Here is a 57,209-nt window from a genome sequence, read left to right on the forward strand (position 1 = left end):
CGACGTCAAAAGCTACGGCTTCCACACCGACGAGCGCGGGCACCTCGATCCCGGCACGCCGATCCACCAGATGTGGATGCGCCTGACCATCGACGATCAGTTGACCGTCAAGGCGGTGGAGGCGGTGACGCAGGACAGCCCCTACCGCGCCTGCGGCACGATCACCCCGCGGTTCCAGGAACTGGTCGGGCTGCGCGTCGGTCCCGGCTGGACCCGCGCGGTGAAGGACCGGCTGGGCGGGCCGAAGGGCTGCACCCATCTGGTCGAACTGCTGGGCCCGCTGGCGACCACCGCCTTCCAGACCGTCTACCCGATCCTGGCCCGCGAGGCGGCCGAGCGTGCCAAGGCGGCCGGCACGGCGGTGCCGGCGGACGGCAAGCGGCCGGCCCTGCTGAACATGTGCCACATCTTCGACAGCGGTGGCGCGGTGGTGCGCAAGCACTGGCCCGCCCATTACACCGGCGACCGCGACGGTGACCACGACGGCGAGCGGCGGGACGAAGCGGCGGAATGACCGCCGCGCCCGTTCGCCGCGGGGCGCCTTACACCTCGGCGTAGCTCCCGTCGACGGCGCACTTGGCGGGCGGCGCGGAAAAACCGGGCTCGGTCGACAGGCCGGCGCTGCCGGTCCCACCCTCCGTCTCGTCGGACGAGGGCGGCAGTTCGAACGGTGTGCCCAGGAAGGGGTCGCTGCCGCCGTGGCCGGCGCGCACATGCCCGTCTTCCGTGCAGGCACGACGATAATAGGAGGCGATGAACACCCGCACGGCCGAGGTCAGGGTGACGTCCGCCTCCTCCGGCGAAATGCCGCGGCGACGCGCCTGCTCCTCGATCCGTTCCTTGATCTGGGTGCAGAGACGGTTGACGGTCAGTCCTTCCCGACGGCCGATGTCTTCCAGAGCGTCCCACATCGACGGTTCCAGCCGCATGCTCGTGCGGTGCCCGCCGATCATGATGTTCTGGCTCTTCAACGGTTCCACCCCCGCCTGGGGAGTGTTCACCCGTTTTTTCTTCGGCCCACGCTTCGCCATCCGCAGCCCCTTCCACGAAGCCGCCGACAGACACGCGAAGTCTGCATCCGCCACGGCGCGATAAATGGTTGCATATATGGCACTTTACTAAACGAGGCGGGAAATGCAACCGCGCTCGCGTCCCTTGTTGTGCCAGCCACTTTGGAAATCGCTTATTAGTTGCACGCGTATGTATGCGATTTCCGCCCCGATCGGTCGGGCGCTGTCTGCGGGATGTGGGGGCGGGAGGTGGGCCGGGCCCGGCGGCCGTGGTGGCGTCCGCTCAGGTGCCGGCTTCGCCCGGGGTCTGGGTGGTCAGGCCCAGCGCGTGGACCCGCTCGCGCAGTTCGTCGGCCAGCAGGGTGTAGACGATGCGCTGGCGTTCCACCCGCGACTTGCCGGTGAAGGCGTCCGACACGATGGTGACGTGGAAATGGGTTTCCCCCGCGGCGTCGGCCCCGGCGTGGCCGGCGTGCCGGCCGGAATCGTCGACGACCTCCAGCCGCACCGGCGCCAGTCCGGCGGTCAGCTTCTCGCGGATGCGGGTGGCGTATTCCATGCTGTTCCCCTGGGGATGGTCGCGTGGGGATGGGCGGGCGGTCGTCCTCGGGCGGCGTCATCCCCGAACGGTCCGCCCCCGGACAGGAAAGTGTGCCGGGGGCGTCCTGTCAAGCGGTCCGACCCGCGGATTGCGGATGACGGAAGCCCGATTCGGCGCGCTTGCCAGAGGCATCGGCTGTTCCCATACTTGCCCGATGACCAGGAACCGCGCCCGCTCCAGCTACGACAGCTACGCCGCATCGCGTGCGGCCACCCGTGTCTGCGACCATCCCGACTGCGTCGCATCGGGCGAATACCGTGCGCCGAAAAGCCGCAGCTCGCTCAACGAATACTGGTGGTTCTGCCTGGACCATGTCCGGGAATACAACCGGGCCTGGGACTATTACGCCGGCATGTCCACCGACCAGATCGAGGCGGAGGTGCGGCGCGACACCACATGGCAGCGCCCGAGCTGGCCGCTCGGCAAGTGGGCGACGCAGGAGCGTTTCCTGCGCGATCGCGTGGTCAACGGCTTCAGTTTCGAATTCGGCTGTGAGAATGGCAAGACGAAGGAGGAGGAAAAAACCCAGCGCCGCAGCCACGCCCGCACCGAAGAGGAAAAGGCGCTGGCGGTTCTGGAGTTGACCCCGCCGGTGGACTTCACCCGCATCAAGGCACGCTACCGGGAACTGGCGAAAAAGCACCATCCCGACGCCAACGGCGGCGACAAGGCCGCGGAAGAACGATTGAAAGAGATCAATCTGGCCTACAATACGCTGAAAGCCTGTTATGCTGCCTGAACCCCGATGGCGGGCCGGGTGAACCCCGCGGCCGCTGCGCAACCGACACTCGCTGGAACGTAAGAACCCGACCCATGGCTTCCCAAGGAGCGACCCAGGCCAGCTCGGCCCTGTTCGACCACACGCCCGACACCAAGGTTTCGGTGCGCGACGTCTTCGGCATCGACAGCAACATGCAGGTGCCGGCCTTCAGCCAGCGCACGGAGCATGTGCCCGAACTCGACAGCGCCTACCGGTTCGACCGCGACACGACGCTGGCCATCCTCGCCGGTTTTGCCTTCAACCGTCGCGTCATGGTCCAGGGCTATCACGGCACCGGCAAGTCGACGCACATCGAACAGGTGGCGGCCCGGCTGAACTGGCCCTGCATCCGCGTCAACCTGGACAGCCACATCAGCCGCATCGACCTGATGGGCAAGGACGCCATCGTCCTGCGCGACGGCGTCCAGGTCACCGAATACCGCGAGGGCATCCTGCCCTGGGCCCTGCAGCACGCCTGCGCCCTGGTGTTCGACGAATACGACGCCGGCCGTCCCGACGTGATGTTCGTGATCCAGCGCGTGCTGGAGGTGGAAGGCAAGCTGACGCTGCTCGACCAGAATCGCGTCATCCGGCCGCACCCGGCCTTCCGCCTGTTCGCCACCGCCAACACGGTGGGCCTGGGCGACACGACCGGCCTCTACCACGGCACGCAGCAGATCAACCAGGGCCAGATGGACCGCTGGAACATCGTGGCGACGCTGAACTACCTGCCGGTCGACGCCGAGGTGAAGATCGTCCAGGCCAAGGTGAACTCCTACGACGACCCCAAGGGCCGCGACACCGTGGCCGCCATGGTGCGTCTGGCCGACCTGACGCGGTCGGGCTTCATCAACGGCGACATCTCCACCGTCATGAGCCCGCGCACGGTCATCACCTGGGCCGAGAACGCGCGGATCTTCAACGACCTCGCCTTCGCCTTCCGCATCACCTTCCTCAACAAGTGCGACGAGGTGGAGCGGCCGACGGTGGCCGAATACTACCAGCGCTGCTTCGGCGTCGAACTGCCGGAGACGGGGGTCCAGGCGAATCTCGTGTGACCGCGCTGTGCCAGGCTCCGGCTTCGTGTGAAGCCGGGGCGCTGCACAGGGATTCACACGTAGCGGAACGGACGGTACTTCTGGGCAAGACCTTACAGGAGCGGTTCAAGTCCGGCATGCCCGTGAGAGCTGCGCTCGTCTCCGTGTCAACCTTGCCCCCAGCCATCCGACCTCGCCCGAAGCCGGCACCACAACCCGAAGACGCCCCGCGATGACCACCCAGAACGATACCCCCGTCGAGGCCTTCAAGCGGTCCACCACCGCCACGGTGCGCGCCATGTCCCGGCGGGCGGAGGTGCAGGTGGGCTTTTCGTCCGACCCGCCGGGTCTGTCGGGCCAGCGGGTGCGGGTGCCGCTGCCGGCGCGCGATCTCAATCCCGTCGATGTCGCCAAGCTGCGCGGGGCCGCCGACGCGGTGGCGCTGCGGCTGCGCTATCACGACGCCACCGTCCACGCCCACCGCATGCCGCTGGGCGACGCCGCCCGCCAGGCCTTCGATGCGCTCGAACAGGCGCGCTGCGAGGCGCTGGGCAGCCGCGACATGACCGGCGTCGCCCACAATCTGGAAGCGGCGCTGGACGACCGCTACACCCGCCAGGGCTTCGACCGCTTCGAGGACCGCGGGCAGGTTCCGTTGTCCGAGGCGTTGCGGCTGATGGCGCGCGAGGCGATGACCGGCGCCAAGCCACCGCCCGCCGCCGCCCACGCGGTCGAGTTGTGGCGCCCGTGGATCGAGGAGCGGCTGGGCAAGGACATGCACGGGCTCGCCGCCTATGCCGGCGACCAGGATGCCTACGCCAAGGCCGTGCGCCGGCTGCTCGCCGACCTCGACATGGAGGTCGGGCAGGAAGCCGACGAGCAGGAGGAGGAGGACCAGCAGACCCAGTCCTCCGAGAACGACGAATCGCCGGAGCACGGCCAGACCCGCGGCCAGGACGACGACCAGTCGGACAGCGAGTCGATGGCCTCGTCCGACATGCAGGACTCGTCGGAGGCCGGCGACAGCGCCGAGGAGGGCGCCGGCGAGGAAGGCGACATGGAGATGGGCGAGGGCGAGGGGGCGGAAGAGCCCGCCGGCCCCGGCCAGCCCTGGCGCAACGACGTCAACCGCCGCAACGAGGCCGATCCCAACGCCTACAAGGCCTACACCACCCAGTATGACGAGGTGGTCGACGCCGCCGACCTCTGCGACCCGGCGGAGTTGGAACGGCTGCGCCACCTGCTGGACCAGCAGCTGCAGCATCTCCAGGGCGTCATCTCCAAGCTGGCCAACCGGCTGCAGCGCCGGCTGATGGCCAAGCAGCAGCGCTCCTGGAGCTTCGACCTGGAGGAGGGCATGCTCGACGCCGCCCGCCTCGCCCGGGTCGTCGCCAACCCGGTGCTGCCGCTGTCCTTCAAGGCGGAGAAGGAAACCGACTTCCGCGACACCGTGGTGTCGCTGCTGATCGACAATTCCGGGTCGATGCGCGGCCGGCCGATCTCGATCGCCGCGATGAGCGCCGACATCCTCGCCCGCACGCTGGAGCGTTGCGCGGTGAAGGTGGAGGTGCTGGGCTTCACCACCCGCGCCTGGAAGGGCGGCCAGGCGCGCGAAGCCTGGGTCGCCGGCGGCAAGCCGGCCAACCCCGGCCGGCTGAACGACCTGCGCCACATCGTCTACAAGGCGGCCGACATGCCGTGGCGCCGCGCCCGCAAGAATCTGGGCCTGATGCTGCGCGAAGGCATCCTGAAGGAGAACATCGACGGCGAGGCGCTGCAATGGGCCTACACCCGCCTGCTCGGCCGGCCGGAGCAGCGCCGCATCCTGATGGTGATCTCCGACGGCGCGCCGGTCGATGACTCGACCCTGTCGGTCAACGCCGGCAACTATCTCGAACGCCACCTGCGCCAGGTGATCGAGCAGATCGAGACCCGGTCGCCGGTGGAGCTGGTGGCGATCGGCATCGGCCACGACGTGACCCGCTACTACCGCCGCGCCGTCACCATCGTCGACGCCGAGCAGCTGGGCGGCACGATGATGAACAAGCTGGCCGAACTGTTCGACGAGGACGAACGCCGCGGCCGCCGCCGGCGTTGAGGTAAGGATGGGGTCGATGCTGTCTCTAGGGTTTTCAGTGGCTTAGAGAAACCATCGCCTTGGCTTGAGCGCGTATCCTTACCAGAAAGAGCGTGAAAACTCCCTCTCCCGGGGCTCTCAGCGGATCTTCGATCCGCCTGACGCCGTCAGCGCAAACTGCGTTTGCGCGAGAGGTGGGAGAGGGAGCCTTCTCACACCTTCGCCGATCCGGCGTCCGTGGTCGATGGCGTGGCCGCCGGCGTCGGCTTCACGGTCGGCGCGGCGGGTTTCGCCGTCTCCTTACGCTCCTCCTCCGGCGGCACCAGGCGCCAGAGTTCGGTGGTGCCGGTGCGGCCGCGCAGCGAGCGGCCGCCCTGGCGGACCAGCGGGACGGCGTCCTTGCCCTTGGCGGCGGTGACGCCGCTGGTCAGGACGATCACCTCGGCCTCGCCCTGCAGGGCGGCCGACAGCTCCTCGATGCGGGCGGCGACGTTCACGGTGTCGCCGACGATCGTGTAGTTGATCCGGCTGTCGGAGCCGATGTTGCCGACCACGACCGGACCGCTGTGCAGGCCGACGCGGACCTGGATCGGCGCCTGCCCGGCGGACACGCGGCGGCGGTTGTCGGCGCGCACCGCGTGGTGGATGGCGTAGGCGGCGCGCAGCGCGCGGGCGGCGTGGTCCTCCTGCTCCTCCGGCGCGCCCCAGAAGGCCATCAGCGAGTCGCCGATGAACTTGTCCACCGTCCCGCCCTCCGCCTCGATGCAGGCGGCGAGCAGGGTGAAATGCTCGTTCAGCAGGGCGGCGGTGTCGGCGGCGGCCATATGCTCGGCCATGCGGGAGAAGCCGCGGATGTCGGTGAACATCACCGTCACCTCGCGCAGCACCGAGTCGAGCCGTCCGCCATGGTCGGGCCCGCCGGCCCCGTCGCCCATGCTCTCGCGCTGGCGCATCAGCCGCAGCACCAGCGCCTTTGGCACATAGGTTTCGAACCAGCGCAGGCCGGCGACCATCGCGTTGAAGGCGCTGGCGGCGCGCGCCATCTCGCGCAGGCGCGAATCGGGCAGATCGGCGATGGTGCGGAATTCGAAGGCGCGGACGCGGTCGGCGGCCTCGGCCAGCCGGGCGACCTGCCGGCTGATCCGCCGCCCGACCAGCAGCGCGACCCCGACCGACACCAGCAGGATGGCGAGGCCGACCGCCCCGGTGGTGTAGAGCCGGCGGATCTCGTTCCCCATCTCGCCGTCGCGGTAGCCGATGCCGATGATCCAGTCCTGCTGGCCATAGCCCGCCATCGGCCGGGTCAGGAAGGCATAGTCGCTGCCCAGCACGCGGACGCTGCGCCCCTCCACCCGCTTTTTCAGCGACTGGATCGGCGTGCCGCTGGACCACAGCGCCGCCAGCGCCGGGTCGTCGACCTGGTCGATCCGCGGCAGCGGCGGCCCGTCCGGCTTGTTGGAAAAATCGAAGCTGCGCCCGACCAGCGCCGGGTGGGCCAGCACATGGGTGTGGTCGTACAGCACGAAGGCGTTCAGCCCCTGCTCGACATACAGCACCGACAGGAAGCGCGACAGGTCGCCCAGCGACACGCCAACCGCCACCTGCCCCAGATAGCGGCCGTCGCGCCGCACCGGCTGGTACAGGGTGACCAGGCTGTTCTGCGCCTCCTTCAGCCAGCGCGGGTCGGCCCAGGTGGCGGCGCTGCGGTTGGGTCCGTCCAGCACCTCCGGCGGAACGTCGCTGTCGCCTTGCAGGTCGAGGGTGCCGACCGACAGGCCGCCGTTCAGCCGGCCAACCTGCACCCCGGTCAGGTCCGGACGAATGAAGGCGAGCCCGGTGACGTCCGGGCCGCCGGCCAGCGCGCCGCGCAGCGTGTCGGCCATCGCCGTGGCGTCATCGGGGCGCAGGTCGCCCCGCTCGATCAGGCCGGCGACGAAGCGCGCCATTTCACGCGCCGGGTCCAGCTGGTGGCGCACCCGCACCTCGACCCCGGCCAACGCCAGATCGGCCTTGTCGTTCAGCAGCGCGAAGGTGTTGGTGGTGGCGCTGACCAGTCCCAGCACCAGGACGCTGGCCACCGCCGCCAGCATCAGCGACCCGAATCCGGCGACCAGCACCGCCGCGATGGGCAGCCGCAGCCGCTTCCGCCCCGCCGGCTTCGCCACCGCCGCCTTGGCATTCCTGCGAAGCGGCGCGGGGGCTGACGGGGGCATCGGAACGGGCGCTGAGGGGGTGTCGGCCATGGGGCGGCAGCCTACCCGTCCGCCCGCCGCGGGGCAACCCGCCGGGGTGTATCCTTACGGGGATTTCATGCGGCCGGTTCCATTTTTACCCGCCGACGATCACCTTCACCCGGCGGCCGGGTTCCAGAGGCGTTCCCGGCGGGAGATCGTTGATGATCCGGAACAATTCCTCGGCGTAAGGCTCCTGCGGCATGCGGCGGATGAAGCCGTCGACGCTGTCGCCGGGCCGCACCGTCACCACCTGGACGCGGCGGGGCTGGTAGCGCGCCGCCTCCTGCGCGGTCAGCCGGTGGAAGCTGTTGGCCGCCGCCTGGAAATCGCCATCGTAACGAGCCAGCGCGCCGGCCGGCGCCAGGAAGGTGAAGCGGTACATCCGGCCATCCGGCATGCGGACCGCCACCAGCCGGATGTCGGCGCTCTCGCCGTCCGTCTCGCCGCGGGTGGTCGCCGTCGCCGCCGGCTGGCCGCCGATGGTCACGCGTTCCAGATTCTGCAGGCTGGCGCCCTTGCCCCAGACGTTGGCCAGGAAGGCCGCCGGGTCGGACACGCCGGCCGACGATCCGCCGTCGAAGGCCATGGCGGTGCCGTTCGGCCCCTTGGCGATCACTTGGTCGCTGCCGTTCAGCAGCGCGTAGCCCGGCGGCACGGTGAAGGCGATGCCCAGTTGCGGGTGGGCGAAGGTCCGGCCGCGGACATAGCCGTTCTCCGGGCTGTCGCCGTAGATCATGCCGTCGACCGCCGCCAGGTAAGGATCCTGCGGACGGGCGCCGCCGCGCGGCAGGGCGCGGGCAAGGTCGGCGGCCTCGCGCACGCGGGCCTCCGTCTGCGGGTGGCTGGCGAAGAAGTCGAAGCCGTCCGTCGCCTTCTTGTCGGCGCGCAGTCCCTCATACTGGCTGTCGCGGCGCAGGGTCTCCAGGAAGGTCGCCATGGCGAAGGGGTCGTAGCCCGCCCGTTGCAGCGTGCCGACGCCGAGCCGGTCGGCCTCCAGCTCCTGCTCGCGCGAATAGCTGGCGACCATCGCCGTGCCGCCCAGCCCGGCCAGCTGCGCCAGCGCGTCGCTGCCGAACACCATCCCGACCCCGGCGGCCACCAGCCCGGCGATGGTCTGGCGGGTCTGGCGCTGCGCCGAATGGTGGGCGGTGACGTGGCCGATCTCGTGGGCCAGCACCCCGGCCACCTCCGCCTCGTCCTCCGCCAGGGCCAGCAGGCCGCGGGTGACGTAGACGTAGCCGCCGGGCAGGGCGAAGGCGTTCACCACGTCGCTGTCCAGCACGGTGAAGGTCCAGGGCTCGCGCGCCAGATCGGTGGTCGAGGCCAGCTTGCGGCCGAGCTGGTCGATGTAGCCTTGCAGCCGCGGGTCCTTCACGGCGCCGCCGAACTGCGCCAGGATCTTGGGATGCTCCTGCGCGCCCAGCGCCGCCTCGTCACCGCCGAACAGGCTGCCGTCCAGCAGCCCGGCCCGGGCCGGCGCGGGCGCCATCATGATCGAGGCCACGGCCAGCCACAGCGCGGTCAGCGCGCTGAGCGTCCTGCGGAACGGCTTGCGGAAGGGGGTGTGCGTCGGCATACCGGACAAAACCCCGCCCGGCGGCGGATGTTCCGCAAAAACGGGGCCCCTTCGATGCGACACGCCGCGTTCCTGGCCGGGCGCCTGCTGGCCCTGCTGCTGACCGCCCTGCTGTGCGGCCTGCCGGTTGTCGGCGCCGCGGCGGCGGGCCTGCGCGTCACCGCCGTGCTCGACGGCGACACGCTGGAGCTGGAGGACGGCCGCCGGGTCCGGCTCGCCGGGATCGAGGCGGCCAAGCCGCCGCGCGGCGCCAAGCCGGACGATGGCCGCGTCTGGCCGCTGGCCGAGGCGGCGACGGCGGCGCTGGCCGACCTGGCGCTCGGCCGCCGCGTCGCTGTGCATGGGCCGGCGGCGGTCGACCGGCACGGCCGGCTGCTCGCCCATCTGGTGCGGGACGACGGGCTGTGGCTGCAATCGGCGCTGCTGGCCCGTGGGCTGGCGCGCGTCCACAGCCGCCCCGACGCCCGCGCCTACACCGCCGAACTGCTGGCGGACGAGGAGAGGGCGCGCGGCGCCGGCCGCGGGCTGTGGCGCAGCCGGGTCTACGCCCTTCGCGACGCCGGCGACCCCGACGCGCTGGCCCGCGACCGCGACAGCTTCCAGGTCGTCGAGGGCGTCGTGCTGCGGGTGTCGAAGGCCGGCGGCGAGTGCTACTTCGACTTCGGCGAGGATTGGCGCAGCGACGTCACCGTCCACATCGGCCGGGCCGCCCAGCGGGCGGTGACCGCCGCCGGCATCGACCCGCTGTCCTACGAGGGGCGGCGGGTGCGCGTCCGGGGCTGGATCGTTCTGCGCAACGGCCCCATGATCGACATCACCCATCCCGAGCAGATCGAACGGCTGGAGCGCGACCCTCTCCCCGGCCCGCCCGCCGTTTCGGCTCCGGACCCGGACGGCGAGGACGATCCTCTGGATGAGGACGAGGCGGAGGAAGACCCCGAATGATGACGCGCCTGTTCGCCACCCTGTTCCTGCTGCTCGCCGCCATCCCCCCAGCCCGGGCCGCCGGGCCGGAGCTGGCCGTGGCGCTGGGCGGGGTGGAGCGCCGCTTCGACCGCGACGCGCTGCTGGCCCGGCCCGACGCGGTGACCGTCGACATCCCCGCCGACGTGGCCTATGGCCGGCCGATGCGCTACCGCGCGGTGCCGCTGGCCAGCCTGCTCGGCACCGACGCCTTCCCGCCCGACAGCGTTCTGGAGGGCGTCGCGTCGGACGGCTTCACCGCGCAACTGCCGCCGGAGCTGTGCCTGCGCACCGGCCCCGACGGCGCCGTCGCCTTCCTGGCGGTGGAGCCGGCGGGCCAGCCCTGGCCGAACCTGCCGGGCAAGGCGGTGTCGGCCGGCCCCTTCTACCTGGTGTGGGTGCGGCCGGAGGCGTCGGGCGTGCGCAGCGAACAATGGCCCTACCAGCTCGCCCGCATCGTCAGCTCCGACGACCCGCTCAAGCGCTGGCCGCAACTGGCGGTCGACGCGGCGCTGCCGGCCGACTCGGGAATCCGTGCCGGTCAGGCGGTGTTCGTCACCCAATGCATGGCCTGCCACACCCTGGGCGGCGCCGGCAGCGCCACGCTGGGCCCGGACCTGAACCGGCCGATGAACCCAACCGAATACCTGACCCCGGCCGGCCTGAGGCGGCTGATCCGCGACCCGCGATCGGTCCGGACCTGGCCCAGCCAGCAGATGCCCGGCTTCGACCCGGCGATGCTGAGCGACGCCGACCTCGACCGCGTGGTCGCCTATCTCGGGCACATGGCCGGGCGGAAGGGACCGTAGCGTCCTGGGGACATACCACCCTTCCGCGACCGTTCGACTCTGGCGCAAGGCTGGGCGGCTCCACTACACTTGGGTGTCGAACCCTTGGACCGATGACCATGCCCCGCAGCGAATTCTATCCGCCCATCGACCCGTTCCAGACCGGCACCCTCGCCGTCGACGGGATCCACACGGTCTATTGGGAGCAGGCGGGCAACCCGCGGGGCGTCCCGGTGATGTTCCTGCACGGCGGCCCGGGGGCCGGGGCGTCGCCGACCCACCGGCGCTTCTTCGACCCGGCCCATTACCGCATCGTGGTGATGGACCAGCGCGGCGCCGGCCGCTCCACCCCGCTGGGCGAAACGCGCGAGAACACCACCGAACGGCTGGTCGAGGACATCGAGGCGCTGCGCCGCCACCTGGGGATCGAGCGCTGGCACCTGTTCGGCGGCTCCTGGGGCTCGACGCTGGCGCTGGCCTACGCCGAGACGCACCCGGAGCGCTGCCTGGGCCTGATCCTGCGCGGCATCTTCCTGATGCGGAAGAGCGAGATCGACTGGTTCCTCTATTCCATGCGCATCCTCTTCCCCGAGGCCTGGGCCGCCTTCGCCGGCCACATCCCGGAGGCCGAGCGCGGCGACCTGCTGGAGGCCTTCTGGAAGCGGCTCGACTCGGCCGACCCGGCGACCCGCATGGCCGCGGCGCGGGTGTGGAGCGTCTATGAGGGAAGCTGCTCGTCCCTGCTGCCGTCGCCCGAGCTGATCGCCGCCAGCGGCGAGGATCGCCACGCGCTGGGGCTGGCGCGGATCGAGGCGCACTACTTCCGCTCCAACCGCTTCACGCCGGAGGACAAGCTGCTGCGCGACGTGTCCCGCATCCGGCACCTGCCGGCGGTGATCGTCCAGGGCCGCTACGACATCGTCTGCCCGGTGATCTCCGCCGACGAGCTGCACCGGGCGTGGCCGGAAGCCGACTACCGCGTCATCCCCGACGCCGGCCACTCCGCCATGGAACCCGGCATCCGCGCCGCCCTGATCCAGGCGACGGAGCGGTTCAAGGAGTATCGGTGACGGGAGGTTGATGGATCGGGCGACCGAATCCATGAATCGGAGAGCAAGATTTACACGGATGACACGGATTTAGACACGGATTACACGGACTTTTCCTGATCTTGGCGACGCCCCGGTCTTTTCCTGAAGCCGACGATCGGCCAACGCCACATCCGTGCAATCCGTGTTTACATCCGTGACATCCGTGTAAATCTTGCCTGTCGATCCCGCACCTCCCACCCCGCCGACAACCTCCCGCCCACGCCCCAACCCCACCTGAGGCCGATGCCTGAACTTCCCGAAGTCGAGACGGTGTGCCGGGGGCTTGCCCCGCATCTCGAAGGCCGGCGGCTGGTCCGTGTCGAGCAGCGGCGGCCGAACCTGCGGACCCCGTTCCCCCCGCGCTTCTGCGAGCGGCTGACCGACCGTGTCGTGCTGTCGGTGCGGCGGCGGGCCAAATACATCCTGATGCATCTGGACGACGGCGGCGTGCTGATCGCCCATCTCGGCATGTCCGGCCGGATGATCATCGCGCCCGGCCGGCCGGACGCCTTCGACAAGCATGATCATGTGGTGTTCGAGACCGACGCCGGCACCATCGTCACCTTCAACGACGCCCGCCGCTTCGGGCTGATGGACCTGACGGTGGCCGACGCGCTGAACGACCACCCGATGCTGCGCAACCTGGGGCCGGAGCCGCTGGGCAACGAATTCTCCGGCCCGGATCTCGCCCGCCGGCTGGCCGGCAAGATGACGCCGATCAAGGCGGCGCTGCTCGACCAGAGCGTCGTCGCCGGGCTCGGCAACATCTATGTGTCGGAGGCGCTGTTCCAGGCCGGCATCCTGCCCACCCGCAGCGCCGCCAGCCTGTCCGGCGACGAGGTCGACCGGCTGGCCGGCGCGGTGCGCGCGGTGCTGGAGCGCGCCATCGCCGCCGGCGGCTCGTCCTTGCGCGATTACCGGCAGGCGTCGGGCGAGCTGGGCTATTTCCAGCACCAGTTCGCCGTCTACGACCGCGCCGGCGAGGGCTGCCCCGGCTGCGACTGCGACCGCGCGCGGACCGGGGGCGTTCAGCGGATTGTACAGTCCGGCCGCTCGACTTTCTTTTGTGCGGCGCGCCAACGGTGATATAGCTGGGGCATGACGGCTTTTCCGGCCTTGCTCCGGGCGGCATCCGCCGCGTTCCTCCTTGCCGGCCCCGCGGTCGCGGGCCTGGGGAGCCTCCTTATTCCCAATTCTCCGGCCTTCGCCGCCGGCTCCGGTCCGTATGTCCCGGGGCTCACCGACGTGCCGGTGATGCCCGGACTGGCGTCCGCCGAGTCGGAGCCGCTGGTCTTCGACAAGCCGGGCGGGCGGATCGTCCAGACCGTGCTGGCGGGGGCGGTGCCGCGTCAGGCGGTGCTGGCCTTCTACGACCAGACCCTGCCGCAGCTCGGCTGGCGCCGCACGGCGGAGCGGGTCTTCGTCCGCGAGGGCGAGGAGCTGCGGCTGGAATTTCCGCAAGCCGCCGCATCCGCCAAATCGGCCACCGCCGTCCGCTTCACTTTGACGCCGCGCTGACCGCCGCGTCGCCGGTCATACTCACACCGCCGATAGACACAACCACCCACACCAGACAACCACGAGTTCCGGACGAACCGGACTCGCCCCATCGGGAGAGTGCTGCAGCCATGTCGTATGAAACCATCCTCGTCGAGACCCGCGGCCCGGTCGGCCTGATCACCCTGAACCGCCCGAAGGCGCTGAACGCGCTGTGCGACCAGCTGGTGACCGAGATGGGCCAGGCGCTCGACGTGTTCGAGGCCGACGCGGCCATCGGCGCCATCGTCGTCACCGGGTCGGAGCGCGCCTTCGCCGCCGGCGCCGACATCAAGGAGATGGCCGGCTTCTCGTACATGGACGTCTACACCAGCAACTTCATCACCGCGAAGTGGGAGCGGCTGGCCAAGTGCCGCAAGCCGACCATCGCCGCGGTCGCCGGCTTCGCGCTGGGCGGCGGTTGCGAGCTGGCGATGATGGCCGACTTCATCCTGGCCGCCGACACCGCCAAGTTCGGTCAGCCGGAGATCACCATCGGCACCATCCCCGGCGCCGGCGGCACCCAGCGCCTGACCCGCTTCGTCGGAAAGTCCAAGGCGATGGAGATGGTGCTGACCGGTCGCATGATCGACGCCGCCGAGGCCGAGCGCTGCGGTCTGGTCAGCCGCGTCGTCCCGGCCGCCGAGCTGGTCGAGGAGGCGGTGAAGGTCGCCACCAAGATCGCCTCGCTGTCGCAGCCGGTCGTCGCCATGGCCAAGGAGGCGGTCAACACCGCCTACGAGACGACGCTCGCCGAAGGCGTGCGCTTCGAACGCCGCCTGTTCCATTCGACCTTCGCCACCGAAGACCAGAAGGAAGGCATGTCGGCCTTCGCCGAGAAGCGCCAGCCCACCTGGAAGAATCGCTGATTCCTCTGCCTGCCGTCCCCTGCATGTTGCGGGGGACGGACCAGATCCCACCAAGATGTCGTCTCTGCGCGATTAGTCCAAATCAACGGGCGACCACGCCTTGACTCGGGTTACGGTGGCGCGTATAAGGCGCGCTCGCATCACGACAGCCGTGTCGTTCGGAGTAGGGTTTCCATGGCCAATCATAAGTCCGCTGAAAAGCGCATTCGTCAGACCGAGCGTCGCACGGAAGTCAACCGTGCCCGCATCAGCCGCATCCGTTCCTTCGTGAAGAAGGTCGAGGGCGCGATCGAGAGCGGTGACAAGTCCGCCGCCGCCGACGCCTTCAAGTCCGCTCAGCCGGAGCTGATGCGCGGCGTGTCGAAGGGTGTGCTGCACAAGAACACCGTGTCGCGCAAGCTGTCGCGCCTGTCGGCTCGTATCAAGGCTCTGTAAGAGAGTCTTCATTCGCCGGTTTCAAAAAGCCGCGCCCGAGACTCGGGGCGCGGCTTTTTGCGTTTAAAGTAAAGATCGGTCTTGTTGGCAATTGTCCTAGATTGTTGGCAAGTCGGCGTATGAGATCCGGGATCGGCATTGTGGGTGAAGGTGCGTAACTTTGTCTTTTTGGCCTGTTCGCCATCTGTCCCATTGCCAGACTTCCTTCGGGCGATTAAACTTTTGTTCAATTCGACGCCGGTCCGCAGCGTGTCCGTCACGCCGCGAACAGTTGAATAAAACATTGAAAGAACAAAGGTCTTCGCCCGGCCGATGACTGTAGAGTCGCGGTGGACGGGCCGATCTTCTTTATACTTAAAACCAGAGGTGTCGCAGGCGAGAATTACAATCTCGTCTGAGTCGGGTGTGCGCAGGGTTCCGTTTGGGGGTATCCATGCTTGGAGTCTTCCGGGCAGGATCACGCGGGAGGACCGGGACACCATCTGTGTTGAGGCGTGTGTTGGGGCGGTTCCGGTGGCGGGGTGATCCCGCATCGTCCCGGCGGTCGTGCCGTCCGGGGGGAAGGAGCGGGGGTAAGGGAGCATGTCGGTCGGCGTGTCGTTGGATCAGCAGTGGGCGCGCATTCGCGGACGCCTGAAGGAAGAGGTGGGCGAGATCGCCTATCGGAGCTGGCTTCAGCCGCTGTCCGTCGCCAGCCTGGTGGGCGGCGAGGTGTGCATCGTCGTGCCCACGCGCTTCATGCGCGACTGGGTGCTGACGCACTACGCCGACCGCATCCGCGCGCTGTGGTCCGGTGAGAATCCGGACGTCCACTCGATCGACGTCATCGTCGCCTCGACCAACCCGCCATCCGCCATGGTCGCCGACAACGACGACCGCGACGATCCGGTCTCCGGCCACATGTCCGGTCTGCGCGGATCGGAGCGTGGGGCCGAGTCGCGCCCGGCGCCGCGGCCGGCGCGTCCGTCGGAATCCGGGTCCCCGGGCGAATCCGGATCCTATTACGGCAACGGGCCCCAGGCGCCGTCGACCGTCTACACCTCCGCCTCCTACGGCGGGGCGTCGGACGAGTCGCCGAACGCGGTGCCGACGATCCTGGAGGACCGGTCCGACCTGTCCGCCGCGCTCGACCCGCGCTTCACCTTCGAGAATTTCGTCGTCGGCAAGCCGAACGAGCTGGCGCACGCCGCCGCCCGGCGCGTCGCCGACGCCACCACCGTGACCTTCAACCCGCTGTTCCTCTATGGCGGGGTCGGGCTGGGCAAGACCCACCTGATGCACGCGCTGGCCTGGCAGATCCGCAAGAACGACCCGAACCGCAAGGTGCTGTACCTGTCGGCCGAGAAGTTCATGTACCAGTTCATCCGGGCGTTGCGCTTCAAGGACACGATGGCCTTCAAGCAGCAGTTCCGCTCGGTCGACGTGCTGATGATCGACGACGTCCAGTTCATCAGCGGCAAGGACAGCACCCAGGAGGAGTTCTTCCACACCTTCAACGCGCTGGTCGACCAGAACCGGCAGGTCATCATCTCCGCCGACAAGAGCCCGTCCGACCTGGAAGGGATGGAGGAGCGGCTGCGCTCCCGCCTGGGCTGGGGCTTGGTCGCCGACATCCACCCGACCACCTACGAGCTGCGGCTGGGCATCCTCCAGGCCAAGGCCGACGCGCTGCAGGCCAGCATCCCGATGAAGGTGCTGGAGTTCCTGGCCCACAAGATCACCTCGAACGTCCGCGAGCTGGAAGGGGCGCTGAACCGCATCGTCGCCCACGCCGAACTGGTCGGCCGCGCCATCACCCTGGAGACGACGCAGGAGGTGCTGCACGATCTGCTGCGCGCCAACGACCGCCGCGTCACCATCGACGAGATCCAGAAGCGGGTGGCGGAGCATTACAACATCCGCGTCGCCGACATGCACTCCGCCCGCCGCGCCCGCGCGGTGGCCCGCCCGCGCCAGATCGCCATGTACCTGGCCAAGCAGCTGACCGCCCGCTCCCTCCCGGAGATCGGCCGCAAGTTCGGCGGTCGCGATCACACCACCGTCATGCACGCGGTCAAGAAGGTGGACGAACTGCGCGCCACCGATCCGTCCTTCGCCGAAGACGTCGAACTGCTGCGGCGGATGTTGGAAAGCTGAGAACAGCTTTATGGACTGATCAACCGCGGCGTGTCGCCACGCTGCTATCCCATCGCGACACGAAGTTTGCTAAGGTCCCGCTGCACGGGATCTTTGCGGACGGTGTGGTGTCGCGGTGGAAACGAATGTTCTTGTCGTCGATGATTCCAGTTTCTTTCGCGATCTCATACGGACAGATCTGGAAAGCAACGGGTACAAGGTGCTGCTCGCCGAAGACGGGGCGCAGGCGCTGTCGGTCTACCGCAGCCATGACATCCACATCCTGATCACCGACCTGGAAATGCCGGTGATGACCGGTCTGGAACTGTGCTGGCATGTCCGGGCGGAGGACGACCAGCACCGCACCTTCACCATCCTGATGACCGGCGATACCGAGACGGCGCGGCGGATCGAGGCGTTCGATTCCGGCGCCGACGAGTTCCTGGCCAAGCCGGTCGACCTGTCGATGCTGCGCGCCCGCGTGCGGGCCGGCGAACGCATCAGCCGGATGCACCGGGTGATGGTCGAGATGCTGCACACCGACTATCTGACCGGCGTGCTGAACCGCCGCTATTTCATGGAACGGCTGGAACGGGCCTATGGCACGGCGATGGAGACGGGGGCCGCCATGGCCGTCGCCATGTTCGACATCGACCATTTCAAGACCATCAACGACACCCACGGCCATTCCAACGGCGATCTGGCGCTGAAGCGGTTCGCCGACAATAGCGCCCTCCACGTGCCGGACGGCGGCTTCCTCGGCCGGCTGGGCGGCGAGGAGTTTTGCCTGTGCCTGCCCGCCGCCGACCTGGACGGCGCGCTGGCGCGGGTGGAGGCGATCCGCCGCTCCACCGCCGAGCTGGTCGTCGAAACCGGGACCGGCGTCCGCTTCTCCTTCACCGTCAGCGTCGGCATGTGCCTGATCCAGGACACCACGTCGGTGGCGGACCTGATGAGCCAGGCCGACGAGGCGCTCTATTTCGCCAAGCGCAGCGGCCGGAACCGCACCGTGCTGCGCGGGGCGGAGGGGGTGACGGTCAAGGCGCTGTTCTACGTGATGTGACGGCTCTATGAAGTTTGGCCAGACCCCAGCTTCGCCCATGGACGGACCGCTTTTGTCTCAGGCACACTTTGCGCCTTGAGCGGTGCCGGTCGGCAGCCGCCGATCAAGCGCGCCAAGCCACAAGAGCAGGGAGAACGGGCGTCATGTTCAGGAACGATCACGCCAAGACCGAGCAGCAGCGGTCCAGCGCCGAGACCCAGCGCGCCGCCAAGAGCTTCACCCGCCGCCTGCTGCTGCAGAGCGCCGCGGCGGCGGCCGGCGTCGCCTCGGTCGGGCCCTTCGTGCTGCGCGAGGGTCGCGCCGCGTCGGGCTCGGTGAAGATCTTCTCCTGGGCCGGCTACATCAGCCCGGACATGCTGGCCGATTTCGAGAAGAAGACCGGCGTCAAGGCGACCCTGACCGAATACGGCACCAACGACGAGCTGCTGAACCAGCTCAAGGCCACCGGCGGCGCCGGCTTCGACATCATCCACCCCACCGTCGACCGCGTGCCGAACTATGTCGAGTTCGAGCTGGTGCAGCCGATCGACGAGGCGAAGGTGAAGTGGGACGGCTGCCTGAAGTCGTCGGTCGAGGGCTCCGCCGGGATGGGCGGCGTCGTCGGCGGCAAGCGCTATTTCGCCCCGGCCGACTGGGGAACGGAGGCGCTGGCCTACGACATGAAGAAGGCGCCGCTCACCTACGGCACCGCCAGCTACGGCGACCTGTGGGCGCCGGCCAACGCCGGCAAGGTGACGGTGCGCGGCCACTCCTCGCTGATCGGCATCGCGCTGTGGCTGGAAAGCCAGGGCAAGCTGCCGCACCCGGTGCGCGACCAGTTCAAGGACGAGGCGAAGGCGCGGGCCAACTTCGACGCCATCCTGAAGGTGGCCGCCGCCAACAAGAAGTCGGTCGCCCAGTTCTGGACCAACGAGAACGAGGCCCAGGGCGCCTTCCGCACCAACGGCTGCGTCATCGGCCAGACCTGGGACAGCAGCGCCGTCGCGCTGCGCAAGGAAGGGCTGCCGATCCGCTTCGTCGCGCCGAAGGAGGGCGCGCTGGCCTGGATGGAAGGCTTCGCCATCCCGAAGAAGGCGGAGAACCTGGACAACGCCTACGCCTGGATCAACTGGTTCTACACGCCGGAGGCCGGTGCGCTCTACACCAACCATTCCGGCATCTCCAGCACCGCGGTCGGCGCCGAGGCGCACCTGACCGACCTGAACAAGCAGTTCTTCGCCGACGCCTATCCGGGCGACGCGCTGCAGAAGCTGTGGTGGTGGCCGATCCAGGAGGCGTGGTACGTCTCGATCCGCAACGAGTACCAGGATCGCTTCCTGGCGGCGTGATCCGTTTCTCCCTCTCCCGTCCCGGGAGAGGGCATGGAGCCGATGGCCGCAGGCCGAAAGAGCGCCGACAGGCGATCTTAGGCGGAATGCGGTCGCGAGACTTGCGAGCGACCTCGGGGCCCATGCGCAGCATGGGAAGGGTGAGGGGTGAGGCACGGAGCCCGAGGGCTCCGGATGCTTTTTCCACCCCTCACCCTCCCGCCTGCGGCGGGTCCCTCCCTCTCCCGGGGCGGGAGAGGGTATGTTCCGACTCCGGCAGGTGACATGAGCCAAGACGTCCAACTCGACCGCGTCACCATGCGTTTCGGCGACACCGTCGCCGTGCGCGAGGTGTCGCTGACCATCCGGGCGGGGGAGTTCTTCAGCTTCCTCGGGCCGTCGGGCTGCGGCAAGACCACCATCCTGCGCATGATCTCCGGCTTCATGGAGCCGACCTCCGGCACCGTGCGGATCGGCGGGCAGGACATGCGCGGGATCGGGCCGAACAAGCGGCCGACCGCGCTGATCTTCCAGAACCTCGCCCTGTTCCCGCTGATGACGGTGGCGGAGAACATCGGCTTCGGGCTGGAGGTGCGCGGCGTGCCGTCGGCCGACCGCAAGCGCCGCGTCTGTGAGCTGCTGGAGCTGGTGGCGCTGCCCGACACGGCGGACAAGCGGGTGACCGACCTGTCCGGCGGCCAGCGCCAGCGCATCGCCATCGCCCGCGCCCTGGCGGTGGAACCGGCGGTGCTGCTGCTGGACGAGCCGCTGTCGGCGCTGGACCTGAAGCTGCGCCAGCACATGCGCGCCGAGCTGCGCGAGCTGCAGAAGCGCACCGGCGTCACCTTCATCTACATCACCCACGACCAGGGCGAGGCACTGACCATGTCCGACCGGATCGGCGTGATGTCGCGCGGCGTGCTGGAACAGGTCGGCGACGGCCCGGCGATCTACGACCACCCCGAAACCGCCTTCGTCGCGTCCTTCGTCGGCGAGTCGAACCGCTTCGACGGCCCGGTGGTCGAGGTGGGCGAGGGCTGGGCGGTGCTCGACACCGGCTTCGGCCGCTTGCGTGGGCGCAACCCGCGCCGCCTTGGCCCCGGCGACCGCGCCACCCTGTTCGTCCGGCCGGAGCGGATGGCGCTGGCCGCGGCGGACAACAGCCTGAGCGCCCGGGTAAGCCACCGCGACTTCGAAGGCGCCTTCGTCAACGCCTTCCTCGACGGCGGCCTGACCGTCCAGGTGCCGCATCTGGGCCATGAACCGGCCTTTATTCCCGGCGAAACCGTCCGTTTGGGCTTCCGGGCGGACGACGCGGTGGCGCTGCCGACCGGCTGACCAGCCTCCCGGATCATCCTCTATCCTTACCTGCGCGCACACAAAAACGCCCCGGCCGAATCGACCGGGGCGTTTTCGCGTGTCCGAAGAGGAACGGCGTCAGTGCGTCTGCTGGATCGCCGACAGCTGCCACTGGCCACCGCGCGGGCGGACGAAGGTCCACAGCTCCGTCACCTCGACCGGGCGGGACGGGTCGCCGTCGACCACGCGGCCGCTGGCGCGGTCGGTCGTGACGTCGATCAGCGAGAAGCGCATCGCCACCGTGGCGAATTCCTGCAGGCCCTCGCGCCACCCCTCGGCCAGATCGCCCTGCAGCAGGCGGACGTCGCTGACCTTGTTGACCACGCCGCGGTTGCGGTTGTCGGCCAGGTCGCCGCTGAAGTAGGCGAACATCTCCGGCGTCGTGGCGCCGCGCAGCGTGTCGGTGTCCTCGCGCCCGTAGGCGGTCTGGATGGTGCCGAGCAGCCGCTCGAACGACTCGAAGTCGGCGGGCTGGATGCCAATCTCGTCGGCGGCCTGGCGGCGCGGGGCCGGACCACCGGCGCCGCCCATCGGGCCACCCACCGGGCCACCCACCGGGTTATAGCCGACGTCGACCGGGTCACGGTTCAGCGGACCGCCGGCGTAGGCCGGCCGGCTGCCCAGCGGCGCACCGCCCAGCGACGCGTTGGCGTTCTGCGACTGCGCCCGGTTGCGGAAGAAGCGCATCGCCAGCCGGACCAGGAAGACCACCAGCAGGATCTGGAGGATGAAGCCCAGGATGCCGCCGAAGCTGCCCAGCCCGTCGAAGAAGCCGCCGCCGAACAGCATCGCGCCGATGCCGGCGCCGATCAGGCCGCCCATCAGGCCCGACATGAAGCCGCCGCCGAAGAAGCCGCGCGACGGTGCCGGGGCGGCGGTCGCCGGGCGCTGCACGCCGGGGGCCGGCTGCGGGGCGGCCGAGCGTTCCATTGGCATCGCGGTGCTGGGGGCGGTGCTGGTCGCGGCCGGCGCGTCGTAGGTGCGTGAGCCGCGGCTGCCCGACGACGTGCTCTTGCCGGCGCGGGCGTCGGCGGTGCCGGCGGCCAGCGCCATCACCAGGGCAACCGCCACCGCGGTCGCGGCGCGGGCGCCCCGCTTCGTCTTGGAAAGGCTGTTGGCGGAAAGGCTCGTAGGTCGGGTCTTCTCGCTCATGGTCGTGCTCGCAATGCTCATCTGGTCGGTTGAGCCTTCCCAGATGGGGGCGGTCGCCCTCCCGTTTAAGAGGGCGGCGCCATTTTTCGGGCAACTGTTCGTATGCCTAATCGTTTTCGCCGGAGTCGTCCCCACCATGCAGCGCATCGATCGCCCGCCGCTCGCGCTTGGTCGGGCGTCCCGCACCGGCCGGGCGGCCGACGTCGCGGTAGGGATCCTGCAAGCGCTCCTCCGGCACCGGCGGGGCGAGGTCCTCGTACAGCGCCTGGGCCTCCGGCGCCGGGCCGCGCCGGGTGCCGAGCGCCAGCACCTTGATGACGCGGATGTGGCGCCCCTGCGCGAAGGTCAGCACGTCGCCCGGCTTCACCGAGGCGTGCGCCTTGGTCACCACCGCCCCCGACATCCGCACGCCGCCGTCGTTGCACAGCTTGGCGGCGAGGCTGCGCGTCTTGAAGAAGCGGGCGTACCACAGCCACTTGTCGATGCGCAGCCGGCCAGGGGTGGCGGCGTCGGTGTCGATGGCGTCGGCGTTGGTCATGGGCGTTTCCGTGCGTTGGTTCAGGTTGTTCAGTCCACTCCGTCAGCGCCCCACCTAACCTCCCCCGCCCAGCGGGGGAGGTTAGGTGGGGGTTTAACTTGTCCACACGAAAACCCCCTCACATCCCCGACAACTGCCGCAGCTTGGCGAAGGGGTGGTCGGCGTTGGTCGGCGCCTCGCGCCGGGGCCTCGGGGCCTGGGGGCGGCGGCGCTTCCAGGTCACGGTGCCGTCCTCGGCCACCGCGCGGGCGTAGCCGAGGCCGGCCAGCACGGCGCCCAGTTCCTCCGCCGACAGGCCGACGCGCTGGCCGAGCGCCACCTCGCGGATCGGGGTGCCGGCCTTGGAGGTGGTCAGCAACTCGGTTTCCAGCCGGTCGAGCATGTCGACGCGCAGCGCCCGGCCGCCGGCCACCGGATAGCCGATGGCCTCCCAGAAGGCCGGCGGTGCACCGCCATCCGTGACCGGCAGCGCTTCCACCGACACCCGGCCGGGCGGCGGCACCGGGACCGGCAGGGGATGGCCCTTCGCCACCGCCCACAGCAGGGCGCGCAGGCTCACCGCCGCCGGCTTGGCCAGCGCCGTCAGGTAGAGGTGCGACACGCCCAGCCGGACGCCCAGCCGGGTCAGCGCCTTGCGGTCCTCGCGCTCCAGCCGTTCGACCATGGCGGCGACCGGCGCGCGCGGCAGCACGCCCAACCCTTCCACCAGTTGGAAGGCCAGCCCGCGCCCCGCCCCGGACAGGCCGCCCGACAGCCCATCCGCGCCGGACAGCGCGAACAGCGGCTTCAGCCGGGCGGCGATGTGGTCCTTCAGCCAGCGGTCGAGCCGCGCCCGCACCCGCTCGCGCTGGGCCTGGTCCAGCATGCCCTCGTCGAACGGCACCACCAGCGGTGTCAGCACCGACGGCCCGGCGGCCAGACGCGCCACCGGCAACCCGTCCGCGCTCAGCACCCCGTCCGGTCCCAGCGCGAAGACGTCGTCCGGCTCGGCCTCGAAGGCGCGCAGCCGCTTGGCCAGCTCGTCGCGCAGCGCCCGGCGGGCGGCGGTCAGCAGCGACTTCGCCTCGTCGGAGCGGTCGGGGGCGTCGGGGACGAAGCGGAACCCTTCCAGCCGGCCGACGACGTGCCCTTCCACCACCACCTCGCCGTCGGCGCGCACGCCGCCCAGCAGCGCCCGCCCGTCCTTCAGCGTCCGCGACAGCGTGGCGGAGCGGCGGTCGATGAAGCGCTGGGTCAGCCGCTCGTGCAGGGCGTCGGACAGCCGGTCCTCGATGGCGCGGGTGCGCTCCTGCCAGTGCAGCGGGTCCTTCAGCCAGACCGGCCGGTTGGAGATGTAGGTCCAGGTGCGGATGTGGGCGATGCGGGCGACCAGCGCGTCGATGTCGCCCTCCGTCCGGTCGAGCCGGGCGATCTGCTTCGCCACCCAGTCGTCGTCCAGCCGGCGCATCGGCCCGCGCAGGCCGCGGAAGATCTGCGCCAGCAGCTTGGTGTGGGCGTCGGACAGCACCTTGCGGAAGTCGGGGACCTGGCAGACCTCCCACAGCAGGCGCACGGCATCGCGGCCCTTGGCGAGGTCCATGATCTCCGGATCGCGCACCAGCGCCTGCAGCGCCAGATGGTCGTCGGCCTCGCGCACGCGCGACAGCTCGGCGATCGGCGCCCGTTCCTCCAGCGATTTCAGCAGGAAGCCCGGCGTGTCGAAGCGCAGGTCGCTGTTGCGCCAGGACAGCGCCTTGACCGTCTCGAACTCGTGGTTCTCGACGCGGGACACCAGATCGGCGTCCAGCTCCCCCACCTCGTCGGTGGTGCCGAAGGTGCCGTCGCGCATGTGGCGCCCGGCGCGGCCGGCGATCTGCGCCACCTCGGCGGGCCTGAGCCGGCGCGGGGCGAAGCCGTCGAACTTGACGATGCGGGCGAAGGCGACATGGTCGACGTCCATGTTCAGCCCCATGCCGATGGCGTCGGTCGCCACCAGGTAATCGACCTCGCCCGCCTGATAGAGCCCGACCTGGGCGTTGCGGGTGCGCGGGCTGAGCGCGCCCAGCACCACGGCGGTGCCGCCGCGCTGGCGCCGGATCAGCTCGGCGATGGCGTAGACGTCGGTGGCGGAGAAGGCGACGACGGCGGAGCGCGGTGGCAGCCGCGTCAGCTTCTTGTGGCCGGCGTAGGTCAGCTGGGAAAAGCGCGGGCGGCTGACGAACTCCGCCTTCGGCACCAGCCGGCGGATCATCGGCAGCATCGAGTCCGACCCGAGGAACATCGTCTCGACCAGCCCGCGGGCGTTCAGCAGCCGGTCGGTGAAGATGTGGCCGCGTTCGGGATCGGCGCAGAGCTGGATCTCATCGACCGCCAGGAAATCGACCGCGCGGTCGAGCGGCATCGACTCGACGGTGCACACCCAATAGGCCGGGTTGGGGGGCAGGATCTTCTCCTCCCCCGTCACCAGGGCGACGGCGTTCCGGCCCTTGATGGAGACGATGCGGTCGTAATTCTCCCGCGCCAGCAGGCGCAGGGGGAAACCGATCATGCCGGACCGGTGGCCGAGCATGCGCTCGATCGCCAGATAGGTCTTGCCGGTGTTGGTCGGCCCCAGCACGGCGACCACACGGCCCCCCCGCCCGAGACCGCCGCCCGCCGAAGCGTGAGAGGACGTCATGGGGTAAGCTTTGGGGTGCCGGCGGCCGCAATGCAAGCGGCGCCTTGGCGGTGTATGGCAAATGCGCCGGCCGACCGGTCAATGGGACAAGGGAGGGGGGTGCAGGGGCGGGGCGCAGCGGTCGCGGACCGCGCGGAATTTGGCGCGGGCCACCCGCAGGATCAGCGCATAGTCGCTCTTGATGACCGAAAGGCTGAAAAACAGCGGGGAAAGGTCGAGCATGGACATCGGGGAGGCTTCCGGTTGGGACCTTGCCCGGTCCGCGCGGTGGGACCGGATCCGGGAAACGACACGGGCCGCCGAATGGGGGTTCGGCGGCCCGTGTCTCTCGACGGCTGCGTTGGGGGGCTTGGGATCAGCCGCCGGGAGCCAGTGTTACGTCAGCCCTTCGGCTGTTCCTGCGGCGCCTTGGCCGGGCCGTTTCCCGGACCGTTGCCGGGGCCCATCATGCCCGGCCCCATGCCGCCGGGCCCCATGCCGCCGGAACCCATCCCGTGATGGCGCGGGCCGTCATGATCCCAGCCGCCGGGGCCGCCGTGATGCATCCCCATCCGGCCGCCGGGGCCCTGGTTCAGCATGTGGTCGGCCTCCTTCTGCTGGTCCGGCGTCAGCTGGGCGTACAGGTCGGTCAGGGCCGGGCGGACGGTCTGCAACTGCTGCAGGTGGGCCTGCATCATCTGCTCGGCGCGCTCCAGGCGCTGCGGCAGCGCCGCCGGACGCGGCGCGTCCTTGAACTTGACGCACAGGTCCTGCGTCGGCTTCAGGCTGGAGCGGGCGGCGTCGGCGAACTTGGTCCAGGCGGCGCGCTGCTGGTCGGTGATGTGCAGCTTCTTCTCGGCGTAGGCCAGCTTGCCGGCGAGCCGGGCCTCCTGGTCCTCGCACATGCCGGCGAAGTGGCGGTCGGGGCCGCCCGGGCCACCGGGGCCGCCGGGCTGCGGACCGCCCTGGGCGAAGACCGGAACGGCCACGCCGAGGCCGGCGACCAGCAGGGCGGACGTCAGAAGGGCGCGTTTCATGGTGACAACTCCTCAGTGTTTCGACCGTGCCGCGGGGTGGTTCGAGCCAAGCGGTGCGGTGCTGCGTAAACCCCGGATGGAGGGGGCTTATTCCGGTGGGAGGCGGGCGGTGCGTCATCACCGCCGTCCCGATGACCAGACAATGGCGCCGCAACGTTGCCGCCGCATGTCCGCAAACCGGTCATTTGGTAACAGTGTGTAACCGCCGGGCCCTCCGTAACCGGGCGTTACACATTTCCCCTTCACCCCAACCGCGCCTCGCCCGATCATGGTCGCCATGGACCGTATCCCCCACCTCCTCGTCGTCGACGACGACCGCGAAATCCGCTCCCTCGTCGCCCAGTTCCTGACCAAGCACGGCTTCCGGGTCACCGGCGTGCGGGACGGGGCGGAGATGATGCGCACGCTGGACGGCGCCCGCGTCGACCTGATCGTGCTCGACCTCATGCTGCCGGGGGAGGACGGGCTGTCGCTGTGCCGCCGGCTGCGCGCTGCCCCCCAGACCGCCCAGACGCCGGTGATCATGCTGACCGCGATGGGGGAGGAGACCGACCGCATCGTCGGGCTGGAGATGGGGGCCGACGACTATCTGGCGAAGCCGTTCAGCCCGCGCGAGCTGCTGGCCCGCATCAAGGCGGTGCTGCGCCGCGTCTCCGCCCCGCCGGTGGCGGGCGGTGCGGCGGCGGCCGGCACGGTGCTGCGCTTCGAGGGCTGGTCGCTCGACATCACCAAGCGCGAGCTGCGGTCGCCCGACGGCGTGCTGGTCCAGCTCTCCGCCGGGGAATACGACCTGCTGGTCGCCTTCGTCGAGCACCCGCAGCGGGTGCTGACCCGCGACCAGCTGCTGGATCTGGCGCGCGGCCGCTCGGCGGTGCCGTTCGACCGCTCCGTCGACGTGCAGGTCAGCCGCCTGCGCCGCAAGATCGAACCCGATCCGGCCGAACCGACCCTGATCAAGACGGTGCGTGGCGGTGGCTATCTCTTCACCGCGTCGGTCGGGAGCTGACCCGATGAGCGTTCAGCCCGAAAGCCCGCCGCTCGCCGCCGCTCCCGGGGCCGCCACCTCGGGGAGCCCGGTCCGCCGCCGCCACTGGCGCTTCCGCTTTCCCGACAGCCTCGCCGCGCGGATCGCGCTGACGGTGGTGCTGGCGCTGCTGCTGACCCAGGCGATCAGCGCGCTGGTCTACCTGACCGACCGCAGCGAAGGGCCGCCGATCCATGGCCCCAACGTGCTGGTCCAGCGCGTCACCGCCATCGTGCAGCTGGTGGAAAGCACGCCGGTGCCGGGGCGGGACCGGGTGGTGCGCGCCATCGACGACCCGGTCCTGCGCGTCGAATGGCACCCCGACCGGCCGCCGGAGCTGGAGGATTACGCGGGCGTGCGCTTCGACCCGCTGAAGCGCCGGCTGCGCGAATCGCTGGACAGCCCCAACCGCGCCATCGTGGTGGAGGTGCAGCGCCCGCCGCACGACGCCGATCACCGCCACCCGCCGCCGCCCTTCGCCGGCGGCGAGGACAACCGGCACTGGGGGCCGCATGTCCGGCTGTCGGTGCGGCTGACCGACGGCTCCTGGCTCAGCTTCACCGGCGGCGACCCGATGGCCGGGCCGTTCGGCATCCTGCGCTTCGTGCTGTGGATGGGGGCGATGGCCGGGGGGATCCTGCTGGTGTCGCTGCTGGCCGCCCGCCGGGTGACCGCGCCCTTGGCCGGCTTCGCGGCCGCCGCCGAACGGCTGAGCGTCGACGGCGAGGCCAAACCGCTGCCGGAGCAGGGGCCGAGCGAGCTGCGCGCCGCCACCCGCGCCTTCAACCGGATGCAGGGCCGGCTCGCCCGCTTCGTCGCCGACCGCACCCAGATGCTGGCGGCGATCAGCCACGACCTGCGCACGCCGATCACCCGGCTGCGCCTGCGCGCCGAGCTGGTCGACGACCCGGAGATGCAGCGGCGGATGCTGTCCGACCTGGACGAGATGGAGGCGATGATCTCCGCCACCCTCGCCTTTGCCCGCGACGACGCCCAGCGCGAGCCGCGCGGCCGCTTCGACCTCGCCGACCTGCTGCAGAGCCTGTGCGACGACCGCGTCGACGCCGGCCACCGCGCCGCCTACGCCGGCCCTGCCCACGCGGTGGCGGAAGGCCGGCCGGTCGCGCTGCGCCGCGCCTTCGCCAACCTGATGGACAACGCCATCGCCTATGGCGGCGGCTTCACCGTCCGGCTGGAGGACGGGCCGGGCACCGACGGCCACGCCCTGATCCATGTCGAGGACGACGGCCCCGGCATCCCGGAGGCCGAGTTCGAGAAGGTCTTCGCCCCCTTCTACCGGCTGGAACGCTCCCGCTCGCGCGACACCGGCGGCGTCGGGCTCGGCCTGTCGACCGCCCGCACCATCATCCGCGGCCACGGCGGCGACGTGACCCTGGCGAACCGGCCCGAAGGCGGCCTGCGGGTGACGGTGACGCTGCCGCTTTAGCAGCCCTCTCCCGCCCCGGGAGAGGGATTTCTCCCACCCCCACCTCCCCCGCAATTGTGGAGAGAGTCATTCTTTCGCCACGGTCGCGGGACAAATAATCGACTCGCCATGACCGGTCTTTCGGCGAAGCGGGCGTCGGCGTATTAGGACGATGGCGGGGGCGATCCCCGCGGGACGTCATCGACCTTCAGGGGCTTTTGTGAGTGCGCCGTGACCGCCGACCGACCGGACCATCCCACGGACCCGCGCCACCGGAGCCAGCTTTACGCGGGGCTCCGCCCGATCGCCACGCGGGACGACCCGTCGCCGCTCGACCGTTTCAGCGCCGGGGCGCTGGCGAAGGGGCTCGCCGGCAAGGCGGTGACGCTGGCCAAGGCGGAGATCGCCAAGCGGGGCCGGAGCAAGCGCCGCCGCACGCTGCTGCCGCCGACACCGATCCTGCCGTCCTTCACCCTGCCGAAGCTCGCATTGCCGAAATTCGCGTCGTCCAAACCCGGATCCTCCAAACCCGCCTCGCCGTCCCCGCGGCGATCCGGCGGTTACCCGCCGCCGCCTCCGGCCAAGCCGCCCGCTGGGCCGCGCCGGGCCGCCCCGCCGCCGCGTCGTGGTGGCGGCTGGCTGCAACGGCTGCTGCAATGGGGGCTGGTCGCCGCCATCTGGTGCGGTATCGGGCTGGGGGCGGTGCTGGCCTGGTTCGCGCTCGACCTGCCCGACATCTCCAAGGTGGCGCAGTTCGAACGACGCGCCTCGATCACCGTGCTGGCCGCCGACGGCAGCGAGTTCGCCCGCTTCGGCGACCTGCATGGCACGACGCTGAGCGTGCGCGACCTGCCGCCCCACCTGATCAACGCCGTGCTGGCGATCGAGGACCGGCGCTTCTATTCGCATTTCGGCATCGACCCGATCGGGCTGGTGCGCGCGGTCTACGTCAACTGGCGGTCGGGCCGCGCGGTGCAGGGCGGCTCGACCATCACCCAGCAGCTTGCCAAGAACCTGTTCCTGACACCGGAAAAATCGCTGAAGCGCAAGATCCAGGAGGCGATGCTGGCGCTGTGGCTGGAGCACCGCTTCACCAAGGACCAGATCCTCACCGCCTACCTGAACCGCGTCTATCTCGGCGCCGGCACCTTCGGCGTGGACGCCGCGGCGCGCACCTATTTCGGCAAGCCGGCGACCGAGGTCGACGTCCGCGAATCGGCGGTGCTCGCCGGGCTGCTGAAGGCGCCGTCGCGCTACGCCCCCAGCTCCAACCCCGACGAATCGGCGGAGCGCGCCCGCGTCGTCATGGCGGCGATGCTGGACGGCGGCTTCCTGACCCAGGCGCAGTACGACGCGGCGCGCGCCGCCAAGCCCTCGCCCAAGCGCAAGCCCGGCGGCGACGGCCGCTATTTCGCCGACTGGGTGACCGATCTGGTGCCGGGCTTCGTCGGCCCCGATGCCGGCGACGTCGTCGTCCGCTCCACGCTGGACCTGAAGATGCAGCGCGCCGCCGAACAGCGGCTGGAGGCGTTGCTGGCCGGTCCCGGCGTCGCCGCCAACGTCCGCCAGGGCGCGCTGGTCGCCATGGCGCCGGACGGGGCGGTGCGGGCGCTGGTCGGCGGCCGCGACTACGACAGCAGCGAGTTCAACCGCGCCACCCAGGCGATGCGGCAGCCGGGTTCCGCCTTCAAGCCCTTCGTCTATCTGGCGGCGCTGGAGTCCGGCTGGACGCCCGACAGCCAGATCGAGGACGCGCCGGTCCAGCTCGGCACCTGGAGCCCCGGCAACTACGACGGCAAGTACCGCGGCACCATCACGCTGGCCTCGGCGCTCGCCCATTCCTCCAACACGGCGACGGCGCGGCTGATCGACCGGGTCGGCACCGACCGGGTGCGGCGCATCGCGTCCGGCCTCGGCATCGCCTCGCCGCTGACCAGGGACCTGTCGCTGGCGCTCGGCACCAGCGAGGTGACGCCGCTGGAGCTGGTGCGCGCCTACGCCGGCATCGCCAACCGCGGCGCGCCGGTGTGGGCCTACGCCATCACCGAGATCAAAAGCCGCGACGGCGCCGTGCTGTACCGGCGCCAGGGCGGTGGCAGCGCCGCGGTGGTCGACCCCGCCCACGCGGTTCAGCTCACCCAGATGATGGGTGGCGTGCTCGACTATGGCACCGGCCGCAGCGCCCGCCTGAACCGCCCGGCGGCGGCGAAGTCGGGCACGACCCAGGACTATCACGACGCCTGGTTCGTCGGCTTCACCGCCGATCTGGTCGCCGGCGTCTGGCTGGGCAACGACAACAACGAGGCGATGAAGAAGGTCACCGGCGGCACCCTGCCGGCCAAGCTGTGGCACGACTTCATGATGGACGCCCACGCCGGCAAGCCGGCCCGCCCGCTGCCCGGCCTGGACGGCGCCCCGGCCTGGAGCCCGCCGGCCGGCGGGGTGCCGATGGCCTCGGCCGACGCCGCGCGTCCATCCTCGGCGTTGCAGCGCGTCGACAGCGGCATCGGCTCGCTGATCGAGAAGATCGCCGGCGGCGCCACCCCCACCGCCCCGCGGGTGCAGTACGACTACAACAACAGCAGCGCCCGGTAAGGGAGCCACGCCGATTCCGCCGGGACGGCGGGACTGCTATACCTCCAACGGTTTTGCAGCGGAGACGGGACGGGGCATGGCGGCGGACGGGCGACTGGGGCGGGGGGACGCGGGCGTGATGGGCGCGGGAGCGATGACGGCGGCGTTGACGGTCGACCACCGGCCGCGCCCGCTTGCCGCCAGCCTCGCCGCCACGCTGACGGCCGTCCATCCGCCGATGCCGGAGGCGCCCGCCCGCCGTGACGCCCTGAACCCGCTGCTGAGCGTCGCCGCCCCGGTGCTGGCCCTGGCCGGGGAGCTGCGCGACCGCGTCGCCCCCGCCGCCCTGCCGGCGCGGGCCGCCGTGGCCGCCGCGCTGGAGCGGTTCGAGCGCGACAGCGCCGCCGCCGGGCTGGAGGCCGATTCGGTGCGCGCCGCCCGCGTCGCGCTGGCCGCCACGCTGGACGACGTCGCGCGGGCCGCCGGCCATGGTGGCGCGGCGGTGGCGGAGCCGGGGGCCGGGGTGCGCTTCTTCGACCTGCTCGACGGCATGCTGGGCGACCCGCGCCGCCACCGCCACGCGCTGGAGCTGTTCTACGCCTGCCTGTCGCTCGGCTTCGAGGGGCGCTACCGCGACAAGCCCGGCGGCGCCCACGACCTCGCCCATCTGCGCGACGAGCTGTACCGCATCCTGCGCCGCGCCCGCGGCGACGCCGCGCCGGTGCTGTCGCCCGCCTGGGCCGGGGTGACGGAGCGTTTCCGGCCGCTGGGTGGGACGCTGCCGGCCTGGATCGTCTGGGCGGCGGTGGCGCTCGGCCTGTCGGGGCTGTACGTCCAGCTGGCCGGCTCGCTCGACCGCCGGGCGGAACCGGTGGCGGCGCGGATCGACGCGCTGCTGCCCGACCGGCCGATCGAGATCGCGCGGCTGGTGCCGCCACCGCCGCCCACCGCCGGGCCGGCGCTGATCGCCCGGGTCACCGGCCAGTTGGCGCCGGAGATCCGCAGCGGCGCCGTCGAGGTGCTGGCCGGCGAGGACGGGGCGCTGGTGATCCGCATTCCGGCCGCCGCCATGTTCGCCACCGCCGGCGACGCGGTGAAGGCCCGCCACCGGGCGGTCGTCGAGCGGGTCGGGCAGGCGCTGGCGCCGGAGGCCGGCAGCGTGGTGGTGGTCGCCCACAGCGATGGTCAGACGCCGCAAGGCGGCCGGCTCGCCAACCCGCAGGCCCTGACCGAGGGGCGGGCGGAGGCGGTGCGCAAGCTGCTGGAGCGCAGCCTCGCGCCCACCCGCCTGTCGGCCGAGGGGCGCGGCGACCAGGAGCCGGTCGCCCTCAACGACACGCCCGCCGGGCGCGACTCGAACCGGCGGATCGACATCCGCCTCTACCCGCACTAGGGCGCCGGCGATGGCTTTGTCCCGCACCCGCGCCACGTTGCCCGCTCCGAAGCCTCCCGCTCCGAAGCCGCCGACCAAGCGCCGCAAGGCCGCGCCCGTCCCGTCGCCGCATCGGTCGGCCCGCACCCGCTGGGCGGTGTCGCTCGGCGGCGCGCTGGCGCTCGGGCTGATCGGCTGGTTGCTGTTGCCGCGGCTGGCGCTGGCCATGGCGCCGCCGCTGGCCCTGGCGGCCGAGGCCGACTGGACCGTCCGGCTGCTGCCGCTTGGGCTGGCGCTGGCCGGCTGGCTGGTGGCGAACCGCCGCATCGACGCGGCGGAGCGCGCCGCCAACGCCCGGCTGGTCGAGGCGCTGGCCGCCTCCCGCGATCCCGAGCTGAAGGCGTCGCTGGAGGAGATCGGCACCGTCGCCAAGCGGCTGGACGCGGTGCTGGGCCGGCTGCGCACCCATCGTTTCGGAAGCGGATCGATCAGCCGGCGCTGGGGTGGACGCTACCTCTACCAGTTGCCCTGGTATCTGGTGATCGGCGCGCCGGGATCGGGCAAGACCACCGCGCTGGCCAACGCCGGGCTGAACGCCGCCCTGCCGACCCCCACCCTGCACGACAACGATATCGCCGAGCCGGTGTCCGGCCCCGTCTCCGGCTTGGGCGGTACCCGGAATTGCGACTGGTGGTTCACCGACCGGGCGGTGCTGATCGACACCGCCGGGCGCTACACCACCCAGGACAGCCGGCGCGCCGTCGACGGGCGGGTGTGGTCCGGCCTGCTCGAGCTGCTGAAGGAGCATCGGCCGCGCCAGCCCGCCAACGGCGTGCTGCTGACGCTGAGCCTGCCCGACCTCGCCGGCTGGAGCGATGCGGAGCGGCGCAACCACGCCATCCAGATCCGCCAGCGCCTGAACGAGCTGCGCATCCATCTCGGCGTCCGGCTGCCGGTCTACGCCGTGTTGACCAAGGCCGACCTGCTGGAGGGCTTCGCGACCTTCTTCGACCCGCTCGACCGCGCCGGCCGGGCGCAGGTCTGGGGCATCACCCTGCCGGTGGAGGAGGGGGCGAAAGAGAGAGTGGCGAACCCGCTGCCGGCCTTCCACGACCTCTACGCCGGGCTGGTGCGGCGGTTGGACGAGCGGCTGCTCGACCGGCTGCACCAGGAGCCGGACATCCGCCGCCGCAGCGCCGCCTTCGCCTTCCCGCTGCGCATCGCCGGGCTGGAGCCGGCGCTGGCCGACATCGTCGACACCGTCTTCGGCTCGGAGCAGGGGGAGGAGGCGCCGCGGCTGCGCGGCCTCTACCTGACCAGCGCCACCCAGACCGACGGTCCGGTCGGCCTGCTGGAACCGGGCGCCGACGAGCCGGCCCCGACCTACTTTCTCGACCGGCTGCTGCCGGACGTCGTCTTTCCGGAGGCCAACCTCGCGCAGGTCGACCGCGTGGTCGAGCGCGCCCGCCGCCGCCGCGCCGGCTTGTCGGCCGCCGCGGCGCTGGCGGCCGGGCTGCTGGTCGGCGGCTATTGGCTGGTCAGCGCCCGCGGCAACGCCGCCCTGCTGGAGCGCGCCGACGCCGGCGCCGCGGCGGTGGAGGCGGCGCTGCGCCCGCTCGACACGCCGCCGCGGGCGCTGGCGCGGGTGGACGACGCCGACCCGGCGGCGATCCTGCCGGCGCTCGACGCGTTGCGCGCCCTGCCGCTCGGCTACGAGGACCGGCGGGACTGGGCCGACCCGGCGCTGGCCGGCGGGCTCTACCAGGGCGGGCGCATCGCCGGGCCGGCGCGCGACGCCTACCGCCGGGCCCTGCGCACCCAGTTCCTCGCCCGCATCGCGCTGCGGCTGGAAGAGCGGCTGCGCGCCGACTGGGCGTTGCCCGACCAACTGCGGCAGACCCTGGCCGCCTACCGCATGGTCGGCGGCGCCGTGCCGATGAACCCGGGGGCTTTGGCCGAATGGCTGGCGCTCGACTGGCAGCGGGCGCTGCCCGGCCCGGCGAACGAGGGCCGGCGGCGGGCGCTGGGCGACCATCTGGCGGCGCTGTTCGCCGTCGGCTTCGCCCCCGTCCCGCCCGACGAGACGCTGGTCGCCCGCGTCGAGGAGGTGCTGGCCCAATCGGCGCCGTCGTCGGCATCCTCTTCGGCCGTCGTCAGCCCGGGCCGGGCGGTGCCGCCGTGATCGGGCATCCGGGCGGCCAAGCGGGTCTGGGAGGGTTCGCGGCGCGGGCGTCGGCCTTCCTGGGCGGCCCGGGGCGCGGCATCGGCGTGGGCTCCGGCGGCGGAGTCGATCTGGTGGTCGGCTTCCACGGCAAGGTGCCGGCGCGCGGCGACTTCGTCGGCCACGGCCTGCCGCGCGAGGTGCTGGGGCCGCTGGACGGCTGGCTGTCGGCGGCGCTGGGCGAGGCCGGGCGGCGGTTGGGCGGCGAATGGGAGACGCTGTTCGGGCAGGCGCCGGTCTGGCGCTTCGCCCTGTCGGCCGGGTTGTGCGGCGCCGCCCCGCTGGCCGGGGTGTGGCTGCCCAGCGCCGACCGGGTCGGGCGGCTCTACCCCTTCACCATCGTTGCCAGCCTGCCGGCCGGTCTCGACCTCGCGGCGGTGCCGGCGGCCTGCGCCGGCTGGTTCACCCGCGCCGAGGCGGTGGCCGACGATGCCTGCCGCGCCGGGGCCGACGTGGAAGGGTTGCCGGCCCGGCTGGCGATCCTCGGCCGGCCCGACGCGGAGCGGGTGTCCGCCACCACCCGCGCCCTGCTCGACCGGCTGTCCGGCCCGCTGCCGGCCGGCGCCAGCCTGTGGTGGACCCGCGGCGGCGGCCGGGTGGCGCCGTCGCTGCTGTCCTGCGCCGGCCTGCCCGCCGGGCCGCGGCTGGCCGCCTTCCTGGACGGGGCGTGGGACCGCTGGGGCTGGGAGAACACCGGGGAGGGGTAGAGGCGCTCCCTCACTCCCCCGTCTGCAACAGGGCGCCGCGCACGCGGGCCTGGTGGAAGGCAAGCAGGAACACCCCCACGCCCAGCGCCATGTACAGGGCGTTCAGCCCGGTGGCCCAGGCCAGATGGTCCCAGCGCAGGGCCCCGCCGTAGATCAGCGCCCGCATGCCCTCGAAGACGTGCGACGACGGCAGCATCCACGACACCGGCTGAAGCCAGCCGGGCAGCACCGACACCGGGTAGTAGACGGCGCTGACCGGGGCCAGCATGAAGACGACGATCCAGGCCAGCCCCTCCGCCCCCATGCCGTAGCGCAGGATCAGCGCCACGATCAGCAGGCCCAGCGACCAGCCCAGCACGATCAGGTTGGCGAAGAAGGCGGCCAGCGGCAGGCCCAGGGCGAAGACCGAATAGCCGAAGAAGGGAATTGCCAGCAGCGCCGCCGGCACCACGCCGATCAGCGTGCGCAGCAGGCTCATCACCATCAGCGACGCGACCCATTCGCCGGGGCGCAGCGGGCTGACGAACAGGTGGCCCAGGTTGCGCGACCACATCTCCTCCAGGAAGGAGACGGAGACGCCGAGCTGGCCGCGGAACAGCACGTCCCACAGCAGCACGGCGCTGACCAGCACGCCGGCGCCCTGCGCCACCCAGCCGCTGGCCCCGCCGCTGCTCGACGCCATGAACTGGTTGATGTAGCCCCACAGGATCATCTGCATGGTCGGCCAGTAGGCCAGCTCCAGGATGCGCGGCCAGGACCCGCGCAGCAGATAGACGTAGCGCAGCACCATGGCGCCCACCCGGCGCGGCGAAACATCGGCGCGGGGGACGGCGACCGCCGGCATGGCGGGCTCATTCGGCCGCATCGACGGTCTCCCCCGTTGAAAGAGGGCCGGTTGAAAGCGGGCCGGCGAGACGGGCGCTGCCGGTCCCGAGCCCGTCCGGCGCGCGGGCGATGTCGAGGAACACCTCCTCCAGCGTGGCGCGGCCATAGCGGGCGAGCAGGGCGGACGGCGCGCCGCGGTCGACGATCCGGCCCTGCCGCATCATCAGCACGCCGTCGCACAGCCGCTCCACCTCCAGCATGTTGTGGGAGGCCAGCAGGATGGTGGCGCCGGTGCGGGCGCGGTACCGCTCCAGATAGGTGCGGATCCAGTCGGCGGTGTCGGGATCGAGCGAGGCGGTCGGCTCATCCAGCAGCAAAAGCTCCGGATCGTTGAGCAGCGCCTTCGCCAGGGCAACGCGTGTTTTCTGCCCCGCCGACAGCCCGCCGGAGGGGCGATCCAGAAAACGCGTCAGGTCAAGGTGCTCGGCCAAGTCTTGGACGCGCTTTTTGACGCATGTCAAACCGTAGAGATGGCCATAGACGGTAAGGTTCTCCCGCACCGTCAGCCGATGGGGCAGTTCGACGTAGGGAGAGGAGAAGTTCATGCGCGGAAGCACGGCATGCCGATGGCGCGCCATGTCGACGCCCAGGATCTCCACTGTCCCGGCCGTCGGCAGCAGCAGCCCCAGCAGCATCGAGATGGTTGTCGTCTTGCCGGCGCCGTTTCCGCCCAGCAGCCCGGTCACGCCGCCGCGCGGCACGGTGAAGGCGATGGCGTCCACCGCGGTGACGGGCGTGCCGTCCGGGGTGGGAAAGCGCTTGGTCAGCCCGTCCACCCGGATCGCGGGCGTCGGCGGGGCGGATGCGGAATCGGATGGAGAGGGGCGGGGCGTGATGGTCGCGTGCGTCATGGGCACAGAATATGGCGGTGCGGGCCGCAACCGCCAGGGGCGGGCTGCCCCGTGTGCAGCCGGGGGGCACGTGTCGTGATGACGCTCGCCAACACCCTGCCGGCGGCGCTGCCGGTGCCGACGCAATGGTCGCAGCCGGATGGCCGCATCACGCTGCGCACGCTGATCCTGATCCGCTGGGTCGCGGTGATCGGCCAGTTGGCCGCCGTCGCCTTCGTCAACCTCGGGCTGGGCTTTCCGCTGCCGCTCGGGCCGGTGCTGGCCGCCATCAGCGCGTCGGCCCTGCTGAACGGCGTGGCGATGGCCCAGCGCGGCGGCCGGCTGCGGTTGGCCGACCGCGACGCGGCGCTGTATCTCAGCTACGACATGCTGCAGCTGACGCTGCTGCTCTATCTGACCGGCGGCCTCAGCAACCCCTTCGCCATCCTGCTGCTGGCGCCGATGACCGTCGGCGCGGCGATCCTGTCGCGCTACAGCACGGTGCTGCTGACCGGGTTGAACCTGATCTGCCTGACCGCGCTCGCGCTGTGGCACTTCCCGCTGCCGTGGGAGGAGCCGGTGCGCTCGATGGCGCCGCTCTACGCCTTCGGGGTGTGGCTGTCGCTGTCGGTGTCGTCGGTCTTCATCGCCGGCTACGTCTTCCGGGTCGCCGCCGAGGCGCGGCGCTTCGCCGACGCGCTCGCCGCCTCGCAGGTGGCGCTGGCGCGCGAGCAGCGGCTGGGCGCGCTCGGCGCGCTGGCTGCTGCCGCCGCGCACGAGCTGGGCTCGCCGCTCGGCACCATCGCCGTCGTGGCGAAGGAGCTGGCGCACGACCTGCCGTCCGACAGCCCCTATACCGAGGATGTCGAGCTGCTGCAGAGCCAGGTGATGCGCTGCCGCGAGATTTTGGCCGATCTGGCGCGCAAGCCCGAGGCCGACGGCGGCGACCCGTTCGAACGGCTGCCGCTGACCGCGCTGATCGAGGCGGCGGCCGCGCCGCACCGCCAGGGCCACATCACCTTCGTCGTGGAATCGCACCCGGTCGGCGGGGCGGAGGAACCCTTCCTGCGCCGCAGCCCGGAGATCATCCACGGCATCGGCAACTTCATCCAGAACGCCCACCAGTTCGCCCGCCAGAAGGTCACCGTCGCCGCCGCCTGGGATGGCCGCGGCGTCACCATCACGGTGATGGACGATGGCCCCGGCTTCCCGCCCCATCTGCTGGGCCGCATCGGCGAGCCCTACCTGTCGGTGCGCGGTGATCGCGCCGGCCAGCACGGCCACACCGGCGGCAGCCACATGGGGCTGGGCATCTTCATTGCGCAGACGCTGCTGGAGAAGACCGGCGCGTCGGTTCAGTACGCCAACAACCCGCCGGCCGATCCGCCCGTCGGCGGACACGCGGTACAGGGCGGCACCGGTGCGCGGATTTCCGTGCGCTGGAAGACGATCAACGCCAAGAAATGAGGTCTAGCGGTGGATACCGTCAAAACAACCGATGAACTGCTGTCGGGCGATGCCGTCAAACTCACCTTCACCGGCGATGTGACTCGCAGCCTCCTGATCGTCGACGACGACGCCCCCTTCCGTCTGCGGCTGGCCCGCGCGATGGAAAAGCGCGGCTTCAACGTCGTCGCGGTCGACAGCGTGCAACTGGGCGTCGAAGTGGCGCAGGAATCGGCCCCCGCCTTCGCGGTGGTCGACCTGCGGCTGGGCGACGGCAACGGGCTGGACGTGGTGTCGGCCCTGCGCGATGCGCGGCCGGACGCCCGCGTCGTCATGCTGACCGGGTACGGCAACATCGCCACCGCGGTGGCGGCGGTGAAGGCCGGCGCGGTCGACTATCTGCCCAAGCCGGCCGACGCCGACGCCGTCGAATCGGCGCTGCTGGCCGACGGCCGCCCGCTGCCCCAGCCGCCGGAAAACCCGATGTCGGCCGACCGCGTGCGCTGGGAGCACATCCAGCGCGTGTTCGAGCAGTGCGACCGCAACGTGTCCGAAACGGCACGCCGGCTGAAGATGCACCGCCGCACGCTCCAGCGCATCCTGAACAAGCACGCTCCCCGCGCCTGAGCGGCGCCATCCGGAACACGCCTCTGGAAACACGAACGGCCCGCCGCAAGGGGCGGGCCGTTTCGGTGTGTCGGCGGGCGACGGTCAGGCCAGCCGGTCGGTGCGGCAGGTCTTGATGCCCAGCAGCGTGTAGGCCGGGCAGGAGCCGACGAACGCGGTCAGCAGCGGCACCAGCCCGACCAGCCCCCACAGCGTCTGCGGGCCGACGACGGTCAGAGAGATCAGGATCAGCCCGACGATGGCGCGCAGCGCGCGGTCCACGGGCCCGATGTTGCGGCAAAGCATGGCGGCACCTGTTGTTTTGAAGCGTTGGTGGTGAGAGGAGCATCCTTCCCCGCCCGCCGGTCTAGCCCGCCGCCAAGCCCGCGTCTGTGACGGAGTCACAGGAGAGGGCGCGGCTACGGTCCGTCGGCCTTTCTCGACAAGGGTCCGTGCCGGTGCCATCTTTGGGCTTCCGTCACGGAGAAGCCTCCATGCCCAGGATCGACTTCAGCCACCTATCGCCGCAAGAGCGCCTGGAACTGGCCGGGGACCTGCTGGACAGCCTCGATGATGCCGAGGTTCCGCTCCCGGCGGGGATGAAAGCCGAACTCGACCGCCGCAACGCCTCTTTTCCGGAAACGCGCGCCCAGGCGGTTCCGTGGGCGGACGTGCGTGCCCGACTGCGCCCGCGCAACGCGTGAGCCTCCCCGTTCTTTTCCTGCCTGACGCCGAAGCCGATCTGCGCGAGGCACAGGCGTGGTACGACAGCCGGGCCTTCGGATTGGGCGACCGCTTTTTTTCCGCGTCGAGCCGGACGCGGTGTTCATGATCGCCTGTGCCCACACCAGCCGCAGGCCGTCGCGTTGGCAGGGCCGGTTGTCCAGGCCCACCACCTGAAGCCGTCCGCTCCCCGATCCCCGTCCAATCTCAGCGCTCCTCCGCCAGCGCCAGCAGCGCCGCCGCGTCGCGCACCTCGATCCGGCCGCGGGCGAGGGCCACGAAACCCTGGCGCTCGAACTCCTTCAACTGGCGGCTCACCACTTCGCGCGCGGTGCCAAGCTCTACCGCCAACGCCTGGTGGGTGGTGTCCAGGCCGCCGGCCGGGTCGCGGTGCTCGGCCAGGAAGCGGGCAAGCCGCAGGTCGACGCGGCCGAACGCCACCTCCTCGACCAGCATCATCATGCCGGTCAGCCGGGTGCCGAAGGACGCGAAGACGAAGTCGCGGAAGGCGCCGGAGCGCGCCACCAACTCGTGGAACGGGCCGGCCGACAGGGCGATCGCGTCGACCTCGCTCTCCGTGACCGCCTCGGCGCCATAGGGGGTGTGGGTCAGCAGGCAGGCGGTGGTGACGATGCAGGTCTCGCCGCGGGCGACGCGGTAGAGCACGATCTCGCGCCCGTTTTCCGAGGTCATCTGCACGCGGACCGACCCGTCCAGCACCATCAGGAAGGTATGGCAGCGGTCGCCGGCGCGGAACAGCACGGTGCCGCGCGGCAGCGTCACCCGCGCGCCGGACCGGCGCAGCAGCGCTTCGGCGTCGGCGTCCAGCCCGCCCAGCGTCGGGAAAAGCGCCGGAATCTCCGCCGGCCAGCCGGTCCGTTCGAGCGTCATGGCCCCTGTCCTTTCGAATGACCCCATTATCCCCGGCCGGACACCGGGCGTCTATCCCGCACTGCAGCAGGGCCAGGAAGGCTACCCACTGCGCGCCCATTGCTCGCCGCATGCACTGGGTGGGCGATGCAACGGCTGGACTAACACTGCGTTTCAGCCAATCGGATGAACCGCCGACCCCGACCGCCGCCTGGACCTCTGGTCGATGGGCGGCGGCCAAACAGTGGATCGGACGAACGGTCGGTCCTATGGCCGCGCTTCTGGTCGTTACGCGAGGAGGACCCTTTGGCCACCCAGGAACTTCAGGAACAACCCCGTCGTCAAAGCCCCGAATCGCGGCGGAGTTCGGGTTCCGTCTCCTACGATCTTTCCGCCAGCGCGGCGAGCGCGGTGCGCCGGACCACCGGGCTCTTGCGCCGGCACAAGCTGCTGATCGGTACGGTGATCGTGCTCGGCACCGGGCTGGCAACCCTGGCCGCCTTCCGGATGACGCCGCTCTACACCGCCGAAACCCTGATCATGGTCGAGCACCGCAAGAACACCGTGCTCAATTTCGAGGGGGTGGTGTCCGACATGACCCCCGACATCAGCGCGCTGCAGAGCGAGGTGGCCATCCTCAAATCCCCGGCCTTCGCCGAAAAGGTGGTGGCCAAGCTGGGCCTGATGAAGGACCCGGAGTTCAACGCGGCGCTGCGTCCCGAACCCACCGGCCTGGCCGGCTGGCTGGCCATGCTGAACCCGCGCCATTGGGTTCCGGCGTCGTGGCGCCAGACCAGCGACGTGCCGCTGTCGCCGGAGGAGGTGGAGCGCAACCAGACCACCGCCGTGGTCAACGCCGTGCTGGACAACACCGCGGTGCGGCCGCAGGGGCGCTCCTACGTCATCGCCGTCAGCTTCGACAGCGAGGATCCGCGCAAGGCCTCGCTGATCGCCAACACGATGGCCGACCTCTATCTGGTCGACCAGCTCGACGAGAAGTTCAAGGCGTCCAAGCGCGCCACCCAGTGGCTGGAGGAACGCATCACCGACCTGCGCAAGGAGGCGCAGACCACCGGCGACGCGGTCGAACGCTACCGGTCGCAGAACGGGCTGACCGCCTCGACCAACGAGAGCACCGTGGTCACCCAGCAGTTGAGCGCGCTCAACACCGACTACATGCTGGCGCGGTCCAAGCGGCAGGAGGCGGAAGCGAAGCTGCGCGAGGTAACCACGCTGGCCAACTCGCCGCGCGGCGTGTCGGCGGTCGGCGACGTGCTGGGCTCGCCGCTGATCCAGGCGCTGCGGGAACGCGAGGTCGACCTGCAGCGGCAGATCGCCGACGCCACCAACCGCTACGGCACCAAGCACCCGATGCTGCAGGCGCTGCAAAGCCAGTTGCGCGACCTGCAGGGCCAGATGAAGACGGACGTCGGCAAGATCGTCAGCAACCTCGGCAACGAGGTGGAACTGGCGAAGGGCCGCGAGCGGGCGCTGAAGACCAACCTGGACCAGCTCGAATCCAAGCAGAACGAGCAGTCGCAGGCCACCGTCGGCCTCCGCACCCTGGAACGCGACGCCAGCACCGCCCAGGCGATGTACGAATCGCTGCTGACCCGGTCGCAGCAGATCGCGGCGCAGAGCGACATCCGCCAGCCCGACGCCCGCGTCGTGTCGGAGGCGTCCATCCCGCTCGATCCGTCGCAGCCCAACCGCAAGCTGATCGTCCTGCTGGCCCTGGTGGTGTCGGGCACGCTGGGCGTGCTGCTGGCGATGCTGCGCGAACGGGCCGACAGCGGCTTCCGCAGCCCGCACCAGTTCGAACTGGCCACCGGGGTGCGCAGCCTGGGCATCGTTCCGCGCATCCCGCGCTTCGGTGGGGCGCCGGCCGGCTACATCGTCGACAAGCCGATCTCCGCCTTCGCCGAATCGATGCAGAACCTGCGCACCTCGCTGCTGCTCGCCAATCCCGACGGGCGGCACCGGGTGATCCTGTTCAGCTCCTCCGTCCCCGGCGAGGGCAAGAGCTCCATCGCCGCGGCCTTCGCCCGCACCTGCGCCAACGCCGGCCAGCGGACGATCCTGGTCGACTGCGACCTGCGGCGGAAGAGCCTGCACGACATGTTGGGCCTGTCCAACAACCGCGGCCTGACCGAGGTGCTCGCCGGCACCGCGGCGCTGGAGGAGGTGGTCCAGGTCGACCAGCGCACCGGCCTGCACGTCATCACCGCCGGCCACGGCCGGACGCTGCCGCAGGACACGCTGGGCTCGTCGCGGATGCAGCAGCTGCTGTCGCGCCTGTCGGTCGACTACGACCGCATCGTGATCGACTCGCCGCCGGTCCTGGCGGTGTCGGAGGGCAAGCTGCTGGCGGCGCTGGCCGACCAGACGGTCTTCATCGTCCGCTGGGGCATGACCAAGCGCGGCACCGCCATGGCCGGCCTGAAGGAGGTGGTCGAGGCCGGCGGCGAGGTGGTCGGCGTCCTGTTCAGCCAGGTCGATACCCGCCGCCACGCCCAGTACGAGTTCCCCGACAGCGGCCGCTACCACGGCTACCGCCGGTACTACGCGAACTGAGCTGTTGTCTGTCCCTCTCCCGCCCTCGGCGGACCGCCGGTCCGTCGATCGCGGGAGAGGGCGTTTTACGACCCGTTTCATGATGTTTCCACCACCCGTGAGCCTATGAATGACCGCTGGCCGCCGCATCTTCCAGAACATCCGTGCTCTTGCCGCCGCGAAGATGGCGACGATGGCGAGCGGGCTGGTCACCGCCGCCTGGACCGCCCGGGTTCTGGGGCCGGACAGCTTCGGCGTGTTGGGATTCGGCACGTCGCTGATGGCCTACGCGGCGCTGTTCGTGAACATGGGCCTGTCCACCTACGCCATCCGCGAGATCGCGCGTGACCGCGACTCCCCCGACCATGCCGAGCGGGCGGCCGAGCTGTCGGAGCATGTGCTGACCCTGCGCACCGTGCTGGCGCTGGTGGTCGGCGGGCTCTACGCCGCCTTCATCCTGTCGCTCGACCGCCCGGCGGCGATGAAAGCGGTGCTGCTGGTCCAGGCGGTGCAGCTTCTCGGGAACGCTTTGGTGCTCGACTTTGTTTATCAGGCGACGGAGCGGATGGGAGTGATCGCCACGCGGGAGATCGGCACATCGATCGGCTCGATGCTGCTGGTGTTCCTGCTGGTGCGCGGCCCCGAGGACGCCGTCATCGCCGCCGCCATCACCGGCGGGTCGATCACCGTCAACGCCCTGGTGATGATCGGCCGCTTCCGCCGCGACTTCGGCCATCTGCGCCCGAGGATCGATCTGAAGATCTGGCGCGACATCCTGACCGCGGCGACGCCGATGGCGGTCGGCGTCTTCGCCTGGGCGATCTTCACCCATCTCGACGTCGTCATGCTGGGCTTCCTGGCCCCGCACACCGAGGTCGGCTGGTACAGCGCCGCGGTGAAGATCCAGACACTGGCCAATCTCGTCGGCAACATCGTGATGAACGCCTTCCTGCCGCAATTGGCCGCCGCCTATGGCGAACTCGGGCCGATGCGCGACCGGATGCGCGCCTACGCCTCGGTGATGCTGGCGGTCGGCGGGCTGGTCATCGCCGGGGGCTTCGCGCTGGCGCCGTCGGTGCTGGGCACCCTGTTCGGCGAGGCCTACGCCCCGGCGACGCTGGCGCTGCGGCTGCTGATGCTCGCCTCGGCCGTGGTCTACGCCAACATGATCCTGGGCAACCCGCTGCTCGTCTGGCACCGGCAGACCGGCTACATGGTCGCCATGCTGTCGGGCGGGGCGCTGAACGCGCTGCTGAACGTCTGGTGGATCCCCCGCTACGGCATCGAGGGCGCCGCCATGGCCACCTTCAGCGCCGAGCTGGCGGCCACCGTCGCCATCGCCTGGATCCACCGGCAGGCGGTGGGCGAGCTGTATGGCGGCATCGCGGCGCGGGCGCTGCTGTGCGCCGGGGCGGCCGTCGCCGCCTCGCAGGGGCTCGACCGCATCGCTGCCCCGCTGTTCGAGCGCACGCCGGCGCTGGTCCATTTCCTGATGGGTGCCGTTGTGATCGTCGCGGTCTATGCGGCGGTCGCGGTGATGATCGGTCTGGTGCGGCCCAAAAGGCTGCGCCGGCTGACCAGCGCCACGGCCTGAGTCCGCGTAAGGTTACAGGATTGACGATTGCTCCACTTGTACCACTTCCGAACGTTTCTGTTGGTGCCTCCAAGCATTCATTTGATAGCGGCGGGGGTTAGTACTCTTAATACCGGCGTGCACGGCAATCATAGTCTTTTCATAGGACCATGGTTTCTGAAACACTTCGCGCTGCACAACGCCGGAAACGAGGTACTTCAGCGTTACGGCGAAGAGACATTTAGAAAACAATTTCAAATTCCGAGGTTTCCCCGTTCGCGCCTCCGGCCGGACGGGCGGCTTCGGCACCGGGGGCGTGACACTAGAGGGCGTCTTCGACACTCAAAGGCGGCCCGCCGGAAGCGGCGGGTCATCAGCAACCGCAGGAGCGACGATGCTTCCCAAGACTTTTTCCGATCGCAACGTCTGCGTTCTCGGCCTCGGCTATGTCGGCCTGACGCTGGCGGTCGCGATGGCGGACGCCGGCTTCCAGGTGCATGGGGTCGAGGTGCGGCAGGACGTGCTCGACAAGCTCGGCCAGGGCGACCCGCACTTTCACGAGCCGGGTCTGACGGAAAAGCTGCGACACGTCATGACGCGCGGCCGCTTCACCTTCAGCCGGTCCCATGAGGATTGCGCGAAGGCCAGCGTCTTCATCATCACGGTCGGCACGCCGCTGGCCAAGGACGGCCGGGTCCGCACCGACATGATCGAGGCGGCGACCCGGCAGGTCGCCGCCAGCCTGCACGACGGCGACCTCGTCATCCTGCGCTCCACCGTGAAGCTGGGGACGACCCGCAACGTGGTGGCGCCGATCCTGCGGGCGACCGGCAAGCAGTTCGACATCGCCTTCTGCCCGGAACGCACGCTGGAAGGCCAGGCGCTGATCGAGTTGAACCAGCTGCCGCAGATCATCGGCGCCGAAAGCCTGGACGTGGCGACGCGCGCCGCGCAGATCTTCGGCTTCCTGACGCCGACCACCGTCAAGGTCTCGACGCTGGAGACGGCGGAGCTGATCAAGCTGGTCGACAACACCTACCGCGACGTCACCTTCGCCTTCTCCAACGAGATCGCGAAGCTGTGCAACGCCATGGAGATCTCGGCGGTCGAGGTGGCGCGTGCCGGCAAGCTGGGCTACCCGCGCACCAACCTGCCGCTGCCCGGTCCGGTCGGCGGCCCCTGCCTGGAGAAGGACCCCCACATCCTGATCGAGGCGGCGCGCGAGGTCGGGGTGGAGATGGCGATCACCGCCGCCGGCCGCCGCGTCAACGAAGGCCAGCCGGTCGAGGTCGCCGACTTCCTGGGCAAGCTCGCCCATTCGATGCAGGGCTTCCCGTCGGCGCCGACCATCAGCCTGATGGGCCTCGCCTTCAAGGGCCGGCCGGCCACCGACGACCTGCGCGGCACGATGGCCAAGCCGGTGCTGGAGGAGCTGCGCCAGCGCTTCCCCACCGCCCGGCTGCGCGGCTTCGACGCCGTGGTGCGGCCGGACGACATCCGCTCCTTCGGGCTGGAGCCGGCGGCCAACATGGCTGACGCGGTGGCCGGCGCCAACCTGGCGGTGATCCTGAACAACCACCCGGTCTTCACCTCGATGCCGCTGCCCGATCTGGCCCAGCGGATGGACCGGCCGGGGGTGATCTACGACTTCTGGAACAACTTCAACAGCCGCGACGTCGACCTGCCGGACGGCACCGCCTACGTCGCGCTCGGCAGCCACGGCGCCGCCCGCTACGCCCACGTCGCCTGAGCCGGCGGTCCAAGGAGAACCTTGTCTATGAAACACTATCTCGTCACCGGCGGCAGCGGCTTCATCGGCGCGGCGCTGGTCCACCGGCTGGTCCGCGACGGCCACCGTGTCCGCGTGCTCGACGACAACTCGCGCGGCCACACCGGACGGCTTGCCGGCGTGCTGGACGACGTCGAGTTCGTCCAGGGCGACATCCGCGACCCCGCAGCGGTGCGCGACGCCGTCCGCGGCGTCGACGGCGTGCTGCATCTGGCCGCCGTCAACGGCACCAAGCATTTCTACGAGAAGCCGGAGGTGGTGCTGGACGTCGGCGTGCGCGGCATGCTGAACGTGCTGGACGCCTGCCGCGCCGACGGCGTCGGCGACCTCGTTGTCGCCTCGTCGTCGGAGGCCTACCAGACCCCGCCCACCGTGCCGACGCCGGAAGAGGTGCCGCTGGTGGTGCCGGACGTGCTGAACGCCCGCTACAGCTACGGCGGCTCCAAGCTGATCTCGGAGCTGCTGGCGATCAACTGGGGCCGCAGCGGCTTCGACCGCGTGGCGATCTTCCGCCCGCACAACGTCTACGGCCCCGACATGGGGTGGGAGCACGTCGTTCCCGAATTCTCCCGCCGCGCGGTGGAGGCGATCGCCCGCCATCCGAATGGGGCGGTGCCCTTCCCGATCCAGGGCGACGGCGGCCAGACCCGCGCCTTCGTCCACATCGACGACGCCATCGACGGCATCGTGACGGTGGTCGACAAGGGCGAGCATCTCGGCATCTACCACATCGGCAATCCGGAGGAGGTCACCATCGCCGACCTCGCCCGCCGGACGGTCGCCTGCCTGGGCCGCGACGCGCAGATCGTCCCCGGCCCGGCCGCCCCCGGCGGCACCGACCGCCGCAGCCCCGACATCGCCAAGCTGCAAGCCCTCGGCTTCGCGCCGCGCATCCCGCTGTCCGCCGGTCTGCCGGAGGTGGTGAAGTGGTACGCCGACCGCGCGCGGGCGGAACTGGGGCGCATGGGGCAGGCGGCGGAGTAGGGCGTCATTCGGGGGCGTTAGACCCCCACCTAACCTCCCCCGCTCTCGCGGGGGAGGGACTGCCGCTGGAGCGCCGACAAAGCGCCTGTCTCCCTCCCCTGCGAGAGCGGGGGAGGTTAGGTGGGGGCAATCGGCGGCAAGTGCTCGCACAAGATCTTAAGGAGACGGCCCGCATGGACCGCAACAGCCGAATCTTCGTCGCCGGCCACCGGGGCCTCGTCGGCTCCGCCATTCTGCGGCGGCTGACGGAGGCGGGGCACAGCGACCTCGTGTTCCGCGACCGCTCGCAGCTCGACCTCACCGACCAGGCCGCGGTGCGCGCCTTCTTCGACCGTGAGGGGATCGACCAGGTGATCCTCGCCGCGGCGAAGGTCGGCGGCATCCTCGCCAACGATCGTTTCGGAGGCGATTTCATCCGCGACAACCTTCTGATCCAAAGCAACGTCATCGACGCCGCCTGGCGCGCCGGCGTTAGCAAGCTGCTGTTCCTCGGCTCGTCCTGCCTCTATCCCAAGCACGCCGAGCAGCCGATCAAGGAGGAGGCGCTGCTGTCCGGCCCGATGGAGCCGAGCAACAAGCCCTACGCCGTCGCCAAGATCGCCGGCATCACCATGTGCCAGGCCTACCGGCGCCAGTACGGCTTCAACGCCATCTGCGCCATGCCGTCGAACCTGTACGGTCCCGGTGATCATTTCGATCCCGAAACGTCACACGCGCTGCCCGGCATGATCCGCCGCTTCCACGACGCCAAGCTGGCCGGCGACCCGACCGTCACGCTGTGGGGCACCGGCACGCCGCGGCGCGAGTTCCTCTATGTCGACGACATGGCGGACGCCTGCCTGCATCTGATGGATCATTACGACAGCGAGGAGATCATCAACGTCGGCCCCGGCGACGACATCGCCATCGCCGACCTCGCGGCGAAGATCTGCGACACCGTCGGCTACCCCGGCACGCTGAGCCACGACCTGAGCAAGCCCGACGGCCACCCGCGCAAGCTGATGGACGTCTCGCGCCTGTTCGCCACCGGTTGGCGGCCCAAGGTCGGGCTGGATGAGGGGCTGCGTCGCACCTACGCCTGGTTCCTGGAGAACGCCGCTCCCCCGGCGGTCGCCGCCCAGGCCGCCCCCCAGGCTGCGGAGTAGAGCCGATGCCGGATGACTCCATCCAAATGCGGCAGCCGGCCCGAGACCGGCCTGCCGACAGCCGACCGGTCAGCGCCAGCCCCGCAGCCGCCGTCTCCGTACCGGAGGAGCTGCTGCTGGTGGCGCAGAGCTATTGGCCGGAGCCGGCCGGCAGCGCGCCGATGATGACCGACCTCGCCACCGCCTTCGCCGAGGCGGGGACCGAGACCACCGTGCTGACCGCGCGCCCCAACTATCCCGGCAACAAGGTCTATGACGGCTACGCCGACGGATCGCGCGACCGGATGACGGTGGACGGCGTGCTGATCGAACGGCTGCCGACCATCCCGCCGGCCGGCGGCGGGATGAAGGCCCGGCTGCTGCATGAGGGCGTGCTGCACGCCGGCTTCGCCGCGGCGCTGGCCCGCGGCCGGGTCGGCCGCCACACGGCGGTGCTGTCGCTCTGCCCGTCGATCCTGTCGGTGGCGCTGGCCGACCGCTTCACCGTGCCCGGCGGCCGCCACGTCGCCATCGTCCACGACATCCAGTCCGGCCTCGCCGGGGCGCTGGGGATGGGCGGCAAGGCGGCGGTCAAGGCGATCCGCGCGATGGAGCGGACGGCGCTGAACCGCGCCGACGCCATCGTCGTGCTGTCGGAGCCGATGCGCGGCGTGCTGGAGGAGCTGGGCGTTACCAAGCCCATTTTCGTGATCCCGCCGCACGTCGACGCCGACGCGGTTCACCCGCTGCCGCGCCCCGACCATCCGCCGACCGCGCTCTACAGCGGCGCCTTCGCCCGCAAGCAGGGGCTGGAGCAGGTGCTGGAGATGGCCGGCCACCTCGCCACCCTGATGCCGGAGGCGCGGGTGATGCTGCGCGGCCAGGGCGGCCTGGAGGAGGAGCTGAAGGCCCAGGCCCGGACGCTCGGCCTGACCAACGTCACCTTCCAGCCGCTGGCGCCCAAGGAGCAGTTGAACGAGGCGATGGCGGCCGGTGACGTCCACCTCGTGCCGCAACGGCCGGAGGGCGCGGCCTTCGCCATGCCCGGCAAGGCGGTGACCATCCTCGCCGCCGGCCGGCCCTTCGTCAGCACCTGCCTGCCCGGCTCGGCGCTGGCGGTGCTGGAGGCGCAGGTCGGCGCCTTCCTCTGCACCCCGCCCGAACAGCCCCAGGCGATGGCCGCGGCGGTGGCGGCGCTGCTGTCCGACCCCGCCCGCGCCACCGCGATGGGCCGCCGCGGCCGCGCCTGGGTGGAAGGCAACGCCACCCGCGCCGTCGCGCTCGACCGCTACGCTCGCCTTCTCTTGGGAGACACGCCATGAAGAAGCCCGCGCTGGTCTTCAGTTGGGAGATGTTCGGCCCCTATCACATGGACCGGCTGGAGGCGGTCGGCCGCCGGCTCGGCCACCTCTACGACGTGATCGGGCTGGAGGTCGGGTCGAAGTCGCACACCTACGCCTGGGACAGCACCGGGACCGGGCAGAATTTCCGCAAGATCACCCTGTTCCCCGGCCGGTCCAAGGCCGACCTGTCCCGGGCCGCGGTCTACCGCGCCCTGCTGCGCGAATGCCGCCGGGTCGATGCCCGTTACGTCTTCCTCTGCCATTACGAGGATCCGGACGTCTTCGCGCTGGCGCTGACCATGCGGCTGCTGGGGCGCAAGGTCATCAACATGAACGCGTCCAAATACGACGACAAGCCGCGCGTGCTGTGGCGGGAGATGGTCAAGAGCGTCTTCTACGCCCCCTATCAGGCCGGCATCGGCGGCAGCCACCGCACGGTGGATTACTTCCGCCTGTTGGGACTCCCGAAGGACAGGCTCTATATCGGGTACGACACGCTGTCGCTGGACCGCATCCGCCGGCTGTCCGGAATGGAGCCGGCCCCGGGTGGAGTACCCTTCGCCGACCGTCACTTCACCATCATCGCGCGCTTCGTCCCGAAGAAGAACTTGTTCCGGGCGGTCGAAGCCTACGACATTTACCGGCGGCTGGCCGGCCCGGCCGCCCGTCCGCTGCACCTCTGCGGTTCCGGCCCCCTGGAGGCCGATCTGCGGGCCGAGGTGACGCGGCGCGGGCTGGACGGGTCGATCATCTTCCGTGGTTTCCTCCAGGAAAAGGGGATCGCCGAAACGCTGGGTTCAACCTTGTGCCTGCTGCTGCCCTCGCTGGAGGAGCAGTTCGGCCTGGTGGTGAACGAGGCTCTGGCGATGGGCGTGCCGACCATCCTGTCCGACCAGTGCGGGGCGCGCGACGTGCTGATCCGCAGCGGGCTGAACGGCCACATCGTCGAGCCGGACAACCCGGAAGGGCTGGCGCGCTACATGCTGTCGGTGGCGGCGGACGAGGACGAATGGCGCCGCCTCAGCCTGAACGGGCGGCCCTTCCAGGCGCTGGCCGACGCCAGCTTCTTCGCCTCCTCGGTGGAGAAGGCGGTGGTGGCGCTGGGCGGTCCCAAGGTGGAACGCGCCAACGATGCCGAGTTTGCGTCCGAGTATGCGTCTGAGTTTTCTGCCGAACCGGAGGCCGGCCGCCGCGGCCGACCCACCGGGGCGGCCCTGACCGGGAGTTGACGATGGAACGGAATGCGCGAACCCATGTGGTCGTCTCGGGTCGGCTGCCGCCGCCGGTGGACGGGATGAGCCGGGTGACCGCACTGGTGCTCGACCGTCTGCGGGACCGGCTGCGGGGGCGCGGCCGGATCGAGGTGGCCGATCTGTCGCCGGGCTGGAACGGCGGCGGCGCCGCCTACCACCTGCGCAAGGCCGGGCGCGTTCTGGGGGCGGTCGGCCGGCTGTTCGGCGGGCTGGGGGCGCCCGACCGCCGCTTCTACATGCCGGTCGATTCGGGCTGGGGCGCGCTCTACACCGCGGCGCTGGCCGGGACGGCGCGGCTGCTGGGGTACGAGCGGGTGCTGCACCACCATTCCTTCGCCACCATCGCCAAGCCGACCTGGCGGATGCGGCTGCTGACCCGGATCGCCGGGGCCGACTGCACCCATGTGCTGCTGTGCCCGGCGATGCAGATGCGCTTCCAGTCGATCTACCCGGCGGCGCGCACCTGCATGACGATGTCCAACGCCATCTTCTCCATTCCTGACGCCGGCCTGCACCGGCGGCGCAGCGGCCCGCTGCGCATCGGCCACCTGTCGAACCTGTGCACCGACAAGGGGCTGGACACCATGTTCGCCCTGCTGCGCGCCCTCCAGGTCGAGGGCGTCGACGCCACGCTGGTGCTGGCCGGTCCCGGCCTGCGGCCGCAGGACAACGCGATGATCGCCGCCGGGCTGATGGCCTTCGACGGCGCGGTCGAGTATCACGGCCCGGTCGACGGCGCCGCGAAGGAGGCGTTCTACCGCGACATCGACGTCTTCGTCTTCCCGACCCGCTACCGCAACGAGGCGCAGCCGCTGGTCCTGTTCGAGGCGATGGCTGCCGGCGTGCCGGTGCTGGCCTACGAGCGCGGCTGCATCGGCTCCGACATTCCGGCGGAAGGGCTGGTGCCGCAGGACACCGACTTCGTCAAGGCGGCGCTGCCGATCCTGGCGGCCTGGGCCGACGACCGCGAGGCGCTGGCCGCCGCCGCCGCCCAGACCCTGACCCGCGCCCGCGTCGCCTATGAGACCAGCCGCACCGGCCTGGACCTGCTGCTGGACTGCATCGCCGGCCCCCACCCGGCCGCCGCCGCCGCGCCGGTGCGCCCGAAACGGCGGGTGGTGGGATAGCCGCCGTTACACCGCGCCTCCATCACATCGCGCCGTCGGCCGCCTCGCGGTCGAAGCGGCGCAGCGCCTCTTCCAGCGACCATTGCGCCCGGGCCTTCTCGCTGCCCTCGACCGCCGTGCGGCATGCGCCGCCATCTTGCCGGGAGGGCGTGCAGCCGGGGGCGGACCACAGGCTGGCGCCGGGCAGGAAGCTGTGCTCCAGGCTGGCCCGCGCCAGACCGACGAGGTCGGCGTAGCCGAGGCCGAACTCCTCCACCGCGCGTTGCAGCTCGTTGGTCAGGTCGATGCGGCTGACGCCCTCGTCGTCGGTCGACAGCACCGTCGGCACCCGGGCGGCGCGGTAGACCGGCCAGGGGTGGGCCTTGCCGGCCACGCCCAGGATCTTGTCGTTGCTGGTCAGGTTGATCTCGACCGCTACCTTGCGGTCGGCCATCAGCCGCAGCAGGCCCTGCGGATCATCCTCGTACATCACGTCGACGCCGTGGCCGATGCGCTGGGCGCCGGCGATCTCCACCGCCTTGCGGATGTGGTCGCGCAATTGTTCCGGCGGGACGAGGCCCAGCGTCAGCTCGCCGGCGTGCAGCGCCACGTTGGTCCCGGGGCTGCGGCGCTTCGCCTCGGCGATCATCCGCATGTGCAGGTCGTAGTCGGCCAGCGCCACCGGGTTATCCTCCGGCGCCACGAAGTTCAGGCCGACCACCCGCGGGTCCTGCGCCTGGAGCAGGGCGTTGAACAGGGTGGTGGCGAAGACCGGCCCGGGCGCCTGGGTGCGCGCCACCTGCTGGAGGTAGCGCACCGACACCGCGCAGCCCGGCCGCGCCGCCGGCGTGCCGCAGTTCAGCAGGCCGCGCATGCGCGCCTCCGCCGCGTCGATTTCCGCCCGCGCCGCCGGGACCAGGGCGAGCAGGCCGGCGGCGGTCAGCCGGTCGGCGGTGGCCGGCAGGTCGGCGGCGGATTGCGGCGTCCAGCCCTGCGCCTTGCCGATGTCGGCGGCCGGGCCGGTGCCGAAGGACACCATCAGCTCGACATGCCGCTCGCCCTGGCGGCCGGCGCGGTCCACCACCTCGGCCAGCAGGTCGCCGGTGGAGGCGGTCGCCGCGCGGAAGCGGCCGAAGGTGGCGAAGAACTGGTCGTGCAGGCTGTAGCCCGACAGCGGCAGGGCGTCGCGGGTCGACAGCGCGTCGAGCGCCACCGGGTACAGCACGCTGTCGGCGATCACCGCCGTGGCGCTGGGCCGGGTGGAGGCCGCGTCGCCGCAGGGCGCCTTGGCGGTCGGCGCCGTCAGGCCCTTGGCCTTGGTGTCGAAGCACAGGCCGGCCGCCGCCGCCATCCGCAGATAGCTTTCCGCATAGACCGCGCCGGTCAGGTGGCTGTGCAGGTCGGCGCCCTTCGGCATCCGGTAGAGGAAGGCGCGCAGCCGCGGCGGGTCGTGCCGCACCGTCTCGAACCGCCGGGCCGCCGCCGAATCGGCGAGGTCGGCCGTGACCGTGCCGCCGTCGGCCGCCAACATCCCGCTCCGGTCGGCGGTGGCGCAGCCGGCCAGCAGCAGCGCCGCCGCCAGGGGGCCGGCCAGTCCGACCCGCAGGGGCCGTGGCGTCGTTCGTGTCTTTCCAGTCTCCGTCATGGCCGCAGCCCCCTGATCGCCTTTTGCGTGAATCCATGGCGTGATAATCGCGCTCACGCAACCGGCCGCACCGTCGGATCGACCCGCGGGAGGATCGAAAGGCTGTAGCCCCCCGGCAATTCCCGGTATGGTGCCGTGACTTTTCGTGTTACCGCCGATCCGGAGCAGCCGCGATGACCGACACGCCGACCCCCACCGTGATCGACGCGGCCCAGCGTTTCCGCAGCAACGATCTGGCGGGGGCGGAAGAGGCGTGCCGCGCGATCCTGGCGACCGACCCGCACAACGCCGGGGCGCTGCATCTGCTGGGGCTGGTCGCCGCCTACACCGATCAGCCCGACACCGCGCTGGATCTGTTTGCCGAGGCGATCGCCGAGAATGGGAACGACCCGTCCTTCCACAACAGCCGCGGCAGCCTGCTTTTCCAGCAGGACCGCCCGGCGGAGGCGGAGGAGGCGTTCCGCGCCGGTCTGGCGATCAACCCGCGGCTGCCCGAACTGCACGGCAACCTGGGCAACGCCCTGAAGGCGCAGGGCCGGCTGGATGAGGCGGCGGACTGCTTCCGCACCGCGCTCGACCTCCGGCCGAACGCGCCGGAGATGCATCATTTCCTGGCCGCCACCCTGCGCGACCTGGGCGAGCCGGACGAGGCGGAACGCCATTTCCGCAGCGCGCTGGAGCAGGTGCCCGACTATCTCGACGTGCATTACAGCCTGGCGGAGCTGCTGTCGACCCGTGGCCGGCTGGAGGAGGCGGAGGCGGAGTTCCGCATCGTGCTGGCCGCCGCGTCGCGCTTCATCCCGGCGCAGGTCGGGCTGGCCCATGCGCTGCAGGGCCTCGGCCGCGCCGCCGACGCCATCGACGCGATCGAGGCGGCGCACGGGCAGGCCCCCGACCACCCGATGGTCCGCGCCACCCGCCGGCTGATCTATTCGAACGCGGTGCCCGGCCGGCATCTGCCGATGATCAACGATGTCGAGCGGCACGAGGCGTACAGGCGGTCGCTGGAACGGGCGGTGACGCCGGAGTCGCTGGTGCTGGAGATCGGCACCGGGTCGGGCATCGTCGCCATGATGGCGGCGCGCGCCGGGGCGAAGACGGTGGTGACCTGCGAGGCCAACCCGATCCTGGCCCGCGTCGCCAAGGAAACGGTGGCGCGCAACGGCTACGCCGACCGCATCGACGTGGTGCCGCGCCCGTCGACCCAGCTGACGGTGGGCGAGGGCCGCGACCTGCCGGAGAAGGCCGACGTCTTCGTGTCGGAGCTGGTCGACACCGGCATGCTGACCCCGCGCATGCTGTCGGTGCTGCGGCACGCCCGTACCCATCTGGTGAAGCCGGGCGGCGTCATCATCCCGCGCGCCTCCACCATCCACGCCATGCTGGTCGAGACGCCGGAGCTGGCGCGCATCAACCCGGTGCAGTGCATCGACGGCTTCGACATGGAGAGCTTCGACGTCTTCCGCTCGCCCGGCTGCCAGCGGATCGACCTCGGCGCCGACGCCCACACGCCGCTGTCCAAGCCCTTCACCGCGCTGGACTTCGACTTCACCCGCAACATGCCGGAAGAGGGCAGGCGTGTGATCGACGTGACCGTCACCACCGCCGGCACCTGCCACGGCGTCGCCTTCTGGTTCGACCTCGTGATGGACGACGCGGTCGTCTACAAGTCGGAAAGCCGCGCCCGCACCAACCCGTGGAAGCAGGCGATGATCTTCCTGGAAAAGCCGATCACCCTGCTGGCCGGCGACCGCCTGCGCGTCGTCGCCCGCTACGACAGCAACCAGATCTCCTTCGGGATCGACGGGTGAGCGGCCGGGCACTCTCCGCCCGCGTCGTCGCCTCCTGCGGCCTTCGCAACGGGGGTATGGGGGCGGTTCCGGCTTTCTTCGTCGTCGGCTTCGGGCTTATGCTGGCGGACCGCGAGCCGGCCCGCTGAACGCGGGGCCGCGTCAAAGCGCCGCACCATGAGAGCATTCGAGGGCAGAGCTGTTACCTTCGTTTTTGCTGCGACGCACAAATGCCGAAGCCGAGGGACACGGACCATGCTGCACATCAAGGACATCGAAGCCTTCGCCCGCATCAATGAAGCGCTGAACGACGATTCCGGCGCGGGCGAGGCCGATCGCACAGGCAAGACCGACCATGACGCCGCCGCCAGCGGCCCCGCCCATCCGGCGCTGGTGATGGCGATGCTGGCGACCGGCCGCCTGACCCTGTCCGACCTGCCGAAGACGACGGAAACGTCGGCGCCCTGGGCGCGGATGTTCCGGCGCTCCTGATCCTCGGGCGCTGTCGGATCTCGCCCGTCGCCTGCTGCCTTCACCGGGACGAGAACCGCCTCACAGCAGCGACAACTGGTCGCCCGCTGCCGGCGGCGGGCGGAAGCGGCTGCAGTCGAGTTGCCAGTGGCGCCCGCCCAGCCCCAGTCTCTTGCAGGCGATCGCGAAGCGGCCGCGCAGCAGCTCCGCGTAAGGGCCGCTGCCTTTCATCCGTGTGCCGAAGCCGGAACGGTAGAGCGCGCCGTCGCGGCTCTGCCGCATCAGGCTCAGCACGCGGTCGGCGCGGTTGGGGGCGTGGACGCGCAGCCATTCCTCGAACAGGTCGGCGATCTCCAGCGGCAGGCGCAGCAGGATGTAGCTGGCGCCGGTCGCCCCGGCCGCCACGGCTGCCTCCAGGATCGCTTCCAGCTCGTGGTCGTTCAGCGCCGGGATCATCGGGCTGGCCAGCACCGACACCGGCACGCCGGCGTCGTTCAGCGCGCGGATGGCGTCGATCCGGCGGCCCGGCGTGCTGGCCCGCGGCTCCATCACGCGGGCCAGTTCGCGGTCCAGCGTCGTCACCGACAGGCTGACCGTCGCCAGCCCGTCGGCCGCCATCGGCGCCAGAATATCGAGGTCGCGCAGCACCAGCGCCGACTTGGTGATCAGGCAGACCGGCTGGCGGAAATCGCGGCAGACCTCCAGCACGCG

50 protein-coding genes (1 of these 50 only partly in view) are annotated in these 57,209 nt (G+C 70.8%); 34 read left to right on the forward strand and 16 right to left on the reverse strand.

Going from position 1 to position 57,209, the window contains the following annotated elements; genetic code table 11:
- A partial coding sequence (locus TSO352_RS18165) for a DUF2889 domain-containing protein (protein WP_109110717.1) occupies window positions 1-514 on the forward strand: 514 nt, incomplete at its 5' end.
- A gap of 28 nt (window positions 515-542) precedes the next feature.
- Here the strand turns inward: TSO352_RS18165 and TSO352_RS18170 are convergent.
- Window positions 543-1,001 (reverse strand): ribbon-helix-helix domain-containing protein, encoded by a 459-nt coding sequence (locus tag TSO352_RS18170; RefSeq protein WP_247872232.1) that lies wholly within the window; start codon window positions 999-1,001, stop codon window positions 543-545.
- A 292-nt stretch (window positions 1,002-1,293) separates the two neighbouring features.
- Window positions 1,294-1,569 carry a BolA family protein gene (locus TSO352_RS18175; protein WP_109108707.1) on the reverse strand — a complete coding sequence of 92 codons (276 nt, stop codon included), beginning with the start codon at window positions 1,567-1,569 and terminating at the stop codon, window positions 1,294-1,296.
- Window positions 1,570-1,765: 196 nt separating this feature from the next.
- On the opposite strand from TSO352_RS18175, the gene TSO352_RS18180 reads away from it, so the two are divergent.
- The 3 genes from TSO352_RS18180 (at window position 1,766) to cobT (ending at window position 5,506) form a co-directional block, all read left to right on the forward strand.
- The gene (locus tag TSO352_RS18180; protein WP_109108708.1) at window positions 1,766-2,350 is read left to right on the forward strand and encodes a DnaJ domain-containing protein; all 585 of its coding nucleotides are present in this window, start codon (window positions 1,766-1,768) and stop codon (window positions 2,348-2,350) included.
- A gap of 74 nt (window positions 2,351-2,424) precedes the next feature.
- Window positions 2,425-3,429, forward strand: coding sequence for a cobaltochelatase subunit CobS (cobS, locus tag TSO352_RS18185; RefSeq protein ID WP_109108709.1), 1,005 nt, complete (start codon window positions 2,425-2,427; stop codon window positions 3,427-3,429).
- Window positions 3,430-3,640: 211 nt separating this feature from the next.
- On the forward strand, window positions 3,641-5,506 hold the full coding sequence (gene cobT / locus TSO352_RS18190) for a cobaltochelatase subunit CobT (protein WP_109108710.1): 1,866 nt from the start codon (window positions 3,641-3,643) through the stop codon (window positions 5,504-5,506).
- A gap of 191 nt (window positions 5,507-5,697) precedes the next feature.
- Here cobT and TSO352_RS18195 read toward each other — a convergent pair whose 3' ends face one another.
- Entirely contained in the window at window positions 5,698-7,650 is a 1,953-nt protein-coding gene (locus TSO352_RS18195; RefSeq protein WP_247872233.1) for an adenylate/guanylate cyclase domain-containing protein, read from the reverse strand.
- 163 nt (window positions 7,651-7,813) lie between these two features.
- Window positions 7,814-9,295, reverse strand: a complete 1,482-nt coding sequence (locus TSO352_RS18200; protein WP_109108712.1) for a M48 family metalloprotease — start codon at window positions 9,293-9,295, stop codon at window positions 7,814-7,816.
- 54 nt (window positions 9,296-9,349) lie between these two features.
- Between TSO352_RS18200 and TSO352_RS18205 the strand changes: the two genes are divergently transcribed.
- From TSO352_RS18205 to rpsT, 7 genes are all read left to right on the forward strand, one after another.
- Window positions 9,350-10,240: a thermonuclease family protein gene (locus TSO352_RS18205; protein WP_199231649.1), complete on the forward strand. Its 891-nt coding sequence runs from the start codon at window positions 9,350-9,352 to the stop codon at window positions 10,238-10,240.
- A complete protein-coding gene (locus tag TSO352_RS18210; RefSeq protein ID WP_109108713.1) occupies window positions 10,237-11,067 on the forward strand; it encodes a cytochrome c in 831 nt (276 codons plus the stop codon). The genes TSO352_RS18205 and TSO352_RS18210 overlap by 4 nt, the downstream gene beginning before the upstream one ends.
- A 98-nt stretch (window positions 11,068-11,165) precedes the next feature.
- Window positions 11,166-12,116: a prolyl aminopeptidase gene (gene pip, locus TSO352_RS18215; protein ID WP_109110719.1), complete on the forward strand. Its 951-nt coding sequence runs from the start codon at window positions 11,166-11,168 to the stop codon at window positions 12,114-12,116.
- Window positions 12,117-12,380: 264 nt separating this feature from the next.
- Entirely contained in the window at window positions 12,381-13,223 is an 843-nt protein-coding gene (mutM, locus tag TSO352_RS18220; protein WP_109108714.1) for a bifunctional DNA-formamidopyrimidine glycosylase/DNA-(apurinic or apyrimidinic site) lyase, read from the forward strand.
- Between the two features lie 168 nt (window positions 13,224-13,391).
- Entirely contained in the window at window positions 13,392-13,655 is a 264-nt protein-coding gene (locus tag TSO352_RS34030; protein WP_247872234.1) for a hypothetical protein, read from the forward strand.
- A 110-nt stretch (window positions 13,656-13,765) separates the two neighbouring features.
- Complete coding sequence (locus TSO352_RS18230; protein ID WP_109108716.1) at window positions 13,766-14,542, forward strand: enoyl-CoA hydratase; 777 nt, start codon at window positions 13,766-13,768, stop codon at window positions 14,540-14,542.
- A 174-nt stretch (window positions 14,543-14,716) separates the two neighbouring features.
- Window positions 14,717-14,977 (forward strand): 30S ribosomal protein S20, encoded by a 261-nt coding sequence (gene rpsT / locus TSO352_RS18235; protein ID WP_109108717.1) that lies wholly within the window; start codon window positions 14,717-14,719, stop codon window positions 14,975-14,977.
- Window positions 14,978-14,985: 8 nt separating this feature from the next.
- Here the strand turns inward: rpsT and TSO352_RS32975 are convergent, their stop codons facing one another.
- Window positions 14,986-15,438, reverse strand: coding sequence for a hypothetical protein (locus tag TSO352_RS32975; protein ID WP_146210771.1), 453 nt, complete (start codon window positions 15,436-15,438; stop codon window positions 14,986-14,988).
- A gap of 121 nt (window positions 15,439-15,559) precedes the next feature.
- On the opposite strand from TSO352_RS32975, the gene dnaA reads away from it, so the two are divergent.
- The 4 genes from dnaA (at window position 15,560) to TSO352_RS18255 (ending at window position 20,800) form a co-directional block, all read left to right on the forward strand.
- Entirely contained in the window at window positions 15,560-17,113 is a 1,554-nt protein-coding gene (gene dnaA, locus TSO352_RS18240; protein ID WP_109108718.1) for a chromosomal replication initiator protein DnaA, read from the forward strand.
- Between the two features lie 115 nt (window positions 17,114-17,228).
- Entirely contained in the window at window positions 17,229-18,155 is a 927-nt protein-coding gene (locus tag TSO352_RS18245; RefSeq protein ID WP_109108719.1) for a diguanylate cyclase, read from the forward strand.
- Window positions 18,156-18,298: 143 nt separating this feature from the next.
- Window positions 18,299-19,483: an extracellular solute-binding protein gene (locus TSO352_RS18250; RefSeq protein ID WP_199231650.1), complete on the forward strand. Its 1,185-nt coding sequence runs from the start codon at window positions 18,299-18,301 to the stop codon at window positions 19,481-19,483.
- 264 nt (window positions 19,484-19,747) lie between these two features.
- Window positions 19,748-20,800 carry an ABC transporter ATP-binding protein gene (locus TSO352_RS18255; RefSeq protein ID WP_109108720.1) on the forward strand — a complete coding sequence of 351 codons (1,053 nt, stop codon included), beginning with the start codon at window positions 19,748-19,750 and terminating at the stop codon, window positions 20,798-20,800.
- A gap of 99 nt (window positions 20,801-20,899) precedes the next feature.
- Here TSO352_RS18255 and TSO352_RS18260 read toward each other — a convergent pair whose 3' ends face one another.
- The 5 genes from TSO352_RS18260 to TSO352_RS18275 all read right to left on the reverse strand — a co-directional run bounded on the left by TSO352_RS18260 (window position 20,900) and on the right by TSO352_RS18275 (window position 26,183).
- Window positions 20,900-21,973, reverse strand: a complete 1,074-nt coding sequence (locus TSO352_RS18260; RefSeq protein ID WP_109110721.1) for a Tim44 domain-containing protein — start codon at window positions 21,971-21,973, stop codon at window positions 20,900-20,902.
- A 106-nt stretch (window positions 21,974-22,079) separates the two neighbouring features.
- A complete protein-coding gene (locus TSO352_RS18265; protein WP_109108721.1) occupies window positions 22,080-22,511 on the reverse strand; it encodes an RNA-binding S4 domain-containing protein in 432 nt (143 codons plus the stop codon).
- Window positions 22,512-22,629: 118 nt separating this feature from the next.
- Window positions 22,630-25,167, reverse strand: a complete 2,538-nt coding sequence (locus tag TSO352_RS18270) for a helicase-related protein (protein WP_109108722.1) — start codon at window positions 25,165-25,167, stop codon at window positions 22,630-22,632.
- A gap of 78 nt (window positions 25,168-25,245) precedes the next feature.
- Window positions 25,246-25,395, reverse strand: a complete 150-nt coding sequence (locus TSO352_RS33270) for a hypothetical protein (RefSeq protein WP_158284605.1) — start codon at window positions 25,393-25,395, stop codon at window positions 25,246-25,248.
- A gap of 152 nt (window positions 25,396-25,547) precedes the next feature.
- Window positions 25,548-26,183, reverse strand: a complete 636-nt coding sequence (locus tag TSO352_RS18275; RefSeq protein ID WP_109108723.1) for a Spy/CpxP family protein refolding chaperone — start codon at window positions 26,181-26,183, stop codon at window positions 25,548-25,550.
- Between the two features lie 277 nt (window positions 26,184-26,460).
- Between TSO352_RS18275 and TSO352_RS18280 the strand changes: the two genes are divergently transcribed.
- The 6 genes from TSO352_RS18280 to tagF all read left to right on the forward strand — a co-directional run bounded on the left by TSO352_RS18280 (window position 26,461) and on the right by tagF (window position 35,507).
- On the forward strand, window positions 26,461-27,189 hold the full coding sequence (locus tag TSO352_RS18280) for a response regulator (RefSeq protein ID WP_109110722.1): 729 nt from the start codon (window positions 26,461-26,463) through the stop codon (window positions 27,187-27,189).
- Window positions 27,190-27,193: 4 nt separating this feature from the next.
- Window positions 27,194-28,654: an ATP-binding protein gene (locus TSO352_RS18285; protein WP_109108724.1), complete on the forward strand. Its 1,461-nt coding sequence runs from the start codon at window positions 27,194-27,196 to the stop codon at window positions 28,652-28,654.
- A gap of 210 nt (window positions 28,655-28,864) precedes the next feature.
- Window positions 28,865-31,228 carry a penicillin-binding protein 1A gene (locus tag TSO352_RS18290; RefSeq protein WP_109108725.1) on the forward strand — a complete coding sequence of 788 codons (2,364 nt, stop codon included), beginning with the start codon at window positions 28,865-28,867 and terminating at the stop codon, window positions 31,226-31,228.
- A gap of 118 nt (window positions 31,229-31,346) precedes the next feature.
- Window positions 31,347-32,600: a type IVB secretion system protein IcmH/DotU gene (gene icmH, locus TSO352_RS18295; protein WP_247872515.1), complete on the forward strand. Its 1,254-nt coding sequence runs from the start codon at window positions 31,347-31,349 to the stop codon at window positions 32,598-32,600.
- A gap of 10 nt (window positions 32,601-32,610) precedes the next feature.
- Window positions 32,611-34,761, forward strand: a complete 2,151-nt coding sequence (tssM, locus tag TSO352_RS18300) for a type VI secretion system membrane subunit TssM (RefSeq protein ID WP_109108727.1) — start codon at window positions 32,611-32,613, stop codon at window positions 34,759-34,761.
- The gene (gene tagF / locus TSO352_RS18305; RefSeq protein WP_247872235.1) at window positions 34,758-35,507 is read left to right on the forward strand and encodes a type VI secretion system-associated protein TagF; all 750 of its coding nucleotides are present in this window, start codon (window positions 34,758-34,760) and stop codon (window positions 35,505-35,507) included. The genes tssM and tagF overlap by 4 nt, the downstream gene beginning before the upstream one ends.
- A gap of 10 nt (window positions 35,508-35,517) precedes the next feature.
- On the opposite strand, the gene TSO352_RS18310 is transcribed toward tagF, so the two are convergent.
- Together TSO352_RS18310 and TSO352_RS18315 are read right to left on the reverse strand one after the other, a co-directional pair.
- A complete protein-coding gene (locus TSO352_RS18310) occupies window positions 35,518-36,372 on the reverse strand; it encodes an ABC transporter permease (RefSeq protein WP_109108728.1) in 855 nt (284 codons plus the stop codon).
- Window positions 36,359-37,249: an ABC transporter ATP-binding protein gene (locus tag TSO352_RS18315; protein WP_247872236.1), complete on the reverse strand. Its 891-nt coding sequence runs from the start codon at window positions 37,247-37,249 to the stop codon at window positions 36,359-36,361. Before TSO352_RS18315 ends, TSO352_RS18310 begins: the two co-directional genes overlap by 14 nt.
- A gap of 72 nt (window positions 37,250-37,321) precedes the next feature.
- Between TSO352_RS18315 and TSO352_RS18320 the strand changes: the two genes are divergently transcribed.
- Both TSO352_RS18320 and TSO352_RS18325 read left to right on the forward strand, forming a co-directional pair.
- Window positions 37,322-38,689, forward strand: coding sequence for an ActS/PrrB/RegB family redox-sensitive histidine kinase (locus TSO352_RS18320; RefSeq protein WP_199231752.1), 1,368 nt, complete (start codon window positions 37,322-37,324; stop codon window positions 38,687-38,689).
- Window positions 38,690-38,725: 36 nt separating this feature from the next.
- The gene (locus tag TSO352_RS18325; RefSeq protein WP_109110724.1) at window positions 38,726-39,295 is read left to right on the forward strand and encodes an ActR/PrrA/RegA family redox response regulator transcription factor; all 570 of its coding nucleotides are present in this window, start codon (window positions 38,726-38,728) and stop codon (window positions 39,293-39,295) included.
- An 84-nt stretch (window positions 39,296-39,379) separates the two neighbouring features.
- Here TSO352_RS18325 and TSO352_RS18330 read toward each other — a convergent pair whose 3' ends face one another.
- Window positions 39,380-39,580 (reverse strand): DUF2892 domain-containing protein, encoded by a 201-nt coding sequence (locus TSO352_RS18330; RefSeq protein WP_109108730.1) that lies wholly within the window; start codon window positions 39,578-39,580, stop codon window positions 39,380-39,382.
- 188 nt (window positions 39,581-39,768) lie between these two features.
- Between TSO352_RS18330 and TSO352_RS18335 the strand changes: the two genes are divergently transcribed.
- A complete protein-coding gene (locus TSO352_RS18335; protein WP_109108731.1) occupies window positions 39,769-39,978 on the forward strand; it encodes an addiction module protein in 210 nt (69 codons plus the stop codon).
- 226 nt (window positions 39,979-40,204) lie between these two features.
- Here TSO352_RS18335 and TSO352_RS18345 read toward each other — a convergent pair whose 3' ends face one another.
- On the reverse strand, window positions 40,205-40,888 hold the full coding sequence (locus TSO352_RS18345) for a Crp/Fnr family transcriptional regulator (RefSeq protein ID WP_109108732.1): 684 nt from the start codon (window positions 40,886-40,888) through the stop codon (window positions 40,205-40,207).
- 390 nt (window positions 40,889-41,278) lie between these two features.
- Between TSO352_RS18345 and TSO352_RS18350 the strand changes: the two genes are divergently transcribed.
- The 8 genes from TSO352_RS18350 (at window position 41,279) to TSO352_RS18385 (ending at window position 52,613) form a co-directional block, all read left to right on the forward strand.
- A complete protein-coding gene (locus TSO352_RS18350) occupies window positions 41,279-43,441 on the forward strand; it encodes a polysaccharide biosynthesis tyrosine autokinase (RefSeq protein ID WP_247872237.1) in 2,163 nt (720 codons plus the stop codon).
- Between the two features lie 109 nt (window positions 43,442-43,550).
- On the forward strand, window positions 43,551-45,014 hold the full coding sequence (locus TSO352_RS18355; protein WP_109108734.1) for a flippase: 1,464 nt from the start codon (window positions 43,551-43,553) through the stop codon (window positions 45,012-45,014).
- 373 nt (window positions 45,015-45,387) lie between these two features.
- Window positions 45,388-46,743: a nucleotide sugar dehydrogenase gene (locus TSO352_RS18360; RefSeq protein ID WP_109108735.1), complete on the forward strand. Its 1,356-nt coding sequence runs from the start codon at window positions 45,388-45,390 to the stop codon at window positions 46,741-46,743.
- A gap of 27 nt (window positions 46,744-46,770) precedes the next feature.
- Window positions 46,771-47,766 carry an SDR family NAD(P)-dependent oxidoreductase gene (locus tag TSO352_RS18365; protein ID WP_109108736.1) on the forward strand — a complete coding sequence of 332 codons (996 nt, stop codon included), beginning with the start codon at window positions 46,771-46,773 and terminating at the stop codon, window positions 47,764-47,766.
- A gap of 173 nt (window positions 47,767-47,939) precedes the next feature.
- Window positions 47,940-48,911, forward strand: a complete 972-nt coding sequence (locus TSO352_RS18370; RefSeq protein ID WP_109108737.1) for a GDP-L-fucose synthase — start codon at window positions 47,940-47,942, stop codon at window positions 48,909-48,911.
- 5 nt (window positions 48,912-48,916) lie between these two features.
- Window positions 48,917-50,212: a glycosyltransferase family 4 protein gene (locus TSO352_RS18375; protein WP_109108738.1), complete on the forward strand. Its 1,296-nt coding sequence runs from the start codon at window positions 48,917-48,919 to the stop codon at window positions 50,210-50,212.
- Window positions 50,209-51,462: a glycosyltransferase family 4 protein gene (locus TSO352_RS18380; RefSeq protein WP_109108739.1), complete on the forward strand. Its 1,254-nt coding sequence runs from the start codon at window positions 50,209-50,211 to the stop codon at window positions 51,460-51,462. The genes TSO352_RS18375 and TSO352_RS18380 overlap by 4 nt, the downstream gene beginning before the upstream one ends.
- A gap of 2 nt (window positions 51,463-51,464) precedes the next feature.
- Window positions 51,465-52,613: a glycosyltransferase family 4 protein gene (locus TSO352_RS18385; protein WP_109108740.1), complete on the forward strand. Its 1,149-nt coding sequence runs from the start codon at window positions 51,465-51,467 to the stop codon at window positions 52,611-52,613.
- A gap of 22 nt (window positions 52,614-52,635) precedes the next feature.
- Here the strand turns inward: TSO352_RS18385 and TSO352_RS18390 are convergent, their stop codons facing one another.
- Window positions 52,636-54,237: an adenosine deaminase gene (locus TSO352_RS18390; protein WP_109108741.1), complete on the reverse strand. Its 1,602-nt coding sequence runs from the start codon at window positions 54,235-54,237 to the stop codon at window positions 52,636-52,638.
- Between the two features lie 173 nt (window positions 54,238-54,410).
- Here TSO352_RS18390 and TSO352_RS18395 point away from each other — a divergent pair, with 173 nt between their 5' ends.
- Entirely contained in the window at window positions 54,411-56,048 is a 1,638-nt protein-coding gene (locus TSO352_RS18395; protein WP_109108742.1) for a tetratricopeptide repeat protein, read from the forward strand.
- 234 nt (window positions 56,049-56,282) lie between these two features.
- Window positions 56,283-56,519, forward strand: a complete 237-nt coding sequence (locus TSO352_RS18400; RefSeq protein WP_109108743.1) for a hypothetical protein — start codon at window positions 56,283-56,285, stop codon at window positions 56,517-56,519.
- 60 nt (window positions 56,520-56,579) lie between these two features.
- Here TSO352_RS18400 and TSO352_RS18405 read toward each other — a convergent pair whose 3' ends face one another.
- A protein-coding gene (locus TSO352_RS18405; protein ID WP_109108744.1) for a PA0069 family radical SAM protein crosses the window boundary here: on the reverse strand, window positions 56,580-57,209 show its 3' portion. The gene runs 462 nt beyond the window's last position; only the last 630 of its 1,092 coding nucleotides appear in the window; the start codon falls outside the window, past its right edge; it ends in the stop codon at window positions 56,580-56,582.

This window comes from Azospirillum sp. TSO35-2, from assembly GCF_003116095.1.
Taxonomy (GTDB): Bacteria; Pseudomonadota; Alphaproteobacteria; order Azospirillales; family Azospirillaceae; genus Azospirillum.

Coding starts and splice junctions, on each gene's coding strand:
- TSO352_RS18385 (WP_109108740.1), top strand. CDS start 51,465: ATGGAACGGAATGCGCGAACCCATGTGGTCGTCTCGGGTCGGCTGCCG.
- TSO352_RS18205 (WP_199231649.1), top strand. CDS start 9,350: ATGCGACACGCCGCGTTCCTGGCCGGGCGCCTGCTGGCCCTGCTGCTG.
- TSO352_RS18175 (WP_109108707.1), bottom strand. CDS start 1,569: ATGGAATACGCCACCCGCATCCGCGAGAAGCTGACCGCCGGACTGGCG.
- TSO352_RS18400 (WP_109108743.1), top strand. CDS start 56,283: ATGCTGCACATCAAGGACATCGAAGCCTTCGCCCGCATCAATGAAGCG.
- TSO352_RS18265 (WP_109108721.1), bottom strand. CDS start 22,511: ATGACCAACGCCGACGCCATCGACACCGACGCCGCCACCCCTGGCCGG.
- TSO352_RS18345 (WP_109108732.1), bottom strand. CDS start 40,888: ATGACGCTCGAACGGACCGGCTGGCCGGCGGAGATTCCGGCGCTTTTC.
- pip (WP_109110719.1), top strand. CDS start 11,166: ATGCCCCGCAGCGAATTCTATCCGCCCATCGACCCGTTCCAGACCGGC.
- cobT (WP_109108710.1), top strand. CDS start 3,641: ATGACCACCCAGAACGATACCCCCGTCGAGGCCTTCAAGCGGTCCACC.
- TSO352_RS18255 (WP_109108720.1), top strand. CDS start 19,748: ATGAGCCAAGACGTCCAACTCGACCGCGTCACCATGCGTTTCGGCGAC.
- TSO352_RS18360 (WP_109108735.1), top strand. CDS start 45,388: ATGCTTCCCAAGACTTTTTCCGATCGCAACGTCTGCGTTCTCGGCCTC.
- TSO352_RS18230 (WP_109108716.1), top strand. CDS start 13,766: ATGTCGTATGAAACCATCCTCGTCGAGACCCGCGGCCCGGTCGGCCTG.
- TSO352_RS18275 (WP_109108723.1), bottom strand. CDS start 26,183: ATGAAACGCGCCCTTCTGACGTCCGCCCTGCTGGTCGCCGGCCTCGGC.
- TSO352_RS18365 (WP_109108736.1), top strand. CDS start 46,771: ATGAAACACTATCTCGTCACCGGCGGCAGCGGCTTCATCGGCGCGGCG.
- tssM (WP_109108727.1), top strand. CDS start 32,611: ATGGCTTTGTCCCGCACCCGCGCCACGTTGCCCGCTCCGAAGCCTCCC.
- TSO352_RS18320 (WP_199231752.1), top strand. CDS start 37,322: ATGACGCTCGCCAACACCCTGCCGGCGGCGCTGCCGGTGCCGACGCAA.
- TSO352_RS18380 (WP_109108739.1), top strand. CDS start 50,209: ATGAAGAAGCCCGCGCTGGTCTTCAGTTGGGAGATGTTCGGCCCCTAT.
- cobS (WP_109108709.1), top strand. CDS start 2,425: ATGGCTTCCCAAGGAGCGACCCAGGCCAGCTCGGCCCTGTTCGACCAC.
- TSO352_RS18370 (WP_109108737.1), top strand. CDS start 47,940: ATGGACCGCAACAGCCGAATCTTCGTCGCCGGCCACCGGGGCCTCGTC.
- icmH (WP_247872515.1), top strand. CDS start 31,347: ATGGGCGCGGGAGCGATGACGGCGGCGTTGACGGTCGACCACCGGCCG.
- TSO352_RS18250 (WP_199231650.1), top strand. CDS start 18,299: ATGTTCAGGAACGATCACGCCAAGACCGAGCAGCAGCGGTCCAGCGCC.
- TSO352_RS34030 (WP_247872234.1), top strand. CDS start 13,392: ATGCCCGGACTGGCGTCCGCCGAGTCGGAGCCGCTGGTCTTCGACAAG.
- TSO352_RS18280 (WP_109110722.1), top strand. CDS start 26,461: ATGGACCGTATCCCCCACCTCCTCGTCGTCGACGACGACCGCGAAATC.
- TSO352_RS18210 (WP_109108713.1), top strand. CDS start 10,237: ATGATGACGCGCCTGTTCGCCACCCTGTTCCTGCTGCTCGCCGCCATC.
- TSO352_RS18390 (WP_109108741.1), bottom strand. CDS start 54,237: ATGACGGAGACTGGAAAGACACGAACGACGCCACGGCCCCTGCGGGTC.
- TSO352_RS18260 (WP_109110721.1), bottom strand. CDS start 21,973: ATGAGCGAGAAGACCCGACCTACGAGCCTTTCCGCCAACAGCCTTTCC.
- TSO352_RS18330 (WP_109108730.1), bottom strand. CDS start 39,580: ATGCTTTGCCGCAACATCGGGCCCGTGGACCGCGCGCTGCGCGCCATC.
- rpsT (WP_109108717.1), top strand. CDS start 14,717: ATGGCCAATCATAAGTCCGCTGAAAAGCGCATTCGTCAGACCGAGCGT.
- TSO352_RS18270 (WP_109108722.1), bottom strand. CDS start 25,167: ATGACGTCCTCTCACGCTTCGGCGGGCGGCGGTCTCGGGCGGGGGGGC.
- TSO352_RS18180 (WP_109108708.1), top strand. CDS start 1,766: ATGACCAGGAACCGCGCCCGCTCCAGCTACGACAGCTACGCCGCATCG.
- TSO352_RS18310 (WP_109108728.1), bottom strand. CDS start 36,372: ATGCGGCCGAATGAGCCCGCCATGCCGGCGGTCGCCGTCCCCCGCGCC.
- TSO352_RS18200 (WP_109108712.1), bottom strand. CDS start 9,295: ATGCCGACGCACACCCCCTTCCGCAAGCCGTTCCGCAGGACGCTCAGC.
- TSO352_RS18375 (WP_109108738.1), top strand. CDS start 48,917: ATGCCGGATGACTCCATCCAAATGCGGCAGCCGGCCCGAGACCGGCCT.
- TSO352_RS18355 (WP_109108734.1), top strand. CDS start 43,551: ATGACCGCTGGCCGCCGCATCTTCCAGAACATCCGTGCTCTTGCCGCC.
- TSO352_RS18335 (WP_109108731.1), top strand. CDS start 39,769: ATGCCCAGGATCGACTTCAGCCACCTATCGCCGCAAGAGCGCCTGGAA.
- TSO352_RS18395 (WP_109108742.1), top strand. CDS start 54,411: ATGACCGACACGCCGACCCCCACCGTGATCGACGCGGCCCAGCGTTTC.
- mutM (WP_109108714.1), top strand. CDS start 12,381: ATGCCTGAACTTCCCGAAGTCGAGACGGTGTGCCGGGGGCTTGCCCCG.
- TSO352_RS33270 (WP_158284605.1), bottom strand. CDS start 25,395: ATGTCCATGCTCGACCTTTCCCCGCTGTTTTTCAGCCTTTCGGTCATC.
- TSO352_RS18285 (WP_109108724.1), top strand. CDS start 27,194: ATGAGCGTTCAGCCCGAAAGCCCGCCGCTCGCCGCCGCTCCCGGGGCC.
- dnaA (WP_109108718.1), top strand. CDS start 15,560: ATGTCGGTCGGCGTGTCGTTGGATCAGCAGTGGGCGCGCATTCGCGGA.